At 71.7% G+C, this 51,169-nt stretch carries 44 protein-coding genes, 1 pseudogene and 2 riboswitches; of the genes and pseudogenes, 23 read left to right on the forward strand and 22 right to left on the reverse strand.

Annotated elements, in window-relative coordinates; all coding sequences use genetic code 11:
• Positions 1-179: 179 nt before the first annotated feature.
• Positions 180-1,073 (forward strand): DUF4062 domain-containing protein, encoded by an 894-nt coding sequence (locus ABTW95_RS29835; RefSeq protein ID WP_500228006.1) that lies wholly within the window; start codon positions 180-182, stop codon positions 1,071-1,073.
• A gap of 794 nt (positions 1,074-1,867) precedes the next feature.
• Complete coding sequence (locus ABTW95_RS29840; protein WP_500228007.1) at positions 1,868-3,733, forward strand: DUF262 domain-containing protein; 1,866 nt, start codon at positions 1,868-1,870, stop codon at positions 3,731-3,733.
• Positions 3,734-4,310: 577 nt separating this feature from the next.
• Here ABTW95_RS29840 and ABTW95_RS29845 read toward each other — a convergent pair.
• Entirely contained in the window at positions 4,311-5,729 is a 1,419-nt protein-coding gene (locus ABTW95_RS29845; RefSeq protein ID WP_500228008.1) for a tyrosine-type recombinase/integrase, read from the reverse strand.
• A gap of 600 nt (positions 5,730-6,329) precedes the next feature.
• Here ABTW95_RS29845 and ABTW95_RS29850 point away from each other — a divergent pair.
• Genes ABTW95_RS29850 through ABTW95_RS29875 form a run of 6 tightly spaced genes read left to right on the forward strand, consistent with a single transcriptional unit; the run spans position 6,330 to position 11,818 of the window.
• Positions 6,330-6,518 (forward strand): CbtB domain-containing protein, encoded by a 189-nt coding sequence (locus tag ABTW95_RS29850; RefSeq protein WP_141966195.1) that lies wholly within the window; start codon positions 6,330-6,332, stop codon positions 6,516-6,518.
• A 10-nt stretch (positions 6,519-6,528) separates the two neighbouring features.
• Complete coding sequence (locus ABTW95_RS29855) at positions 6,529-7,281, forward strand: CbtA family protein (protein WP_500228009.1); 753 nt, start codon at positions 6,529-6,531, stop codon at positions 7,279-7,281.
• Positions 7,230-7,832, forward strand: coding sequence for a histidine phosphatase family protein (locus ABTW95_RS29860; protein ID WP_500228010.1), 603 nt, complete (start codon positions 7,230-7,232; stop codon positions 7,830-7,832). Before ABTW95_RS29855 ends, ABTW95_RS29860 begins: the two co-directional genes overlap by 52 nt.
• Positions 7,833-7,864: 32 nt before the next feature.
• Positions 7,865-9,871 carry a VWA domain-containing protein gene (locus ABTW95_RS29865; RefSeq protein ID WP_500228044.1) on the forward strand — a complete coding sequence of 669 codons (2,007 nt, stop codon included), beginning with the start codon at positions 7,865-7,867 and terminating at the stop codon, positions 9,869-9,871.
• 1 nt (position 9,872) lies between these two features.
• Positions 9,873-10,475: a cob(I)yrinic acid a,c-diamide adenosyltransferase gene (gene cobO, locus ABTW95_RS29870; RefSeq protein WP_500228011.1), complete on the forward strand. Its 603-nt coding sequence runs from the start codon at positions 9,873-9,875 to the stop codon at positions 10,473-10,475.
• Positions 10,472-11,818, forward strand: coding sequence for a cobyrinic acid a,c-diamide synthase CobB (locus ABTW95_RS29875; RefSeq protein WP_500228012.1), 1,347 nt, complete (start codon positions 10,472-10,474; stop codon positions 11,816-11,818). The genes cobO and ABTW95_RS29875 overlap by 4 nt, the downstream gene beginning before the upstream one ends.
• On the opposite strand, the gene cobN is transcribed toward ABTW95_RS29875, so the two are convergent.
• Positions 11,773-15,393 carry a cobaltochelatase subunit CobN gene (gene cobN / locus ABTW95_RS29880; protein ID WP_500228013.1) on the reverse strand — a complete coding sequence of 1,207 codons (3,621 nt, stop codon included), beginning with the start codon at positions 15,391-15,393 and terminating at the stop codon, positions 11,773-11,775. The genes ABTW95_RS29875 and cobN overlap by 46 nt on opposite strands.
• A 54-nt stretch (positions 15,394-15,447) precedes the next feature.
• Positions 15,448-15,582: riboswitch (cobalamin riboswitch) on the reverse strand.
• A gap of 72 nt (positions 15,583-15,654) precedes the next feature.
• Between cobN and ABTW95_RS29885 the strand changes: the two genes are divergently transcribed.
• From ABTW95_RS29885 to ABTW95_RS29895, 3 genes are read left to right on the forward strand one after another with little or no spacing between them, the layout of a single operon-like run.
• Positions 15,655-16,782, forward strand: coding sequence for a ferredoxin-like domain-containing protein (locus ABTW95_RS29885; protein WP_500228014.1), 1,128 nt, complete (start codon positions 15,655-15,657; stop codon positions 16,780-16,782).
• Complete coding sequence (locus ABTW95_RS29890; RefSeq protein WP_500228015.1) at positions 16,779-17,399, forward strand: precorrin-8X methylmutase; 621 nt, start codon at positions 16,779-16,781, stop codon at positions 17,397-17,399. Before ABTW95_RS29885 ends, ABTW95_RS29890 begins: the two co-directional genes overlap by 4 nt.
• A complete protein-coding gene (locus tag ABTW95_RS29895) occupies positions 17,399-18,910 on the forward strand; it encodes a precorrin-2 C(20)-methyltransferase (protein WP_500228016.1) in 1,512 nt (503 codons plus the stop codon). Before ABTW95_RS29890 ends, ABTW95_RS29895 begins: the two co-directional genes overlap by 1 nt.
• Here ABTW95_RS29895 and ABTW95_RS29900 read toward each other — a convergent pair.
• From ABTW95_RS29900 to cbiE, 3 genes are read right to left on the reverse strand one after another with little or no spacing between them, the layout of a single operon-like run.
• Positions 18,901-19,632: a cobalt-precorrin-6A reductase gene (locus ABTW95_RS29900; protein WP_500228017.1), complete on the reverse strand. Its 732-nt coding sequence runs from the start codon at positions 19,630-19,632 to the stop codon at positions 18,901-18,903. The genes ABTW95_RS29895 and ABTW95_RS29900 overlap by 10 nt on opposite strands.
• Positions 19,617-20,372 (reverse strand): precorrin-4 C(11)-methyltransferase, encoded by a 756-nt coding sequence (gene cobM / locus ABTW95_RS29905; protein ID WP_500228018.1) that lies wholly within the window; start codon positions 20,370-20,372, stop codon positions 19,617-19,619. Before cobM ends, ABTW95_RS29900 begins: the two co-directional genes overlap by 16 nt.
• Positions 20,369-21,586 carry a precorrin-6y C5,15-methyltransferase (decarboxylating) subunit CbiE gene (gene cbiE, locus ABTW95_RS29910; RefSeq protein ID WP_500228019.1) on the reverse strand — a complete coding sequence of 406 codons (1,218 nt, stop codon included), beginning with the start codon at positions 21,584-21,586 and terminating at the stop codon, positions 20,369-20,371. The genes cobM and cbiE overlap by 4 nt, the downstream gene beginning before the upstream one ends.
• A gap of 61 nt (positions 21,587-21,647) precedes the next feature.
• Here cbiE and cobF point away from each other — a divergent pair, with 61 nt between their 5' ends.
• From cobF to ABTW95_RS29935, 5 genes are all read left to right on the forward strand, one after another.
• Complete coding sequence (gene cobF / locus ABTW95_RS29915) at positions 21,648-22,394, forward strand: precorrin-6A synthase (deacetylating) (protein WP_500228020.1); 747 nt, start codon at positions 21,648-21,650, stop codon at positions 22,392-22,394.
• A gap of 19 nt (positions 22,395-22,413) precedes the next feature.
• Positions 22,414-22,613, forward strand: a riboswitch (cobalamin riboswitch).
• 112 nt (positions 22,614-22,725) lie between these two features.
• Positions 22,726-23,037 carry a hypothetical protein gene (locus ABTW95_RS29920; protein WP_500228021.1) on the forward strand — a complete coding sequence of 104 codons (312 nt, stop codon included), beginning with the start codon at positions 22,726-22,728 and terminating at the stop codon, positions 23,035-23,037.
• Positions 23,034-24,026 (forward strand): ABC transporter substrate-binding protein, encoded by a 993-nt coding sequence (locus tag ABTW95_RS29925; protein ID WP_500228022.1) that lies wholly within the window; start codon positions 23,034-23,036, stop codon positions 24,024-24,026. Before ABTW95_RS29920 ends, ABTW95_RS29925 begins: the two co-directional genes overlap by 4 nt.
• An 89-nt stretch (positions 24,027-24,115) precedes the next feature.
• A complete protein-coding gene (locus ABTW95_RS29930) occupies positions 24,116-25,117 on the forward strand; it encodes a FecCD family ABC transporter permease (RefSeq protein WP_500228023.1) in 1,002 nt (333 codons plus the stop codon).
• Positions 25,114-25,923 (forward strand): ABC transporter ATP-binding protein, encoded by an 810-nt coding sequence (locus ABTW95_RS29935; protein WP_500228024.1) that lies wholly within the window; start codon positions 25,114-25,116, stop codon positions 25,921-25,923. Before ABTW95_RS29930 ends, ABTW95_RS29935 begins: the two co-directional genes overlap by 4 nt.
• A gap of 120 nt (positions 25,924-26,043) precedes the next feature.
• On the opposite strand, the gene ABTW95_RS29940 is transcribed toward ABTW95_RS29935, so the two are convergent.
• From ABTW95_RS29940 to ABTW95_RS29980, 9 genes are all read right to left on the reverse strand, one after another.
• Positions 26,044-27,516: a PepSY-associated TM helix domain-containing protein gene (locus ABTW95_RS29940; RefSeq protein ID WP_500228025.1), complete on the reverse strand. Its 1,473-nt coding sequence runs from the start codon at positions 27,514-27,516 to the stop codon at positions 26,044-26,046.
• Between the two features lie 150 nt (positions 27,517-27,666).
• The gene (locus tag ABTW95_RS29945) at positions 27,667-28,236 is read right to left on the reverse strand and encodes a hypothetical protein (protein ID WP_500228026.1); all 570 of its coding nucleotides are present in this window, start codon (positions 28,234-28,236) and stop codon (positions 27,667-27,669) included.
• 166 nt (positions 28,237-28,402) lie between these two features.
• A complete protein-coding gene (locus ABTW95_RS29950; RefSeq protein WP_500228027.1) occupies positions 28,403-29,110 on the reverse strand; it encodes a DUF5134 domain-containing protein in 708 nt (235 codons plus the stop codon).
• Positions 29,111-29,441: 331 nt separating this feature from the next.
• On the reverse strand, positions 29,442-30,011 hold the full coding sequence (locus tag ABTW95_RS29955) for an RNA polymerase sigma factor (RefSeq protein ID WP_500228028.1): 570 nt from the start codon (positions 30,009-30,011) through the stop codon (positions 29,442-29,444).
• A gap of 327 nt (positions 30,012-30,338) precedes the next feature.
• Positions 30,339-30,944, reverse strand: a complete 606-nt coding sequence (locus ABTW95_RS29960; protein WP_500228029.1) for a hypothetical protein — start codon at positions 30,942-30,944, stop codon at positions 30,339-30,341.
• A 325-nt stretch (positions 30,945-31,269) separates the two neighbouring features.
• Positions 31,270-32,511 carry an iron uptake transporter deferrochelatase/peroxidase subunit gene (gene efeB / locus ABTW95_RS29965; RefSeq protein WP_500228030.1) on the reverse strand — a complete coding sequence of 414 codons (1,242 nt, stop codon included), beginning with the start codon at positions 32,509-32,511 and terminating at the stop codon, positions 31,270-31,272.
• 67 nt (positions 32,512-32,578) lie between these two features.
• The gene (locus tag ABTW95_RS29970) at positions 32,579-33,070 is read right to left on the reverse strand and encodes a copper chaperone PCu(A)C (RefSeq protein WP_500228031.1); all 492 of its coding nucleotides are present in this window, start codon (positions 33,068-33,070) and stop codon (positions 32,579-32,581) included.
• Positions 33,067-33,714 carry an SCO family protein gene (locus tag ABTW95_RS29975; RefSeq protein WP_500228032.1) on the reverse strand — a complete coding sequence of 216 codons (648 nt, stop codon included), beginning with the start codon at positions 33,712-33,714 and terminating at the stop codon, positions 33,067-33,069. Before ABTW95_RS29975 ends, ABTW95_RS29970 begins: the two co-directional genes overlap by 4 nt.
• Positions 33,715-33,960: 246 nt before the next feature.
• Positions 33,961-34,452: a hypothetical protein gene (locus ABTW95_RS29980; protein ID WP_500228033.1), complete on the reverse strand. Its 492-nt coding sequence runs from the start codon at positions 34,450-34,452 to the stop codon at positions 33,961-33,963.
• Between the two features lie 455 nt (positions 34,453-34,907).
• Between ABTW95_RS29980 and ABTW95_RS29985 the strand changes: the two genes are divergently transcribed.
• From ABTW95_RS29985 to ABTW95_RS29995, 3 genes are all read left to right on the forward strand, one after another.
• A complete protein-coding gene (locus ABTW95_RS29985) occupies positions 34,908-35,507 on the forward strand; it encodes a superoxide dismutase (RefSeq protein ID WP_500228034.1) in 600 nt (199 codons plus the stop codon).
• Positions 35,508-35,733: 226 nt separating this feature from the next.
• Positions 35,734-36,807 carry an IS110 family RNA-guided transposase gene (locus ABTW95_RS29990; protein ID WP_089331240.1) on the forward strand — a complete coding sequence of 358 codons (1,074 nt, stop codon included), beginning with the start codon at positions 35,734-35,736 and terminating at the stop codon, positions 36,805-36,807.
• A gap of 13 nt (positions 36,808-36,820) precedes the next feature.
• Positions 36,821-37,255: a GNAT family N-acetyltransferase gene (locus tag ABTW95_RS29995; RefSeq protein WP_500228045.1), complete on the forward strand. Its 435-nt coding sequence runs from the start codon at positions 36,821-36,823 to the stop codon at positions 37,253-37,255.
• A 2-nt stretch (positions 37,256-37,257) separates the two neighbouring features.
• On the opposite strand, the gene ABTW95_RS30000 is transcribed toward ABTW95_RS29995, so the two are convergent.
• The 7 genes from ABTW95_RS30000 to ABTW95_RS30030 all read right to left on the reverse strand — a co-directional run bounded on the left by ABTW95_RS30000 (position 37,258) and on the right by ABTW95_RS30030 (position 43,726).
• Positions 37,258-37,785 carry a hypothetical protein gene (locus tag ABTW95_RS30000; protein ID WP_500228035.1) on the reverse strand — a complete coding sequence of 176 codons (528 nt, stop codon included), beginning with the start codon at positions 37,783-37,785 and terminating at the stop codon, positions 37,258-37,260.
• Between the two features lie 46 nt (positions 37,786-37,831).
• Positions 37,832-39,115 (reverse strand): hypothetical protein, encoded by a 1,284-nt coding sequence (locus ABTW95_RS30005; RefSeq protein ID WP_500228036.1) that lies wholly within the window; start codon positions 39,113-39,115, stop codon positions 37,832-37,834.
• Between the two features lie 144 nt (positions 39,116-39,259).
• A complete protein-coding gene (locus ABTW95_RS30010) occupies positions 39,260-40,039 on the reverse strand; it encodes a TSUP family transporter (protein ID WP_500228037.1) in 780 nt (259 codons plus the stop codon).
• Between the two features lie 109 nt (positions 40,040-40,148).
• Positions 40,149-40,871 carry a class I SAM-dependent methyltransferase gene (locus tag ABTW95_RS30015; RefSeq protein WP_500228038.1) on the reverse strand — a complete coding sequence of 241 codons (723 nt, stop codon included), beginning with the start codon at positions 40,869-40,871 and terminating at the stop codon, positions 40,149-40,151.
• 5 nt (positions 40,872-40,876) lie between these two features.
• A complete protein-coding gene (locus ABTW95_RS30020) occupies positions 40,877-41,863 on the reverse strand; it encodes an ABC transporter substrate-binding protein (protein ID WP_500228039.1) in 987 nt (328 codons plus the stop codon).
• Positions 41,860-42,699: an ABC transporter ATP-binding protein gene (locus ABTW95_RS30025; RefSeq protein ID WP_500228040.1), complete on the reverse strand. Its 840-nt coding sequence runs from the start codon at positions 42,697-42,699 to the stop codon at positions 41,860-41,862. Before ABTW95_RS30025 ends, ABTW95_RS30020 begins: the two co-directional genes overlap by 4 nt.
• 7 nt (positions 42,700-42,706) lie before the next feature.
• Positions 42,707-43,726 carry a FecCD family ABC transporter permease gene (locus tag ABTW95_RS30030; protein WP_500228041.1) on the reverse strand — a complete coding sequence of 340 codons (1,020 nt, stop codon included), beginning with the start codon at positions 43,724-43,726 and terminating at the stop codon, positions 42,707-42,709.
• 832 nt (positions 43,727-44,558) lie between these two features.
• Here ABTW95_RS30030 and ABTW95_RS30035 point away from each other — a divergent pair.
• The 4 genes and pseudogenes from ABTW95_RS30035 to ABTW95_RS30050 form a co-directional block, all read left to right on the forward strand.
• Positions 44,559-44,687: pseudogene (locus tag ABTW95_RS30035) on the forward strand (group II intron maturase-specific domain-containing protein); the annotation flags it as partial.
• 96 nt (positions 44,688-44,783) lie between these two features.
• Positions 44,784-45,110: a YciI family protein gene (locus ABTW95_RS30040; protein WP_500228046.1), complete on the forward strand. Its 327-nt coding sequence runs from the start codon at positions 44,784-44,786 to the stop codon at positions 45,108-45,110.
• 53 nt (positions 45,111-45,163) lie between these two features.
• Positions 45,164-46,345 (forward strand): RNA polymerase sigma factor, encoded by a 1,182-nt coding sequence (locus tag ABTW95_RS30045; protein ID WP_500228042.1) that lies wholly within the window; start codon positions 45,164-45,166, stop codon positions 46,343-46,345.
• A 46-nt stretch (positions 46,346-46,391) separates the two neighbouring features.
• Positions 46,392-47,615, forward strand: coding sequence for an MFS transporter (locus ABTW95_RS30050; RefSeq protein ID WP_500228043.1), 1,224 nt, complete (start codon positions 46,392-46,394; stop codon positions 47,613-47,615).
• Between the two features lie 866 nt (positions 47,616-48,481).
• On the opposite strand, the gene ABTW95_RS30055 is transcribed toward ABTW95_RS30050, so the two are convergent.
• A complete protein-coding gene (locus ABTW95_RS30055; protein ID WP_089327881.1) occupies positions 48,482-50,419 on the reverse strand; it encodes an AAA family ATPase in 1,938 nt (645 codons plus the stop codon).
• Positions 50,420-51,169 lie beyond the last annotated feature (750 nt).

Consider the following 51,169-nt stretch of genomic DNA (forward strand, 5'->3'; position numbering starts at 1 on the left):
CGCCGAGGCCCTGAAGATCAGCGCCGCGCAGGTGCGCGACCTGCTGGGCGAGGCCGACGAGCGCCCGGTGCTGCGTCTCGTCGACAGCGACTGACGACCTCGCTCCCTACAGCACAGCGACCAACCGGCACCGCCCTGGCCACGGCGCTCACCATCGACAACCAGAAGGATCCTGACTCATGGCCTATCCCACCCTGGCGCTCCACTTGCTCATCTCGGCACCCGGGGACGTACCCATCGAAGACATGGCGATCAGCCGAAAGACGATCAGCCAGTGGAACCTCAACCTTGGCCGCCATGTTGGCCTCACCGTGCTTCCCGTGTCCTGGACCGAGCACGCCGTCGCTGAGTTCGGCGAACGGCCGCAGGCCATCCTCAACCAGCAGATCGTCGAAGAGGCCGATCTTGCCGTGGCGCTCTTCTACGACCGCCTGGGAACGCCGACCGGCGAGGCCGAGTCGGGCACGGCCGAGGAGATCAAGGTCCTCGTCGATGCCGGGAAGTCGGTGGCCGTCCTCGTGAACTCGACCCCGCGTTCGCCCTTGAACGGCGCGGCGCTGGGCGAGCGGCAGCGGCTCAACTCCTACTTGGAGGAACTGCGCAAGTCCGCCCTCGTTTTCGATTACGCGAACGAGGGGGCCCTCGTCGGCCACATCAACAACTTCCTCAGCCGAGCAACAGCGCAGTTCCAGCAGTCCGTTGAGGCGTCGAAGGACGAGGAGCCAGAGGGACCGGACACCTCCGAGGGAGTGTGGCCGCGTGCGGAGGTGCGCGAGAGCGTGAAGACCGACAGCATGGGGCGCGTGAAGACCCAGCGGCACTGGTCTTTGGTGCTCCACAACACCTCTCACGGGCCGGCCTCCAACGTCGACTTTGCGTTCGAGAACCTCCCCGACGACGCACTTTTCCGTGTGCACCGGGAGGCCGGATCGCTCGGCACCATCCCACCCGGTCAGGAGGTACGGTTGCCCCTGCTACTCGCCTGGGGATCGCCGAACGCCGTTGACTGCGTGGTGACCTGGACCGACGCTACAGGCAATGCTCGGCAGACGAGGGCCACCGTCCGCACGTGACCCTATGGGGTGCGGATACTCGGTTCGCCTGCTGAGCTTCGCTGGTCCGTCAAGCGCTCCGGCTCGCACCCTTCGCGCCCCAGGCGCTCGTGCCCCTCCCGTTTGCGCTTATCTCGTTGAGGCTCCCAGCGTTCGTGCGACTTCCGAACGGTCGCTTGGCCGCCCGAATCATCCTGTTGCGGTGCGGAGGGGTTGTATGAGACAGGAGGCCAGAGGGCAACCCGATGTCGATGATCACGGCCAACTGGCATCTTCCTCGGCCTATCTCTTTCATCTTGCCCCTTCCGGTCATCCGTATCTCCGATCGTCGCCTTCTGGAGCCCAAATGTAATACCGCCGGCTCACACGGGTTGCAGGGATGGGTGATCCTTGAACTCGTTGGGTTGGCTCGGACAGGACGACAGGCAGCGCAAGAGCACCGCTGCACCACACCGTGATCGAGACTGGTTCCGGGGTGCTGGGGATGATCGACTTGGCCGTGCGACAGGGCAGGTCTGGGCGAGCCTCCGGCACTACATGATCGCCAGGCAGGCGAGAGCCCGCGCGAGAAGGATTTCGGCGTCTCGAAGGTGGCTCACACATGCTCACCTCGGAGGCATGTGAGCGATTTGTCGAGTGGCGTGTCGACGAGTTGGCGATGCGCGAGCTGCGCTTCATCCGGCATGACGACGGCAGCCGAATCAAGCGACCACGGCGCCTCGGAGATCGACACCGAGTGAACCGATTTTCTGCATTCGTCGCCTGCAAGTGTCTGTGTCTACCGGTACCGTCCCTCAGGAGAGGAGGAGACGCACATGGTCGATGCGACGAATAGGATCGACGGAAGGCCCCGCAGCGTTCGCGGACTACTCGAAGGCAACAAGTACAGGCTGGACTACTACCAACGCGAGTACGCGTGGGGACGTAAGCAGATCGCCGAGCTCATCGAGGACCTCGAAGCCAAGTTCCGAGGCAGCTACGATGAGTCCCACGAGCGCTCAGAGGTCGAAGACTACCCCCAGTACTTCCTCGGCTCGGTCATCATCAGCCACAGAGAGAAGAAGCGCTACATCGTCGACGGCCAGCAGCGACTCACGTCGCTGACCCTCCTCCTCGTCCATCTGTACCACCTGGCCAAGGACGTGGACGGGGTGACGCCGGTCACCAACCTGATCTTTTCCGAGAGGTTCGGCAAGCGCTCCTTCAATCTCGAGGTCGACGTCGTGGATCGCGAGCAGGCAATGGAAGCCCTGTTCAAGGGGGTCGCCTTCGAGACCCATAGCGACTCGCCGTCGGTCCGGACGCTGCTCGCCCGTTACGAGGACATCAAAGAACTCTTCCCCGATACCCTCACCGGCCATGCCTTGCCGTACTTCGTTGACTGGCTGCTCGACAACGTCTCGCTGATCGAGATCACCGCCTACAACGACGACGACGCCTACACGATCTTCGAGACCATGAACGACCGGGGCCTGTCCCTCACCCCGACCGACATGCTCAAGGGTTTCCTGCTAGCCCACATCAACGGCGACGACGCGAAGGCGAAGGCAGACGCGACCTGGAAGAAGACCGTCGAGCGGCTCGTCCAGCAGGGCGGCAAGGACACCGCCGCCGACTTCATCAAGGCTTGGCTGCGGGCCAAGTACGCCACCAGCATCCGTGAGCGCAAGAAGGACGCCGTCCCGCGCGACTGGGACCGGATCGGCACTGAGTTCCACAACTGGCTCCGCAACAACCGCGAGGCCGCGGGCTTGACGTCGTCGGCTCCCGCCGCCGAGTTCACCCAGCCATACGCCGAGTTCATCCACAGCCACTTCGCCGCCTACAGCAGACATTACCTGAGCATCCTAGACGCGACATTGAAGCCGGTCCCAGGCCGGGAGGCGATCTTTTACAACGCACACAACGACTTCACACTGCAGTTTCCGCTGATCCTGGCGCCGATCGAGATCATCGACAGCGCCACCGAAGTCGACATGAAGATGCGCCTGGTAGCGGACTTCCTCGACATCTACTGCGCTCGCCGCATAGTCAACTATCGCCAGATCGGCTATTCGGCGATGTCGTACACGATGTTCAACCTGCTCCGCGAGATCCGTGGACTGAGCGTCGAGCAGCTCGCCACGGTCCTCAAGAGGCGCCTGCAAGACCAGCCCGAGTCCTTCGCCGGGATCAGCGACTACCGGTTGCACCAGATGAACCGTCCGCAGGTTCGCTACATCCTCGCCCGGCTCACCGCACACATCGAGGCCGAATGCGGAGTCGAGTCCGACTTCGTCACCTACGTCTCCAGTAAAATCAAGAAGCCGTTCGAGATAGAACACATCTGGGCTGACGACTACCAAAGGTTCAAGGACGTGTTCGCCTCACCTCAGGACTTCTCGTTCACTCGCAACCGGCTCGGCGGCCTCATCCTGCTCCCCCGCGGATTCAATCAGTCCCTGGGAGCGAACGACTTCAAGGCCAAGGTCAACCACTACTACGGTCAGAACCTGCTCGCGAAGACGCTGTCGCCGCAGTGCTACCAGAACAATCCCAGCTTCATCGCGTACGCCACTAGCAGTGGTCTGCCGTTCAAACCGTACGAGAACGAGTTCACCAAGGACGCTCTAGACGAGCGACAGGATCTCTACCGCCGCATCGCCGAACAGGTCTGGAGTCCGAGTAGGCTCGACGTATAGAAGATCGACGTCATCGCCCAGGTAGCGGGCCAGGCGCAGCCGTCCGGTCTCCGTTAGCGAGGGTTCTGTGGGGCATGAAGGCCTCTTGGGCGCCTACGCTTACCGAAAGCTTCGTCCTTACAGGTCGGCGGCGAGGAGCCCCCAGCGACGAGAAGTCATCGGGTCCCCGTGCCCATGTCGGCTCGTTGTCGGCTCGGCGGTTCCGAAACGAATCGATACGCGGCGACATCGAGCAACATGGAAATGGGGCTGGATGCGGACAGGCCAGCATAGAATGACACTGAAAGGACCGCTTTTAATCCGTAGGTTGTGGGTTCGAGTCCCACGCGACCCACCACCCCTCACCAGGGCAAACACGGCTCTGACAGCCAGCCGGTGATCATGCCTGGGGCCAAGGTGAGGCCACCCTGGGGCCCGTCATACACGCAGGCCAAGCCCAACACCCCCGCGTCCACCCCCATCCTGACGTAGGCAAGGCCGAATTCCCGCGCCGAACTGCTCGCAGCCGCCGCGCCGCCGGTATGCGGTTAGTCCCTTCGCAGGTCGACGGGCAAGGACAGGGAGCGGATGCTCTCGATTACGCCGCAGAAGCCGTGTTATCGGCGCGAACCCGAACAGCAGGCCGAGCCCGGGTGCGGGACCCCGCCGGTTCGGGGTGCGGAGCAGCCGACCGGCGGCGCACCAGGCCCGCCCGGGTACGGCTCGCCGCTAGGCGCCGACGCCGGGCCAGGGCACGGCCGCGACGTCGGGTGGTGCCGGGCACCATGCCCGCGGCGCGCAGCAGGTGCGTTGCGGTCTGCTCGGCTGCACGGTGCGCGACTTCGGGTAGGACGGAGGTGTAGGTATCGGCGGTCAGCACGATGCTGGAATGCCCCAGCATCTCCTGCACCACCTTCAACTCCACCCCGGCCGCCAGCGCCAGCGTCGCGGCGCCGTGCCGCAGATCGTGCAACCGGATCGGCGGCACATCGTGCTCGGCGATCAGTTTCTGGAACACGTGGGTGAGCCGGCCCGGGGCAACCGGGTCACCGTTGAGGTTGGTGAAGACATACCCGCTGTCGCGGTACCCCTCGCCGTAGGCGGCCGCTTCGGCCTGCTGCTTTGACCGATGGGCGCGCAGCGCCGCGATCGTGGTGCGGTCCAGCGCGATCACCCGGGTACTGTGCGCGGTCTTGGGCGGGCATACCATCAGCCGCCCGTCCCGTCGCTGCAACTGCCGGCAGATCACCGCGGTGCCCTCGTCCAAGTCGACATCGCACCACCGCAGCCCGGCCGCCTCACCGCGCCGCAGCCCACGCAACGCGATCAGATGGTAGGCCGCATACAGACGGTGCGCGGCGATCGCGTCCAGGAACTGGGCCGTCTGAGCAGCGGTCCATACAGCCACGGCGGGCCGCTCCCCGGTCTTGCGCCAGTGCTGGACACGGGCGGCGGTCCACACCACCGCACGCGGCCGCCGCGTCGGAGGCAACGCCACCAGCGACGCCGGGTTCTCCTCCACCAGCCCCTGGCGGAGCGCCGCGTTCAACGCCGCCCGCAGCGTCGCGCGGATCCGATCCAGCGTCGCGGCCGACAGCCGCCGGCCCGCGCCCTGATGCTCGCGGGTGATGACCGCGAACATCTCCTCCACGTGCAGGACCGACATTTCCGCCAGCAGCAGGTGACCCAACAGCGGGTTCAGATACCGCCGCACGTGATCGGCGTACCCGGTCACCGTGGACGGCGCACCCGGATGGTTCTCCAGCCACCGCTCCAGCCACGAGGCGACCGTCAGCGGACTCCCAGCCGGGCCACGCAGCCGTACCAACGCCTCCAGCGCGGCCTTGCGGGTCGGGAACCCGCCCCGGCGGACCCGTCGACGGCGACCGTCCGTTCCGGTGTCCAGTTCGAGGCGCAGGTACCAACTGCCATGGCTGCGCTCGGCCGCCAGTCGCGGACACCTACTACCCAGGGTGCGGCCGGTGTCTGGCTCCTCGCAGCCACATCGCCGGTACACACCACCGGCACTCCTCGCTCTTCTCATAAGGGCAGGGTGGGTCTGCGGTGGATGCATCGACCATCACGGACGGCGACAGACTGGCCTACCGAGCACGACAGCACAGCCTCGGGCCAGGACGACACAAGCTCCTCCTGGCTTGCCTCCCATCCCTACGATCGCCCGGCCCCCACGTCGCAACAGTTCCCGGAATGTCTGGAGATGTCACGAACCAGAAGCAGCACACCGCGCGCTCCGCACGAAGATCCGTGACAGCGCCAAGGGTCCGCAGTTCCATCACGTTGGGGTTCCGTCGCCGGCCTGGGAGAGGTACTCGAGGACATGGACCCTGCCAGCATGGGCGCGAATCTCACGGCGGCGATCGCGCCGTGCAGATTCTGACCGTCGGCAAGGCCGATGCCGGACTGCCGCGCCCGGCGGGTTGACAAGCATCCTGCCAGGTCGTACGTTTCGCCTGATTCACGGTTGCCCGAGGGAAATCCGGTGAGATGCCGGTGCGGACGCGCCACTGTATCCGGGACGACGAGCCCGGGAGCCAGGTCGCTCGGGCGGCCGCGACCTCATAGTCCGGGACGCGCAAGATTTCCCTTCGGAGGTACCGTGAGCACGCTGTCGGCTCCAGGCAACATCCCCCTTCCACGCCTCGTTCCATGGCTGCTCGCGGTTCCCGTGCTGCTGCTGATCGGCTACCTCGTCCTGATGGACAACGGTGCCGTGTCGCAGACGGGCGGCTACCTCCACGAGCTGATGCACGACGGGCGGCACCTGCTCGGCGTGCCGTGCCACTGAGGCCGCCCCCATGATCCGAACCCTGCTGGTCAGGGGCCTTCTTCTCGGCCTGCTGGCCGGGCTCGTCGCGGGCGCATTCGCGTTCGCCGTGGGCGAGCCCCGCATCGATGACGCGATCGCGCTGGAGGAGGCCGCCGCGGCGGCCGAGCCCGCACACGACCACGGAGACGCCGCCGGCGGCGGCGGGCACGACCACGGCGCGGAGGTGAGCCGTGGGACGCAGAAGTTCGGGCTCTTCCTCGCCACCGGTCTGTACGGGCTCGCCGTCGGCGGGGTGTTCGCGCTCGTCTTCGCGGCGCTGCGCGGGCGGGTCGGCCCGCGGTCGGACGGAGGCCTCGCCCTCGCCGCCGCCGGGACGGCCTTCGCCGCGGTCATCGTCGTCCCGTTCCTGAAGTACCCCGCCAATCCCCCGGCGGTTGGCGACCCCGAGACGATCACCAGCCGGACCCTGCTGTATCTGGCGATGGTCGTCATCGGGCTGCTCGCCGTGGCCATCGCGGTGACCACTGCGAGGCACGTCACCGGCGGGCCGTGGGCGCGCTGGGCGGCGATGGTGCTCGCCTTCCTCGTGCCGGTGATTGTGGCGTGGCTGGCGCTGCCCGGGGTGAACGAGGTGCCGGACGGGTTCCCCGCAGCCCTGCTGTGGGAGTTCCGGGTCGCGTCGCTCGGTACCCAGCTGGTGTTCTGGGCGGCGTTCGGAGCCCTGTTCGGATGGGCGTGCGACCGGGCGCGGCGTCCTGCGCGCGCCGCGGCGCCGGCCTGATCGGAGTGCTGTTCGTCCGGCACGCGACGTCGGCCGGGATGCGGGAGGCCCGCTTCCCGGCCGGCGGCGCGGCCGACGCGGGCGGCCTGGCCAGGGCGCGGCGCCTGGCGGGGACGCTGCCCGGCGCCGAGGCGTGGTCGTCGCCGGCGCGGGCGGCGCTGGAGACTTGTGAGGCGCTCGGACTCGCCGCCCGGCCCGTCGCGGCGCTGGCCGAGGCGGACCACGGCCGCTGGGCCGGTCTCCCGTATGCGCGGGTGGCGGTGCGGGAGCCGGACGCGCTGGCCCGCTGGTTGTCGGACCCGCACGCCGTGCCGCACGGCGGCGAGAGCCGGGCCGCACTCGCGAAGCGCGTCACGGAGTGGCTCAGAACCGGTGTGTCCGGCATCGCGGTCTGCGACGTCGGCGCCATCCGGGCTGTGTTGGCCCACGTCCTCGGCCTGGACGTGCCGGCCGCGGACCGCATCGACATCGCGCCGCTGTCCACCACCGAACTGACCGCCGCCGAGAGCGGCTGGCGGGTCGCCCACGTCAACCGGAAGGCCACTGATTGAACGCCCCCTATCCCTTCAGCGCCGTCGTCGGCATGGACGATCTGAAGCTCGCGCTGCTGCTGAACGCGGTCTCCCCCCGGGTCGGGGGTGTGCTGGTGCGCGGTGAGAAGGGCACCGCGAAGTCGACGATCGTCCGCGCGCTGGCCGCGCAGCTTCCCGGCGTGGCGGTCGTGCCCGCGTGCCGGTTCGCGTGCGACCCGGCGGCGCCGGACGCATCGTGCCCGGACGGGCCGCACGATCCGGGCGGGCCGTCCGCGCGGCGCCCGGCGGCGCTGGTGGAGTTGCCGGTCGGCGCGTCCGAGGACCGGCTGGCGGGGTCGCTGGACGTCGAGCGGGCGCTCACCGAGGGCGTGAAGGCGTTCGAGCCGGGGCTGCTTGCGGCGGCGCACCGCGGTGTCCTGTACGTGGACGAGGTGAACCTGCTGCACGACCACCTGGTGGACCTGCTGCTGGACGCCGCCGCGCTCGGCACCTGCTACGTCGAGCGGGAGTCGGTGTCGGTCCGGCACGCGGCGCGGTTCCTGCTGGTCGGGACGATGAACCCGGAGGAGGGCGAACTGCGCCCGCAGCTCCTGGACCGGTTCGGGCTAACGGTCGAGGTGCGGGCGTCGCGTGACCCGAAGGAGCGGGCGGAGGTCGTGCGGCGGCGGCTGGCGTTCGAGGCGGAACCCGTTGCGTTCGCAGCGCGCTGGGCGGACGCGGAGGCCGCCCTGGCGGGCCGCATCGCCGCCGCCCGCGCGCGGTTGCCGGGAGTGCGGCTGCCCGACGAGCGGCTGGAGCAGATCGCGGCGGTGTGCGCCGGGTTCGAGGTGGACGGCCTGCGCGCCGACCTCGTCACGGCGAACGCCGCCGTGGCGCACGCGGCCTGGCGGGGGCGGGACGAGGTGACGGCCGACGACGTCCGCGCGGCCGCGCGCCTGGCACTGCCGCATCGCCGCCGCCGCGACCCGTTCGACGCGCCCGGGCTGGACGAGTCGCTGCTCGACGAACTCCTGGACAGCACCTCCCCCGACGACGGTCCCGATGACACACCACCCGGCGGTGCACCACCGGGCGGCGGGGACGGTCCTCCGCAACGTCCCGACGGCCCCGGCGACCAGGCGGACCACTCCGGCACGCCGGCCACTGACCAGCCCGCCACGCCTCAGGACGGCATGCGGAACGAGGCCGGAGAAGCGGCGGAAGCGCAACCGGAGTCCGAACCGCCGGGCGAGCCGGGCAGCGCGGACACCGGAACGGTCGCGGTGGCCGCCGCGCCGCACGCGGTGCCGCTGCTGGAGGTCCCGGGCGTCGGCGAGGGCACGGCGGGCCGCCGGTCGCGGTCGCGGACGGCGCTGGGCAAGGTGACCGGCACGCGCCGCCCGGCCGGGCGGCTCCACGACCCGCACGTGATGGCGACGCTGCTGGCCGCGGCGCCGCATCAGCGGGCGCGCGGGCGGTCCGGTCCCGGCCTGGTGCTGCGGCCGGACGACCTGCGTGAGTCGGTCCGCGAGGGACGCGAGGGCAACCTCGTCCTGTTCGTCGTGGACGCCAGCGGGTCGATGGCCGCGCGCCGCCGCATGACCACGGTCAAGACGGCCGTGCTGAGCCTGCTGCTCGACGCCTACCAGCGCCGCGACAAGATCGGCATGATCACCTTCCGGGGCCACGACGCCGACCTCGTGCTGCCGCCGACCTCGTCGGTCGAGGCGGGGGCGGCGCGGCTGCGCGCCCTGCCGACCGGGGGCCGCACGCCGCTGGCCGCCGGGCTGGTGAAGGCCGCGGAGGTGCTGCGCGTGGAGCGGCTGCGCGATCCGGCGCGCCGCCCACTGCTGGTGGTCGTCACCGACGGCCGCGCCACCGCGGCAGGCGACGTGGACCGGGCGGCGGGCCTGCTCGCGGGCACGGCGGGGATCGTCGTGGACTGCGAGGACGGCCCGGTGCGGCTCGGGCTGGCGGGGAAGCTGGCGGTGCGGCTCGGTGCGCGGCTCGTCCCGCTGGGCGACCTCGACGGGATCGTCCGGAGTCATCGCAAGCAAGAGCACAGGAAGGCGGCCTGACATGCCCCAGGGGAAGCCGGTGTCCGTCCCCGACGACGGTCTCACCACCCGGCAGCGCCGCAACCGGCCGCTGCTGATCGTCCACACCGGCCCCGGCAAGGGCAAGTCCACCGCCGCGTTCGGGATGGCGCTGCGAGCGTGGAACCAGGGCTGGCCGATCGGGGTGTTCCAGTTCGTGAAGTCGGCGAAGTGGCGGATCGGCGAGGAGCGCGCCCTGCTGGTGCTGGGCGAGAGCGGCGAGGGCGGGCCCGTCACCTGGCACAAGATGGGCGAAGGCTGGTCGTGGATCCGGCGGCCGGGCGCCGAGGACGACCACGCGGAGAACGCGCGGGAGGGCTGGGCGCAGATCAAGCGCGACCTGGCCGCCGAGACGCACCGCTTCTACGTCCTGGACGAGTTCACCTACCCGCTCAAGTGGGGCTGGCTGGACCTGGACGACGTCGTCGAGACCCTCACCGGCCGTCCCGGAGACCAGCACGTCGTCATCACCGGACGGGACGCGCCGGACGGGCTCGTCGAGGTCGCGGACCTGGTGACGGAGATGGGCAAGGTCAAGCATCCGATGGACGCGGGGCAGAAGGGCCAGCGGGGCATCGAGTGGTGACCTCCCATGCAGTGCCGCGGCTCGTCGTCGCGGCGCCGTCGTCGGGGAGCGGGAAGACGACCGTCGCGACCGGCCTGATCGCGGCGCTGCGGGCGCGCGGCCTGCGGGTGTCGCCGCACAAGGTCGGTCCCGACTACATCGATCCGGGGTACCACTCGCTCGCGGCGGGCCGGCCGGGCCGCAACCTAGACCCGTGGCTCGTGGGCGAGGACCGGATCGCGCCGCTGTTCCTGCACGGCGCCGCCGGCGCGGACGTGGCGGTGGTCGAAGGCGTAATGGGCCTGTTCGACGGGCGCGGCGCGAGCGGTTTCGCGTCCACGGCGCATGTGGCGCGGCTGCTCGGGGCCCCGGTGGTCCTGGTGGTGGACGTGGCGCGGCAGAGCCGGTCGGTCGCGGCGCTCGTGCAGGGCTTCGCGGTGTTCGAGCCGGGGGTCCGGATCGGTGGGGTCATCCTGAACCGGGTGGGGTCGGACCGGCACGAGGAGCTGTGCCGGGAGGCGCTGGAGGCGTCGGGGGTGCCGGTCCTCGGGGCGATCCGGCGGGACGGCGGGGTCGTCACGCCGTCCCGGCATCTCGGGCTGATCCCGGCGGCCGAGCGCGGAGGCGACGCCGTGCGCGCGGTGGAGCGGCTCGGCGCGCTCGTCGCCGAATCCTGCGACCTGGACGCGCTGCTGCGGCTTGCCGCCGCCGCTCCCTCGGCGTCGGGGCGGCCGTGGGACCCGGCGGAGCACGTGACCGCGGTGCCGGGCCGGCCGGTCGTCGCGGTGGCGGGCGGGCCGGCGTTCACCTTCTCCTATGCCGAGCACGTGGAGCTGCTGCGCGCGGCGGGTGCGGACGTGGCGGTGTTCGACCCGCTGCGCGACGAGGCCCTCCCGGACGGGACGGCCGCGCTCGTCATCGGCGGCGGGTTCCCCGAGGTGCACGCGCACGAGCTCGCGGCCAACGCGCCGATGCTCGCGGCGGTGGCGGCGTTCGGCGGCCCGGTCGCCGCGGAGTGCGCCGGGCTGCTGTACCTGTGCGAGGAGCTCGACGGGCGGGCGATGTGCGGGCGTATCCCCGGCCGGGCCGCGATGACGTCCCGGCTGACGCTCGGCTACCGGGAGGCGGTCGCGATGGTGGAGTCGCCGCTGACGCGGCCGGGCGAGCGGTTCCGCGGCCACGAGTTCCACCGCACCGCCTTGACCGGCGGGACCCCGGAACCGCTGTTCCGGTGGAGCGGTGCAAGCGACGGGTTCGGAGACGAGCGGATCACCGCGTCGTACCTGCATCTGCACTGGGCCGGGTATCCGGAGGCGGCTCAGCGGCTGGTGTCGTCCTCCAGGTCGCCCTCAGCCTTGAGGTAGACCTCCTGGAGCCCTTGGAGGATCTCCGGGTCGGGGTGTTCCCACATGCCGCGCTCGGCCGCCTCCAGGAGCCGTTCGGCGATGCCGTGCAGCGCCCACGGGTTCGACTCCTCCATGAACGCGCGGTTCTCCTCGTCCAGGACGTAGGCGGCGGTGAGCCTGTCGTACATCCAGTCGGCCATGACGCCGGTGGTGGCGTCGTAGCCGAACAGGTAGTCGACGGTCGCGGCCAGTTCGAACGCGCCCTTGTAGCCGTGCCGCCGCATCGCCGCGAGCCACTGCGGGTTGACGACGCGGGCGCGGAAGACGCGCGCGGTCTCCTCCGAGAGGGTGCGGGTGCGGACGGCGTCTGGGCGGGTGCTGTCGCCGACGTAGGCTTCGGGCGCCTTGCCGGTCAGCGCCCGCACGGTCGCGATCATGCCGCCGTGGTATTGGAAGTAGTCGTCGGAGTCGGCGATGTCGTGCTCGCGGGTGTCGACGTTCTTGGCGGCGACCGCGATCCGCCGGTAGGCGCTCTCCATGTCGGCGCGGGCGGGGACGCCGTCGAGGTCGCGGCCGTAGGCGTGGCCGCCCCACACCGCGTACACCTCGGCGAGGTCGGCGTCGTCGCGCCAGTTGCGGCTGTCGATGAGCGGCAGCAGCCCCGCCCCGTACGCGCCCGGCGCCGACCCGAACACGCGCAGGGTGGCGCGGCGCTCGTCGCCGTGCTCGCGTGCGTCGGCCTGGACGTGGGCGCGGACGTAGTTGGCGTCGCCGGGTTCGTCCAGGCCCGCGACGAGGCGGACGGCGTCGTCCAGCATGGCGACGACGTGCGGGAACGCGTCGCGGAAGAAGCCGCTGATGCGGACGGTCACGTCGATGCGCGGCCGTCCCAGCTCGCCGAGGGGGACGGGCTCCAGGTCGGTGATGCGGCGGGATGCCTCGTCCCAGCGGGGTCGGACGCCGAGCAGCGCGAGCACTTCTGCGATGTCGTCGCCCGCGGTGCGCATCGCGCTGGTCCCCCACACCGACAGGCCGACCGAGCGCGGCCATTCGCCGTGGTCGGTGCGGTAGCGCTCCAGCAGCGAGTCGGCCATCGCCTGCCCGGTCTCCCAGGCGAGGCGGCTGGGCACGGCGCGCGGGTCCACGGAGTAGAAGTTGCGGCCGGTCGGCAGGACGTTGATGAGCCCGCGCAGCGGCGACCCGCTCGGGCCCGCGGGGATGTAGCCGCCGTCCAGGGCGTGCAGGACGTGGTCGAGCTCGTCCGGTGTGCGCGCCAGGCGCGGGACGACCTCGGTGGCGGCGAACTCCAGGACGGGGGCCACCAAGGCGCGGCGCTCGGCCGGGACGCGCTGCGCGACTTCGGGGACGGCGTCCACGGCCCAGTCCGCGTCCTCCATGGCCTGGACGAGGGCGCGGGCGGTGGCCTCGGCGGCGTCCACGTCGGTGAGTCCGGCGGTGCCGTCCTCGGTGAGGCCGAGCGCCTCGCGCAGGCCGGGCAGCGTCTCCCGGCCCGACCACATCTGCCGGGCGCGGAGCATGGCCAGCACCAGGTCCACTCGTGTGGAGCCGGTCGGCGCCTGCCCGAGGACGTGCAGGCCGTCGCGGATCTGCGCGTCCTTCACCTCGCACAGCCAGCCGTCCACGTGCAGCAGGAAGTCGTCGAACTCGGTGTCGTGGGGGCGGTCGTCGAGGCCGAGGTCGTGGTCGAGTTTGGCGGCCTGGATCAGCGTCCAGATCTGCGCGCGGATGGCGGGGAGCTTCGCCGGGTCCATCGCGGCGATCGTGGCGTGCTCGTCGAGGAGCTGTTCGAGGCGGGCGATGTCGCCGTAGGTCTCCGCGCGGGCCATCGGCGGGACCATGTGGTCCACCAGGACTGCGTGGGCGCGGCGCTTGGCCTGCGTCCCCTCGCCGGGGTCGTTGACGAGGAACGGGTAGATCAGCGGCACGTCGCCGAGGGCGGCGTCGGTGCCGCACGACGCCGACATCCCCGCCGCCTTGCCGGGCAGCCACTCCAGGTTGCCGTGCTTGCCGACGTGCACGATCGCGTGCGCGCCGAATTCGTCGGACAGCCACCGGTAGGCGGCGAGGTAGTGGTGGCTGGGCGGCAGGTCGGGGTCGTGGTAGATGGCGATCGGGTTCTGCCCGAAGCCGCGCGGCGGCTGCACCATGACGACGACGTTGCCGGCGCGCAGGGCGGCGAGGACGAGGTCGCCGTCCTGGACGAACAGCTCGCCGGGCGCCGGGCCCCAGTGGCGCTCCATCTCCGCGCGCAGGTCGTCGGGGAGGGTGCGGTACCAGCGCTCGTAGGACGCGGCGGAGATGCGGACGGGGTTGCCCGCGAGTTGCTCTTCGGTGAGCCAGTCTTCGTCCTGGCCGCCCGCCGCGATGAGCGCGTGGATGAGCGCGTCGCCGTCCTGCTCGGCGACGCCGGGGAAGCCTTCGCCCAGGTCGTAGCCCGCTTCGGCGAGCCGGGCCAGCAGCCGGACGGTGCTCGCCGGGGTGTCCAGGCCGACGGCGTTGCCGACCCGGGAGTGCTTGGTCGGGTACGCCGACAGCATCACCACGAGGCGGCGGGCGGGCGGCGGGGTGTGCCGCAGGCGGCCGTGCCGTACGGCGATCCCGGCGACCCGCGCGGCGCGCTCGGGGTCGGCGGCGTAGAAGGTGAGGCCGTCCTCGTCGGTCTCCTTGAACGAGAACGGGACGGTGATGATGCGGCCGTCGAACTCGGGGATCGCGACCTGCGACGCGGCGTCCAGCGGGGACAGCCCGTCGTCGCTGTCCGCCCAGGCGTCCCGGCCGGTGGTGAGGCAGAGGCCCTGGAGGATCGGGACGTCCAGGTCGGCGAGGGCGCCGACGTCCCACGCTTCATCGTCGCCGCCCGCGCCGGCCGTCGCGGGCCGCGCCCCGCCCGCCGCGAGGACCGTCACCACCAGCGCGTCGGCCTGGCGGAGCGTGCCGAGCAGTTCGGGCTCCGCTGTGCGCAGCGACGAGCAGAAGACCGGGAGCGGGCGTCCGCCCGCGTCCTCGATCGCGGCGCACAGCGCGTCGACGAACGCGGTGTTCCCGGCCATGTGGTGGGCGCGGTAGTACAGGACGCCGACGACCGGCCCTTCCGTGGCGCGGGATTCGCGCTCCAGCAGGCCCCAGGTCGGGGTGGGGCGCGGCGGCTCGAAGCCGCGGCCGGTCAGCAGCACCGTGTCCGACAGGAAGGCGTGCAGTTCGGCCAGGTTGGCGGGGCCGCCGTGCGCGAGGTAGGCGTGCGCGTCGGCGCACACGCCGCCGCTCACCCCGCCGCGGAGGCTCGACAGCTCCATCAGCTCGGCGTCGGGGGCCTGCTCGCCGCCGAGGACGACCACTGGGCGGGGGCCGGCGAGCAGCGCGTCGAGGCCGTCCTCCCAGGCGCGGCGCCCGCCGAGCAGCCGGACGACGACGAGGTGGGTGCCGTCCACCAGCGCCGGGAGGTCGTCGACGGCCAGCCGCGCGGGGTTGCCGAGGCGGTAATTGGCGCCGGAGGCGCGCGCGCTCAGCAGGTCTGTATCGGACGTGGACAGCAGCAGGACCGTGCGGCCCTGCCCGGACGTGTCGGTGGACACGGCGGATCCTCCCCCTGGGGTCCTCGCCCCGGTCGCGGGTGTCGCGACGGCAGGAGTGTCCTGGCTCCCGGATCAGTGCTCGCCCCGGCCTTCCCATCCGCCCCTCGGAGAGGGGCGGACAGTGGCCTTGAGCGGGGTTCGCTCCCCGGTCACAGTGGCGGGACCGCGCCGGATTCGCACCGGCTTCCTCCCATTGCCATCGTCTACGCACGAGACTACGGCAGCGCGGGGCCGCCTGGAAACTGTGGTTTCATCCTCCTCGTGTCGAATGTCAAGCGGGCGGGACGGCCACGTGCCGACGCCTGCCCCGGAGCGCTGCAGACCCATGACGCGGCCGACGGCCCGCTGGCGCGGGTCCGTACGCCGGGCGGCGCGGTGTCATCCGCGCAGCTCGCCGTGCTCGGCGCAGCCGCCCGCGAGCTGGGCGGCGACGTGATCGAGCTGACCTCCCGCGGCAACCTCCAGCTGCGCGGGGTGCGCGACCCGGCGCGGCTCGCGGACCGGCTGGCGGGCGCCGGGCTGCTGCCCTCGCCGTCGCACGAGCGGGTGCGCAACATCGTCGCGTCCCCGCTCGGCGGGCGCGGGCCCCGCGGCGTCCTGGCGACGGACACGCTGGTCACGGCGCTCGACCGGGCGCTCTGCGGCGTCCCGCGGCTGGCGGGGCTGCCGGGCCGGTTCCTGTTCGGGTTCGACGACGGCAGCGGCGACATCGCGGCCCTGGACGCCGACGTCGCGTTCGGGCCCGCCGCTCTCCGGCTGGCCGGGACGCCGCTCGACCTGGACCTCGGCGGGGATCCGGTCGCGGCGATGCTCGCGGCCGCGGGGGCGTTCCTCGACGTCCGGAAGGACGCCTGGCGACTGGCGGAGGTGCCGGACGGGGTGCGGCTGGTCGCCGCGAAACTGGGTGGGACACCCCTGGACGACCCGAAAGTTTCGGTGCCGGGACCCGCGTACGCGGGTTTCATCGAGCAGCGGGACGGGAGGGTCGCGCTGGAGATCGTCCCGCCGCTGGGGCGGCTGTCCGGGGCCCAGGTCGGAGCGCTCGGCGAGACGGCGGGCGACCCCGGCGAGGTGCGGATCACGCCGCGGCGGAGCGTCGTCCTGCGCGATCTGGACCCGGGCGAGGCGAGGGTGAGCGCCGCGAAACTCGCGGAGGCCGGCTTCGCGGTCGACGCCGCCTCGCCCTGGGTCGGCGTCACGGCCTGCACCGGGAGCCCCGGCTGCGCGAAGTCGCGCGGCGACGTCCAGGGCGACGCACGGCGCTGGGTCGTCGGCCTGGAGCGCGCCCCAGAGACTCCCGTCCACTGGGCGGGATGCGAGCGACGCTGCGGGATGCCCCGCGGCCCAGTCGTCCTGAAGATGGCGGGACCGAGGGAGGAACAGCGGTGATCGACTACGTCCGGGACGGCGCCGAGATCTACCGGCGGTCCTTCGCGACCATCCGCGCGGAGGCCGACTTGTCGGGTCTGCCGGACGACGTGGCGCGGGCCGCGGTCCGGATGATCCACGCCTGCGGCATGACCGACCTCGTGGACGACCTGGCGTGGTCGCCGAAGGTCGCGGAACGGGCACGGGCGGCGCTGCTGGACGGCGCACCGATCCTGTGCGACGCGCGGATGGTCGCGTCCGGGATCACGATGGCGCGGCTGCCGGCCGGCAACGAGGTCGTGTGCACGCTGGGCAACCCCGGCGTCCCGGACCTGGCGGAGCGGCTCGGCACTACGCGCAGCGCGGCGGCGCTGGAGCTGTGGCGCGACCGGCTGGACGGCGCGGTGGTGGCGATCGGCAACGCGCCGACCGCACTGTTCCGCCTGCTCGAACTGGTGGCGGAGGGCGCGGGACGCCCCGCGGCCGTCATCGGGATCCCGGTCGGCTTCATCGGCGCGGCCGAGTCCAAGGACGCGCTCGCCGCCAGTGGCCTGGAACACCTGACCGTGCGCGGGCGGCGCGGCGGCAGCGCGATGACGGCGGCGGCGGTCAACGCCGTCGCCAGTGAGGCGGAGTGATGACCAGACCCGGCACCGGACCCGCAACCGGACGGCTGTACGGCGTGGGCGTCGGGCCCGGCGACCCCGAACTGGTCACGGTGAAGGCGGCGCGGCTGATCGGCGCGGCGGACGTGGTCGCCTACCACTCCGCCCGCCACGGCCGCAGCATCGCCCGCTCGATCGCGGCGCCCCATCTGCGCGAAGGGCAGATCGAGGAGCCGCTGCTGTACCCGGTGACCACCGAGGCGACCGACCACCCCGGCGGCTACCGGGGCGCGCTCGACGAGTTCTACGCCGACTGCGCCGGCCGGCTCGCCGAGCATCTCGACGCGGGACGCACCGTCGTCGTGCTCAGCGAGGGCGACCCGTTCTTCTACGGCTCCTACATGCACCTGCACAAGCGGCTCGCGCCGCACTACCCGGCCGAGGTGGTGCCCGGCGTCACGTCGCTGAGCGCGGCCTCGGCGGCGGCGGGACGCCCGCTCGTGGAAGGGGAGGAGACGCTCACCGTGCTGCCCGGCACGCTGCCCGGCGACGAACTGGCCGAGCGGCTGCGCGACGCGGACGCGGCAGCGGTCCTCAAGCTGGGGCGGACGTTCACCAAGGTCAGGCGGGCGTTCGAGGACGCGGGCCGGCTCGCGGACGCCAGCTACGTGGAGCGCGCCTCCACCGACCGGCAGCGGGTCGCGCCGCTCGCCGGCGTCGACCCGGCGGACGTCCCGTACATGTCCCTCGCCCTGCTGACCAGCCCGGCGGACCGGTCCTTCACGGCGCCCGCCCCGGCCCGCCCCCGGGACGCGGGCGGCGTCAGCGTCGTCGGGCTCGGCCCGGCCGGCCGCCCATGGCTTACCCCCGAGGCGCAGGACGTCCTCGCGTCGGCCACCGACCTCGTCGGCTACGGCCCCTACCTCGACCGCGTCCCGGCGAACGCGCGGCAGCGGCGGCACGCGTCGGGCAACCGGGTGGAGGCGGACCGGGCCCGGCACGCGCTGCTGCTCGCGCGGGACGGCGCCCGCGTCGCCGTCGTCTCCTCCGGGGACCCGGGCGTGTTCGCCATGGCCGCGGCGGTGCTGGAGGTCGCGGCCGAGGACGAGTTCGCGGACGTACCTGTGCGGATCGTCCCCGGGCTGACCGCCGCGCAGGCCGTGGCGAGCCGGGTCGGTGCGCCGCTCGGCCACGACTTCTGCGTCCTGTCGCTGTCTGACCTGCTCAAGCCGTGGGACGTGATCGCGCGGCGGCTCACCGCCGCGGCCGAGGCCGATCTGGTGGTGGCCCTCTACAACCCGTCGTCGAGCCGCCGCAGGCACCAGCTTCCGGCGGCGCGCGACCTGCTGCTGGAACACCGCTCACCGGAGACACCGGTGGTGATCGGGCGCGATGTCGGCGGCGAGGCCGAGAGCGTCACCGTGACCACGCTCGGCAAGCTGGACCCCGAGCAGGTCGACATGCGGTGCCTGGTGATCGTCGGGTCGTCCACGACCCGCGTGACCGGCCGGGGCGCGGTCTACACGCCGCGCCGCTACCCCTGAACCCAGGCCGCGGCCTCCGCGGCGTCGTGCACCGCCGGGACGCCGTCCGGCGGGCGGGGACGGTCGACCATGATCACCGGAATCCGGGCGTCGCGGGCGGCGGTGAGCTTCGCCCGGGTCATCGCGCCGCCGCTGTCCTTGGTGACGAGCACGCCGAGCCGGTGGTCGCGGATCAGCGTCCGCTCCCCGTCCACCGTGTAGGGGCCGCGCGCCAGCAGCACCCGCACGTTCGGCGGGACGGGCGGGTCCGGCGGGTCGACCGACCGCGCGAGGAACCACGCGTCCGCCCTGCCGGCGAAAACCGGGATGCTGCGCCGCCCGGTGGTCAGGAACACCCGGGCGCCCGCCGGTATCCGGGCGGCGGCGTCGGCCAGGGACGGGACGCGAAGCCAGTCGTCGCCGTCCCCCTCCTCCCAGCCGGGGCGCAGCAGCGCGATCAGCGGGACGCCAGCCGCCCGCGACGCCCGCGAGGCCGAGGCGCTCATCCGCTCCGCGAACGGGTGCGTTGCGTCCACCAGGCGGTCGATCCGGTGCTCGCGCAGCCACGCGGCCAGCCCCTCCGGGCCGCCGAACCCGCCGACGTGCACCTCCCCCGCGGGCAGCCGCGGATCGCTGACCCGCCCGGCCAGCGACGACACGACGTACAAGCCGGGTTCGCCGGCGAGCCGCGCCGCGAGCGCCCGCGCCTCCGCGGTCCCGCCGAGGATCAGGACGCGGCGCATCCCCGGTCCCGCTCGGCGGAGTACAGGTGGCTGCCGGGGAACGCCGACGCCGTCAGCACCCGCCCGACGACGATCACCGCCGTGCGCTTGACCCCGGCCTCGGCCACCAGGCCGGCGATGTCGGCGAGCGTGCCGCGCAGGATCACCTCGTCGGGACGGCTCGCACGGGCGACGACCGCGACCGGGCAGTCCGCGCCGTAGTTCGGCAGCAGCTCCGCCACCACCTGCTCGATGCGCTGGACGGCCAGGTGCAGCACCATCGTGGCGCCGCTTGCGCCGAGCGTGGCGAGGTCCTCGCCGTCCGGCATCGCCGTGGCGCGCGCCGCCGTGCGGGTGAGGATCACCGTCTGCCCGACCCCGGGGACCGTCAGTTCCCGCTTCAGCGACGCCGCCGCCGCGGCGAACGCCGGCACTCCCGGGACAACCTCGTAGGGGACGCCCTCCGCGTCCAGCCGGCGCATCTGCTCGGCGACCGCGCTGAGCAGCGACGGGTCGCCCGAGTGCAGGCGCGCCACGTCGTGGCCCTCGCGGTGGGCGGCGGTCAGCTCGGCGATGATCTCGTCCAGGGTCAAGTTCGCGGTGTCGACGAGCCGCGCGCCGGGCGGGCACGCCTCCAGCAGCTCGCGCGGCACCAGCGACCCCGCGTACAGGCACACCGGGACCGACTCCAGCGTCCGCAGCCCGCGCACGGTGATCAGGTCTGCGGCACCCGGGCCGGCTCCGATGAAGTAGACGGTCATGTGTCGTCCTTCCATGTCGTCCAGAGGGTGACGGGCATCGCCGGCCGCCAGCCGGTGAACCCGCCGAGCGGCGCGGCGCGCTCGACGCCGACGCGGACCAGCTCGCCGCCATGAGCGCGGCGGGCCTCCGCGACCCGGACCTCTGATTCCAGCGTGACGGCGTTGGCGACGAGCCGCCCGCCCGGCTTCAGCGCGTCCAGGCAGCGTTCCAGCAGACCGGGGACGGTGAGCCCGCCACCGACGAAGACGGCGTCGGGGGCCGGGAGGCCGTCCAGCGCGCCCGGCGCCCGGCCCTCCACGACTTGCACGCCGGGCACGCCGAGCGACCGCGCGTTGCGGCCGATCCGCGCCGCCCGCTCCGGGTCCCGCTCGATCGCGACGGCCTCGCACGACGGGTGCGCCCGCGCCCACTCGATCGCGACGCTGCCCGCCCCGGCGCCGACGTCCCACAGCAGCTCGCCGGGCAGCGGCCCGAGCCGCGACATGGTGATCGCGCGGATCTCGCTCTTGGTGAGCTGCCCGTCGTGCTCGAAGGCGTCGTCGGGCAGCCCCGCCGTGCGGGGCAGCGGGGCCGCGTCCGGGCCAGGCTCGCACTCCACGGCGACGATGTTCAGGGCGGAACCGGCCGGCTCGTCCCACTCCCCCGCCGTACCGGGCCGCGCGGTCTCGGTCTCCGCTCCCAGGTCGCACAGGACGGTCATCCGGCTGGGGGCGAAGCCCCGCCCGGCGAGCAGCCCCGCGACGACGAGCGGGGCGTCGCGTCCCGCCCCGAGGACCAGCAGGCGGCGGCCGGGCGCGAACAGCGCGTTCAGCGTCTCCGCCGGGCGGCCGACGAGGCTGCAGACGTCCACCCGCTCCAGCGGCCACCCGAGCCGCGCGCACGCCAGCGACACCGACGACGGATGCGGCAGCACCCGCAGCCGGTGCGCGCCCAGCATCCCCGCGAGCGTGGAGCCGATTCCGAAGAACATCGGATCACCGCTGGCCAGGACGGCGACCGCGCGGCCCTCGTACCGTTCGATCAGCCCGGGAAGCTCCGCGAGAAGGGGGGACGGCCAGGCGACCCGCTCGGCTTCGCCCACCGGCACGAGGTCGAGTTGCCGGCGCCCGCCGAGCAGCACGTCCGCCGCCCGCAGCGCCGCACGGGAGTCCTCCGGAAGCCCGTCCCACCCATCGGCGCCGATCCCCACGACGGTGATGACACGCGCGTCCACTGGCCTCCTCGGATGAATGCGGCGCCAAGCCTATATCAGGCGTTCTGGCACACTTGTCCCGGTGAAGCGGCTTTTGATCATCGGGATCGGGGCGGGCGATCCCGACCATCTGACCTTCCAGGCGGCCAAGGCCATCGCGGCCGCCGACGTCTTCCTCATCGTCGACAAGGGCGAGGCCAAGCACGACCTGGCCCGGCTGCGCCACGACCTCATCGAAGCGCACGGACGTCCCCCCTACCGGGTCGTCGAGGTCCGCGACCCGGAACGCGACCGCACCGCCCCGGCGTACACGGCCGCCGTCGAGGACTGGCGCTCCCACCGCGCACGGATCTACGAATCCTTCATCACCGACGAACTCGCCGACGGGCAGACCGGGGCGCTTCTGGTTTGGGGCGACCCAGGGGTCTACGACAGCACCCTCGCCGCCTTGGAAGAGGTCGAGGCGGAGTTCGCTCACGAGGTGGTCCCCGGTATCAGCAGCATCTCCGCGCTCACCGCCCGCCACCGCGTCGCCCTCACCCGGGTGGGGCGTCCCGTCCACATCACCACGGGCCGCCGCCTGGCCGCCGAAGGCACCACCGCCGACGACGTCCTGGTCATGCTGGACGCGGCCTGCTCCTTCACCGAGACCGCCGCCGGCTTCCACATCTACTGGGGCGCCTACCTCGGCACCCCCGACGAGATCCTAATCTCCGGCCCGGTCGACGAGGTCGCCGACCGGATCCGCGGCGCCCGCGCCGAGGCCCGCGCCCGCAAAGGCTGGATCATGGACACCTACCTCCTCCGCCGCGAATCCCCCGGCTCCTGACCCGCGCCCTCAGGCGGACTTTTGTGCAAGTGCCGCATGTGCCACGATGTGCGGTGTAGGCGACGGCGGAACGAGGAAGCCGGTGCGAATCCGGCGCGGTACCGCCACTGTGATCGGCGAGCGGATCCCGAACCATGCCACTGCCCGCGAACGCGGGTGGGAAGGCCGGGACGAGCGTTGACCCGAGAGCCAGGAGACTCACGCGGTCGCCTCCTCGATGGCACTGGGGCGGATCTCCCCAGAGAGGAGGGCTGGTATGCCCATGGGCTCGTCGGGCCCGGCACCGTGCCGGGTGACCGTGTGCCGGGACTGCTGCTGCGGCAGTCCCAAGGTGACCGGTATCGATCACGCCGGCCAACTCGAACGCCTCCGGGAAGCCGCGCCGGTCCGGGTGTCGCGGTGCCTGGACGCGTGCGAGCAGGCCAACATCGTCGTCGTGCAGCCTTCGGCCGCTGGGCGGGCGCAGGGCGCCCACCCGGTGTGGCTGGGCCTGGTGAACGACGCCGCGGCCACTGATGACATCGCCGCCTGGGTCCGCGCCGGCGGCCCGGGCCTGGCCGATCCTCCCGCCGTTCTGGACCTGTACTCCATCCGGCCGCCGCGGCGACCGGCGGCCGGCCCGTCCCAGAAGGTGGTGTCATGATCGGCGTGCGCGGTGGGGCGGCGCTGGCCTGGCTGGCGGCGGCGGTCCTGCTGGTGTCCGGATGCGGTGGCGGTTCCGAGCGTGCCGCCGCAGGCGGACCGGGTGCGGCGCCTGCCGGGTTCCCGGTGACGGTGTCCAACTGCGGGGTGACGACGACCTACCAGCGCCCGCCGCAGCGCACGGTGTCGCTGAACCAGCACGCGACCGAGGTGATGCTGGCTCTCGGCCTGGAGAAGTCGATGGTCGGTACCGGCTACCTCGACGACGAGGTGCTGCCGGAGTTCCAGGCCGCCTACGACCGGGTGAAGGTGATCTCCAAGGAGTACCCGTCCTTCGAGACGCTGCTGGCGGCCGAGCCGGACCTGGTCTACGGCGGCTGGAAGAGCGCCTTCGAGGAGAAGGACGGCCGCAGCCGGGCGGCGCTGAAGAAGGCCGGGATCGACAGCCACCTCAACATCGAGGAGTGCCCGGAGGGGCCGGTGACGATGGCCACGGTCGAGGAGGAGATCCGCACCGTCGCCAAGATCTTCGGGGTGCCCGACCGGGCGGAGAAGCGGATCGGCTCGATGCGCGCCGTCCTGGACGGCGTCAAGGGCGAACTGGCCGGCATCACGCCGCTCAAGGTCGCCGTCTACGACAGCGGCGACAAGACCGTCTTCACCGCAGGCGGCGCGGGAATCGGAAACGAGATGATCCGGCTGGCCGGTGGCGACAACCTGTTCGCCGACGTCGACAAGCCCTACGGGGACGTCTCGTTCGAGCAGTTCGCCGAACGCGCCCCCGAGGTCATCGTGATCTACGACTACGGTGCGCAGTCCGCCGACGACAAGAAGAAGTTTCTGCTGGGGCATCCGGCGCTCAAGGACGTCCCGGCGATCAGGAACCAGCGGTTCGCGGTGCTGCCGCTGTCGTCGACGGTGACCGGTGTGCGGGTCGCGGGCGCGGTGGAGTCGCTGGCCCGGCAACTGCATCCCGACCGCTTCGCGTGACCGGCCTGGCCGAACCTCGCGTCTCCGGTGACCGGGCGCCGGTCACCGGAGGCGCGCGTTCCCGCGGACTCGGGATTCCGTATCCGCTCGTGCTGGCGCTGCTGGCGGGGCTGGTGCTGGTGGCGGCGACGGCCGGGATCGCGGCCGGGTCGGTGAGCCTGCCGCCCGGTCAGGTCTGGGGCATCCTGCTGCACTCCGCCCATCCGGCGCTGGCCGCCCCGGACTGGCCCCCGGTTCGCGAGACGATCGTGCTGGACGTCCGCCTCCCCCGGGTGCTGCTGTGCGCAGTGGTGGGAGCGGGCCTGTCGGTGTGCGGGATGGCGCTGCAGGCGCTGGTGCGCAACCCGCTGGCCGACCCGATGCTGCTGGGGGTGTCGTCCGGCGCGACCGTCGGCGCGGTGCTGGTGGTGGTCTTCCACGTGGCCTGGTTCGGCAGGTTCTCGCTGCCGCTGGCCGCCTTCGGCGGCGCACTGCTCGCACTGGTCCTGGTCTACTTCCTTGCGCGCTCCGGCGGGCGGATGACCACGGTCCGGCTGGTCCTGGCCGGCGTCGCCACCGCCGAGGTGCTCTCGGCGATCGCCGGCTACCTGGTGATCACCTCCAAGGACCCGCACAGCGCCGAGTCCGCCATGCGCTGGATGCTGGGCGGCCTGGCCGGCACCACCTGGACGGTGCTGTGGATCCCGGCGGCCGCCGTGCTGGCCGGGACCGCGGTCCTGCTCGGGCTGTCGCGCCCGCTCAACCTGCTGCTGGCCGGGGAGGAGGCCGCCGCGTCACTCGGGCTGGACGTGCACCGGTTCCGCGCCGCACTGTTCGTGCTGGTCGCCCTGATGATCGGCACGGTCGTGGCGGTCAGCGGCTCGATCGGGTTCGTCGGCCTGATCATGCCGCACGTCGTCCGGTTGCTGGTCGGCGCCGACCACCGCCGCGCGCTGCCCGCGGTCGCACTGCTCGGCGCGGCGTTCCTCATCGCCGCCGACCTGGCCGCCCGCATTCTGATCAGTCCCGAGGAGATCCCCGTCGGGATCCTCACCGCACTGGTCGGCGGTCCCTTCTTCCTGTACCTCATGAAGCGTAAGGCGCCACGATGACCCGCGGCACCGGCACCTTGCGAGCCGAGAAAGTGACCGTCGTCGCCGACGGCCGCGCTCTGGTGGCGGACGTCTCACTGGAAGCGGCCCCCGGGCAGGTCGTGGGGCTCGTCGGGCCCAACGGCGCCGGGAAGTCCACGCTGCTGCGCACCTTCTACCGCGCGCTGCGCCCCACCTCCGGACGCGTCCTGCTGGACGGCGACGACATCTGGCGCATGCCCGGCAGACACCTCGCGCGACGGCTGGCCGCCGTCCTCCAGGACACCACCGGAGACTTCGAGCTCACCGCCTACGACGTCGTGGCGATGGGCCGTACCCCGCACAAGCGCGCCTTCCAGGGCGACGCCGCCACCGACCGCGCCATCATCACCGAAGCACTGGCCGAACTGGAGGCCGCGCACCTCGCCGACGCCCCCTTCGACCGGCTCTCGGGCGGCGAGAAGCAACGCGTCCTGATCGCCCGCGCCCTCGCCCAGCAGGCCGGAACCCTCGTCCTGGACGAACCCACCAACCATCTCGACCTGCGCCACCAGCTCGACGCGCTCCAACTGGTGCGCCGCATCGGCGCGACCGCGGTCATCGCGCTGCACGACCTCAACCTCGCCGCCGCCTACTGCGACCGCCTCTGCGTCCTGGACGGCGGACGCCTGGTCGCCACCGGAACACCCGCCCAGGTGCTGACACCGGCCCTGCTGGCCGAGGTCTACCGCGTCCAAGCCGAAGTGGGCGCACACCCCCGCACCGGCATCCACCAGATCACCGTCCTTCCCGAAAGAGACGGTCCCCGCCGGAAAGGCCGCCGGTGATCTGCCAGGCCGTTCGAAGCGGGGGGAGGCACCATCGCTCCCTGATCTAGGGCCCGATGATCCCGGGTGCCCGGCCCGGAACCTCCGGGCTGGGCACCGGTCACTCGCCGCGTTGCAGGTTCACGATGTGCCGCCCGTGACGGTTCGGCGGCGGCGCAGGACCGCCGCGGCGGCGTCGATCAGCAGGAAGGCGAGCAGGGTGATTCCGAGCAGGGGCAGCGCCCATCCCACCAGCAGGACGGCCGGGATGCCGAGGAAGAGCACGGGGCGCGGCAGCTCACGCCAGGTGCCGCGCGGAGGCGGGTGCCCGAAGGGCGCGCGGCGGTCGGCGCGGGTGGGGCGACGCTGCCACCACATCCGGTAGCCCCAGAAGATCATCGTCAGCAGGCCGATCGCGGTGGTGGCGAGCAAGAGCTGGTTGGGCAGGCCGAACAGCTTGCCCATGTGGAACTGGATGCCGAGCGTGGTCAGTTTCGCCAGCCACGGGGTGTCGGCCCAGTTCACCCGCGCGGTGACCTGCTCGGTGGAGGCGTCGACGGCCACCTTGTCCTGCCGCACCGGCCACCGGTTGTCGACCTGGGCCACGCTCCACACGCTTTCAGCGTCGGCGGGCGGACTGATCTCGACCGGGCCCGACAGTCCCGCCTTGCGTGCGGTCGCCAGCACCCCGTCGACCGCGGCGGCCGGGTCGGCCGTCCCGGCCGCGGGACCGCCGCCGCCGTGGTGCTCATGGCCGCCGCCCGCGGCCTTCGCCGCGCCCGGACGCGCGGTGTCCAGCTCCGGCGCGGTCGCGTCCAGACCCGCCTGGACCCTGTCAAAGCGGGCACCCGCATGGTCCGACCAGGTAAGGCCCGTCACGCTCAGGAACAGCAGGACGACACCGAGCCACACTCCCAGAACTGCGTGCCTGCCTCGCGTACGGCGGACGCCCTTGGCCGAGCGGTCCGGCCAGAACGCGCGGCGGGCCGGGCCGCGGCCACGGTACCGCCGGCGGTGGCCCAGCCACATCAGCAGCCCGCCTGCCACGATGACCCAGAGCCAGCTGGCGGCCGTCTCGGAGTAGAGCCGGCCGGCCGGGCCCAGGTGCAGGCTGCGGTGCAGTTCGTCCAGCCAGGTACTCAGGGGTGTCGAGCCGAACCAGGTGGTCAGTGCTCCCTGCACCTGACCGGTGTAGGGATCGACGTACACGGTGCGCTGTTTCTCGCCGAGTTCGGGCACGGAGAAGACCACCTTCGTGGTGGCGTCCGCGCCGGCCGGTGGGACGACGGCGGCGACCGTGCCTCCGGGGTGCGCGGCCATGGCGGCGCGCACCTGTTCCGACAGCGGCAGAGGCGCACCGGTCGCGCGTTCGACCCGCAGTTCGTCGCCGTAGACGAGGGCGTCGAACTGCGGGGTGAACGCGTAGGCCAGGCCGGTCATCGCGGCGAGGATCAGGAAGGGTGCGACGAACACGCCGGCGTAGAAGTGCAGCCGCCGCAGCAGCGGCCACACTCCGCCCCCGCCGGGACGGCGGGCATCGGCGGGCGGGGCCTCGGCGGGGGCGGCACGGTCCCGTTCGGGATCGCCGACGACAGGTTCGGAAGTCGTGGACATGCAGGCTCCAAGGGCAAGACATCGGCAGCGCGGCGTCATGCCCTGCGGCGGGAGGCCGCGCCGCCCCGGAAAGTTTCGGGGGCTCGCAGCTGTGCGAGTGCGGTGTGTTTCGGCTCGCGCCCATCCCGCCGATGGCCGGGAGGGCGGGCGTCAGGCGAGCGCGAACGGGGCCTGCGGCGGTCCGCGCCTGACCAGGACGTGCCTCATGATGACCGCACCGACCGCCGCACGGGGACGGCGCGTCGCCCGCATCGGACGGGCCGGCCCGTCAACCGGAACGGGCCGCACCCGGGTCAGCGGCCGCAGCGTCCAGCGCGCCACCCGGCGGGCCAGCGCACACAGCCCGGCTTCCCCGCGCTCCAGCCACCACGAGGTGACCAGCACCGCGACGGTGTGCATGAGAAGCATGGCGAGCCCGGACGAGCCGCCGTGGGCCGCGGGCGTCTCCATACCCGCGTGCCCGGCCGGATCAGCGGCGGGCATCACCATCGCATGGCCCGGAACCGTCTGCGCGAACAGCACGTGCAGCGCCACCTGTCCGACCGCGACCGCGGGCAGGATCGTGGCGAACGTCCTCTCCCGGCGCGTCAACGCCAGCGCCGGCACCAAGATCAGGAGGAAGGCGGCGACCAGGGCGAGCCGGTCGACCCGTCCGCCACCGGAAAGGTGGCCCAGGGACGCGAGGACGGAGCAGGCGGCGGAGAAGCTTCCCGCACGCACCCACCGCACCACCGACCCCAACCCCATGAGGTTCAAGAGCCTCCGTTACCCATGACCGGTGTTCCGGGAAAGCCCACGGCACGCGGGCAGCACACCGGGATACGGGCGCGGGGCCCGGTGGGTTCAACCGCCTCCGCCGCGGCCGCCGCAGCTTCCGCGAACGCCCTCATGCGGCGCCATCCCAGACGAGCAAGGCGAACATCACCGCCATACCGAGGGCCATGGCGCCGTGGCAGCCGAGATCCAGGACCGCACAGTCCCTGCGCCGCACTACCGGATCGGCCGTCCCGCCGCACGGCATCCCCGCGTCCGCGCGGGCAGGGCCGAAGGCACGGGCCAGCCACCACAGGGTGAGTGCCAGCATGATGGCGGCCAGCACCCCGGCGGCCGCTCGTGAACCGCCCTGCAATGTCATCGACGCGATCGCAGAGGTGTCCGTCACGTGGTGCGTGTGCGCGCCGGATCCGTGTCCCATGGCGTCGCCCATGCCGTGGTGGCCGGACATCGCGGCGGCCATGGCGTGCACCATCCACGCCATCGCCCCCATCACCAGAGCATGGGGAAACGCGATGAGCAGTGCGCGGGAGCGTGGAGCCCCTCCGGGGAACGCCAGCGCGATCCCGACGAACCACAGCGCCGCGAGAGTGAAGAAGACGACCTGCGGCCAGGCGGGGAGATCCATTCCCCATGACCACACCATCGCCGCCATCGCGGCCGCCATCACGGCGTGCAGCACGTGCGCGACCCGGGCTGCCGCCCCGCCGCGACCGACGGTCCGGCCGTCGCTTCCGGAAACCGCCCGCCACACCGAGTAGGCCGCGAGCAGTACGAACAACACCGTCAGAATCCAGCGCAGGCCCGTCGCCTGGATCATCGGGCCACCGCCTTACGCCTGCGTTCCCCGCCCACAGCAGCCCCCCGGCTTCCGCCGTCAAGTGGCGCACTGCGCCTGGAGACGGCAGCCTCCGGTGATCCCCGGCCGCCCGCCGGTCTCGTTCTGTGCTCCGGGTCCGCAGAAGGTGATCGGTCTGTCGCCATGCGGATGCCCCTCCTCGCGCTGCGCGCGACCGGCCGCATCGGTTCGCCGGTCCCTAAGAAGTCAGTCGAAACGGCGCTCCGGTTCCCGGCATTTTCGTGACATATGGCGTACGGCGTAGAGATGACCGGATGGCGTCCAGGACACATCCGGTGCCGGCGCGACCGGATCAACCTGTGACATCGTGCGGTCCGGGGACGTCCCCGGCGCCGAGCAGGTCGATCAGCTGGGCACGGGCCCGGGCGACACGGCTGCGGATCGTCCCGACCGGGCAGCCGCAGACCGTGGCGGCGTCGGCGTAGGACAGGCCGGCGACCGCCGTCAGCAGCAGTGCGGCGCGGCGCTCGGCGGGCAGCCGGTCCACGGCATCGGCCAGCTCGCTGACCAGCATTGAGTCCTGCCCAGGAGGACGGCTCTCGGCCTCCAGCCGGCGCGTCGCCGTCCTGATGCGGGCCCGGCGCCCGATCTCCTCGGCGCACACGCGACGGGCGATGGTGACGAGCCAGGGCAAGGGCCCCGCCTCGTTGCGATAGGTGTGCAGCGACCGCAAGGCCCGCAGGTAGGTCTCCTGCATCAGGTCCTCGGCCGACCCCTGGTCCACCAGCGCCGCGCACACCCGCCATATGGCCGGGCTGGTCCGCCTGACCAGGTGCGTCAGCGCCTCACCGTCCCCGGCACCGGCGCGCAACGCCACGGTCCCGAGGTCGAGCGTATCCGGTTCCTCGTTCCAGCCGCTCATGAGCGACCGCCCAGCCCGGTGAGAACGGGCGACAGAGCACTCTCCACTCGCGCCCGGCAACATCGCATCTCGGAGAATGCCTTTCGACGTGGGGTCGGGCTCCGCGAGGGAGACCACCGGGGCGGCCGCAGCCGGCCCGGCTGCCAGGAGAGACGCGCCATCGGGCCCGAAGACTCACACGACGGCAGATGATCGGTCATGGCCGGGCGCGGCGGCAGCACGCGTCATGGCCACAGGGGATCCGCGCCGGGCCGTCCACGAACGCGACGCCGCGAAAGGACCAGGGTGCGGTGAAACGGGGCCACGCCGCCCGCAAAGATCAGCGGTTCACACGATCATCGGCGGGCCGCGGCGGACCAGCGCATGGTGCAGAAGAACGGTCCCGCCGGACCCGAACTCCGCCTCGGGCCGGGTTCCGGCAACCGGCATGACGTGCAGCGGCAAATCCGGCGGGTACGCCAGGAACACCCTCAGCAGCACGGCCAGCGCCCCGGTGAGCGCGCCCGCCGCACGCCGTGACACCCGGATCAGTCTCCACAGCGCACGATCGCCGTGGTACACCACCGATCCGAGTAGGGCGGCAGCGGCCAAGTGCAGCGCGAACATCACCGGCCCCGGCATCAGTGACGCCCCCACCCCCGGCATCGAATGGTGCACCGCCGGCACCGCGGTCCCGGCGGCACCCGCAGCCGCACTGTGGAACTGCCCCAAGGCGAACACCACGTGCATGGCCACCTGGCCGCACAGCAGCATCGCGACGATGCCCGGCCTCGACCGCTCCCGCCCCGCCAACGGCGCCGCCAGGCACAGCATCACCAGCCACCCGACCAGCAGGGACTCCCACGCAAGCGCCGCCTGCGAGGCCAGCGCGTGTGCGCACCCCGACGCCGACACGCAAACGGCCGAGAACAGCGTTGCACGCAGCATGCGCATGCCCCGGTCGGCGCGAGGCGCCTCCGCCGTCCCTCCGGCCGGGTGCTCTGTCATCGGACCGCGATCGTCCTCCGCCCTTGGGTCACCGAGTGCACGCCACGCAAATGTACTACGCAGCGTAGTACACACGTTCCATCCCGGCCCCGCCTCAACCACGGCCGCCGGCCGCAAGAACGGGCGCGGTTACCCTGGCCGTGCCTCCCCGGTCGAACACCAACGTGAACCGCACCCGCTCACCGATCCGCAGGGCCGCTTCGGCAGCATCAGGAAGTCGAGGCGGACCGCCGCGACGACCGTGCCGCAAAGCATGCCGTCTTGGGCCGGTTCATGACTCCAGGAGGGCACGGGCCACGTAGTCGCCGGGGGCGGTGGCGCCTCCGGGGACCGCGAAGATGCCGCTGGACTCGTGCCGGAGGTACCGGCTGAGCCCGTCGGCACCGGCGAGTTTGCGCTGCACCTGGATGAAGCCGGTGGTGGGGTCGGCCTGCCAGGCGACGAACAGCAGACCGGCGTCGTCCGCGCCGTCGGGAAGGTGGCCGTCATGGTAGGAGAAGCCGCGGCGCAGCATGGTCGCCCCGCCGTTGGCCGCCGGCGCGGCGACCCGGATGTGCGCGTCACCCGGAATGCTCAGCGTTCCGTCCGGGCCGATCGCCGCCAGATCGGCCGGGGTGGTCCCCGTGCCGCCCGAGAGCGGGGCACCGTTGTCCTTACGGCGGCCGATCACGCGTTCCTGGCGGGCGGTCGGAAGTTGCTCCCAGGCGTGCAGCAGCATCCGGATGCGGCGGACGACCGCGTACGACCCTCCTTCCATCCAGGCTTCCGCGCCGCTGGTGCGTCCGACGAAGATCTTCTCGTCGAAGCCGGGGGCGGACGGGTCGGGGTTGCCGGTGCCGTCGAGCTGGCCCATCAGGTTGCGCACGGTTCGCGGCCGTCCGGTGGCTCCGCGCGCGTGGTTGAAGCCGTTCATCTGCCAGCGGACGCGCGCGGTGCCCGAGGCGGTCCTTCGCAGGGCCCGCAGCGCGTGCACGGCGACCAGCGGATCGTCGGCTCCGACCTGCACCCACAGGTCACCGTCACTGCGGGAGCGGTCGAGCGCGTCGCCCGGGAAGGGCGGCATCTCCACCAGCGCGGCGGGCAGCCGGTCCTCCAGCCCGGTCCTGGCGAAGAACGTGCGGCCGAACCCGAAGGTCACGGTGAGCGAGGACGGTCCGGCGTCCAGGGCGACCTGGTCGTCGCCGGCCGGCGCCCGGCCGGCCGTCATCGCCTCGGCGGCCCGCGACCAGCGGCGCATCAGCGCCGCGGCGGCGGCACGGCCCGCTGCGGGCTCCAGGTCGAAGGCGGCCAGGTATCCCCACGCCTGCGGCGCAGTGGTGATCCCGGCCTGGTGGCGGCCGTGGAACGGGACCGCGGTGGCACCGGTCGCGGTGAGCGGGGTGTCGGCACGCCCGGCCCCCCGCCGGCCCAGCGCTCCGGCCGCGCCGCCGGCCAGCCCCGCGGCACCGGCGCCGCCCGCCACGCTCAGCAACCGGCGCCGGGTGACGCCGGTCGGCGGATCGGGTCGTTTCATGGTTGTCCTCCCGTGGCCGTCCCGGGCGCCGCCCCTCTGAAGTCGCCGGGGGCGGCGCCCGGACCGATCAATGGTGGGGGCGGTATGTCGCCGGCTTGACCGGCGCCTTCACGGTGATGGGCGCAGATGCGGCGAAGCGCAGCACGAAGGTGACGGTGTCCCCGGTGCGCGGCTTGCGCCGGAGGTCCATCAGCATCAGATGCGGTCCGCCGCTGCGCAGCGTCAGGCTGCCGCCGGCCGGAACGGGCAGCGCCGTCTCCCGCTTCATGCCTCCGCCCGCCGTGGAGCGGTGCATGGTCACATCGGCCGCGATGTCGCTGGTCACCGACGTCAACCGGTCGCTCGTCGCCCCGGCGTTGGCAATGGTGAGGTATCCGGCGGCCATGTCGGCCAGCGGGGGCTCGGGCACGTAGGCGCCGGACACCGACAGCCGGGGACCGCCCTGTGCCGCGGCGCCCGGTGAGGAGTCGCCGGGCGGCTGGGACGCGCCGGACCCCGAGCAGGCGGCCACCACGGTGACGGACGCCAGCACCGCCGCGGCGGCGGCCGGGCGCCTCACCCCTCCCCCTTGACGAGCTTGGGCAGGTCGTCCTCGTACCGCTGAGCGGGCGTCCCGGAGTTGTAGATCGAATGGACCTCGTCGTCGACGGGGGAAAAGGTGAGGACCTGCGCGCCGTGCGACACGGTCCAGCTTCCGTCGGCGTTCTTGACCGGCTTGTCCACCGATACGCCCACGCTGCGCGCCGCCTTCTCGACGGCGGAGAAGTCCCCGCTCAGTCCGATGAAGCGGTCGTCGAACGCGCGGAGCCACTGGTGCAGCCGCCCGGGCGTGTCACGGCCGGGATCGGTCGTCACGAACACCACCCGGAGCTTGTCCTGGTCGGCCGCGGGCAGCTTCTTGACCGCATTTGCCACATCGGCCATGGTCGTCGGGCACACGTCCGGGCAGTGCGTGTAACCGAAGAACAGCACGGTCGGCCGGCCCGCCGTCTGCTCGACCAGGTCGAAAGGCTTCCCCTTGTCGTCGGTCAGTTCGAGTTCCGGTTTGGGCATCGGCCGGTTCGGCCGCAGCACGTTCCCGTCCGCGGATTGCGGGGCGGGCTGGGAGGCGGACTGGGGGGCGCTCGCCCGGCCGTCCGCCGGGCCGCCGCAGGCCGCGGCGCTCATGCAGATCACCGCGAGCACGGCGGTCCCGCCGATCACGCCGGCACGCCGGCGGGACGAGCGGGATGAAGCATGCGTGAAAGTACGCACGAAGCCTCCATCGAAGAATTCGCCATCGGCCCGAAGGTCCGCGCGATGGCGTACGAAAGGTGACGGCCGGGCCGCGCGCAGCGGCGCGGCTCGGTCGCGAGGACATCCGCATCCGGCCGTGCACGAGCGCGGCGACCGCGAGTGATCAGGCGGTGCGGTGAGGGCGGGCGGTCACACCGCCCGCGATTCAGAGGTTCACCAGGCCATCGGCGGACCGCGGCGGATCACCGTGTGGTGCAGCAGGACGACCCCACCGGGCGGGTCCTCGGCGCCGGGGGTGGCGGTGACGGCCGCCACGATGTGCACCGGCGATGCCGGCAGACCGGCCAGGATCGCGCCGAACAGTGCCTCCAGCGGACCGGTGAGCGTGCCCGTCGCGCGCCGCGACATCCGGACCAGCCCCCAGAGCGCGCGGTCACCGTCATGCACCAGCCACCCGAGCACCGCGGCGGCGGCCAGGTGCAGGACGAACATCGCCGGTCCCGGTATCAGCGCAGCGCCCGCGACCGACCCGGCGTCGTGACCCGGCATCGTATGAGCCGCCGGCAGCGGTGCGGCGTCAGGCGCACCCGCGGCCGCATCGTGGCATTGCCCCAGAGCGAACACCACGTGCAAGACCATCTGACCGCACAGCAGCGTCGCGACAATGCCCGGCCTCGACCGCTCCCGTCCGGCCAGCGGCGCCACGAGGCACAGCATCGCCAGCCATCCGACCAGCAGGGACCGCCACGGGAGCCCCGCCTGCGAGGCCAACGCGTGCGCGCACCCCGAGGCGGACACGCAAACCGCGGAGAACACCACCGCGCGGAGCAGCCGCGTTCCCCGGTCGGCGCGAGTCGCCTGCGCCGTCCCTCTGGCCGGGTGCTCAGTCATGGGACCGCGTCCGTCCTCCGCTCTTCGGCCGCCGGGTGCGCTCCACCGCATGTACTACGAACCGTAGTACATGCCTCCCGCGTCTCCGCCCCGACCCCGGACCGCGGCGGCCTCGCCGGCACGGTGTCAGGCGTGGACGGCAGACGGTGCGGGAGTGGGGACCGCCGACCTAGCCGTAGGCGACACGTCCGCCGATCGCCGGGGAGAAAATCGGAGACGACATAGCTGCATTGTTGATGCAGTTGCAAGATCCTTGCAATAGTGGCCCCATGACCTACGAACTTCCGGAGCTTCCTTACGACTACGCCGCCCTGGAGCCCGCCATCACCGGCGAGATCCTGGAGTTGCACCACGCCAAGCACCACGCCGCCTACGTCAAGGGCGCCAACGACACCCTGGAGAAGCTGGACGAGGCCCGCGACAAGGACCAGCTCGGCGGGCTGGTCGGCCTGGAGAAGACCCTGGCGTTCAACCTGTCGGGGCACGTCCTGCACACGATCTTCTGGGACAACCTGTCCCCCGACGGCGGCGACCGCCCCGACGGCGAGCTCGGCTCGGCAATCGACGAGCACTTCGGCTCGTTCGAGGCGTTCAAGAAGCAGCTCACGCAGGCGACCGCGACCGTCCAGGGCTCGGGCTGGGGCGTGCTCGGCTGGGAGCCCCTCGGACAGCGGCTGATCATCCAGCAGGTCTACGACCACCACGGCAACGTCGGCATGGGCGCCACCCCGCTGCTGGTGTTCGACGCCTGGGAGCACGCCTACTACCTGCAGTACAAGAACGTGCGCCCCGACTACGTCCAGAAACTGTGGGACCTGGTGAACTGGAACGACGTCGCCGTCCGCCTCACCGCCGCAAAGAACGCCTGACAGTGATGATGTAGGTGAGCGCCTCCCGCTGGGGTCTGGCCCAACGCCTGACTGGCCTGGTGCCTTCAACGGGATCTGCCGACCCTGCGCGGGAGGCGCTCATGTGCACTCACCGGTTGTGGCGGGGTGACCTAATAAGAGCCTGGCCAGAGGCCCCATCACTGTCTTGTCCCACCGTCCGGCCGGTGCGTGCCGCCCCGCCCCCGGCCAGGAGAACAGGACGACGATGACCCCCATTACACCCGATGACGCGGCGATCGGCGAGGTCGCCGGCGGCGTCGACACCCACGCCGACACCCACACCGCCGCCGTGCTCGACCCGGTCGGCCGGATCCTGGGCACCGCGCAGTTCCCCGCCGACCAGGCCGGGTACACCGCCCTGCTGGACTGGATGGGCACCTTCGGGCGCCTGGGCCGGGTCGGGGTCGAGGGCACCGGCGTCTACGGCGCCGGACTGGCCCGCCTGCTGCACGACACCGGCGTCCAGGTGATCGAGGTCGACCGGCCCGACCGCAGGACCCGCCGGTTCCAGGGCAAGTCCGACCCGATCGACGCCGTCGCCGCCGCCAGGACGGCCCTGGCCGGGGAACGCACCGGTGTCCCCAAACGGCGCGACGGCCGCGTCGAGGCGCTGCGCAACCTGCGGGTGGCCCGACGCTCGGCCATCGACCAGCGCGCCGACGCCCAGCGGCAGATCAGGGCACTGATCGTCACCGCCCCCGACGAGCTGCGCACACGCCTGCGCGGCCTGCCCGCCCGCGAGCTGATCACCGCCTGCGCCGCCCTGCGGCCCGACCCCGCCGACGCCGCCTCACCCGAGACCGCAGCCGAGATCGCCCTGCGCTTCCTCGCCCGCCGCCACCAGCACCTGACCGCCGAGATCACCGAACTGGACGAGCTGCTCCAGCCCCTGGTCGCCGCGATCAACCCCGAACTGGTCGCCGCCAACGGAGTCGGCACCGACGTCGCCGGGCAACTCCTGGTCACCGCCGGGCAGAACCACGACCGGCTCCGCTCCGAAGCCGCGTTCGCCATGCTCTGCGGCGCCGCCCCGATCCCCGCCTCCTCGGGCCGCACCCACCGGCACCGCCTCAACCGCGGCGGCGACCGGAACGCCAACGCCGCCCTCTACCGCGTGGTGATCTGCCGCCTGCGCTGGGACCCCCGCACCCGCGCCTACGCCGAACGGCGCACCAAGGAAGGCATGTCCAAGAAGGAAATCATCCGATGCCTCAAACGCTACGTCGCCCGCGAGCTCTACCAGATCATCACCACAAACGATCTTAGACTCGCCGCTTGACATCCATAAGAGCATCACCCGCTCAGGCCCCGCGGACCGCGGCGCCCACCGGACCCCGGATCATGCTCAGAACACGTTCCCCGGGTCCGGCGGGCGCCGCTTCGCATTCTCCACCCACCACCCGGCCCGGGCGGCCGGTGCCGAGCGCGCGGCCGCGCTCACGCGGAACAGCTTCGAGCTCGCCGAGTTGTTCGTCCACCCCGCCCATCGGAGCCGCGGCCTGGGAGGGACGCTGCTCACCGGGGCCGTCGCGAACTGGGTATCCGCCTGGTTGATCACCCATCCCGGCGCGCCCGCCGCGCGCCTCTACCGGCGGCTGGGCTGGCGCCAGGACGTCGCGCTGCCCGCCGACTTCTACCCGCAGCTGCCGATATCGGTCTATATCCTCGATCGCTCGGAGCCACCGGCCACGGCGGAGAAATGGCAGGCGCAGCTCGATCCGCGCTGACTTCAGCGGGACGCGTAGACCGCCTGGCCGTCCCTGGCGGGCTCGGGCAGTTGCCCGGCGGGGGCCGGGGGCCAGGAGGCGAGGACGGTGGCCAGCCCCGGGACGGAATCGATCATCCGGCGGGCGGTGGTGTCGGTGTTCCGGAGGAATGCCAGGTGCCGGACGGCGTGCGCGGCGACCTGCTCGATGCGCGGCCTGTGCGGAGACGGGCTCGCCGGCCCCTCACCCCGGGCCAGCGGCTCACCGTGCAGCGGCATGGCCGCCGTTTCCGGCCGCGGGTCGGGGCAGCAGGCGTAGGTCAGCAGTACGCGTCCGGCGGGCTCGTGCCGCCAGCTCGTCGAATGCAGCAGGTACTCCTCGGAGTCGCGGGACAGGCCCAGCAGCTCCCGTGCGACCGCGTCCGGATGCCGTCCACCGCCCAGTTCGCCCGCCAGCGCGCGGAAGGCCAGGCCGCCCTCGCCGGTCACCCGCAGAGCCAGCACCTCCACCACGACCGCGGCACCCCCCGCGACGCCCCGATGCGAATCCATCGCAACAGCATCCCATGCGCGATATCGCCGCCGCGCCACGGCCTCCTCATGACCGGTTCCGCCGCCAGCGGGTGCCGTCCGGCATGTCGCGCAACTCCACCCCCGCCGCCCGCAGCGCGTCCCGGACGGCATCGGCGAGTTCGAACCGTCCCGTGCGACGCAGTTCCGCACGCACCTCGACCAGCGGCTCCACCGCGGGACCCAGGGCGTCGCGGGGATCGGCCAGGCCACGGCCCGCCACCTGGCCGAGCCGGACGACCAGGCTGCGCAGCACGCCCCTGGCCCACTCGGTCCCGCCCTCGTCCTCCTCGGTGTCCCCGGCCCATTGCGCCACCGCGGCGTCGATGTCCAGCACGGCCCGCACCAGCGCCTCGGCGTCGCCCTCGCGAACCCCCGCTTCGAAGCGCTCCTCGCAGCCGACGACGGTGTCCCGCAACGTCACCGGCGGCGCCTCCGTGGCACCGTCCTCCCGTACCGGGCGGGGGGCACGCCCGGCCGCCTCGCCCCGCACCAGCGCACGCAGATCGGTCAGCCGCATCGTCTCGCCGGACGCGACGACCACGCTCTCCCCGCGCCGCCGGACGGTCATGGCTCCCCGGCCGCGCACCTGAACCAGGTCACCGCCCTCATCGACCACCGCGGCCGTGTGCTCGTCCAAGCCCAGGACCGCCGCGTCGTCGGGCAACTCGCGCTCCAGGACCCGCAGCCTCCGCTCCCCCAGATAGCAGTAACGGGTGTCGTGCGTGCCGCCCTCGGCGTTGTCGTAATGCGGGATCACCGCGACCTTCAACCCCAGATGCCCCAGCACATCGAGGCCCTCCACCCACCGCGGCCACGCACCCGACTTGTAGATCTCATAGACCGGCAGCGCGAAAGCGCCCAGCGTGCACGCCGCCGCCGACGCGAACACCAGCGCCGCCCGCCCCGTCCGGACGTGGTCGGCCAGCGCCTCCCCGACGGGCCCGCCCCGCCACTGGGCCAGCGCGTAGGTCGGGCTCCCCGGTCCGGCGAACACCCAGTCCGCGCCGCGCACCGCGGCCAACCCCGCATCGCCCCCGGTCCCGGCCGCCTGCGCGTCCGCATCGATCTCCCCCGCCCCGCGCAGCCCGCACGGCACCTCCACCCGCAGCCCCACACTGCGCTCGAAGTACGCCTGCGCACGGGCCGAGATCTCCGCGACGTTGTCCTGGAACCCGTACGGCGTGTCCAGCAGCACCGGCGACGCCGGCCGCAGCCGGGCGACCAGGTCCCGGTGCACGCCCACCATCGTCGGGCTCGTCTCGCCCGACCCCATCAGCACCAGCACCGGCGCCCGCACCCCACCGCTCAAACCGGCCCCCGACCCCGCAGCCCCGCCCGCCCGGCGAACACGCCCATGCCAACGAGCATCGCACCGCCCCACCTGCGCGTCCACGGCCGGATCCGGCATGGGACCCTGAACCCGCACAGCGTCCCCGCCATCGCGCAACGGCAGTCAGCCGATCGCCTGCAGGAGGTAGAGGACGGCCAGCGCGCTCGCCAGCAGCCCGAGGCCGAACCGCAACGCGTCCTCGGGGAGCCGGGGCTGCAGCCGGGCGCCCAGGTAGCCGCCGACCAGCCCGCCCAAGCCGCAGGCCAGGCCCAAGGACCAGTCGGGCGCGATATCACCGTCGACGGTGAACGAGAGCACCGCGTAGGCCGCCGCCCCCACCAGTGAGGTGAGGAAAGTGGAGGCCAGCGCGGCTGGCGCGACCTGGGCGACCGGCATGCCCCGTCCGACCAGGACGGGACCGACGATGGAGCCCCCACCGATCCCGTAGACCCCTCCGACGGTGCCGACGGCCAAGGCCAGCGCAGTGATGAACCGCGGCGAAGGCCGCCCGGAGCGGCGCCGACGCGGACGCAGGGCGCGGACGCACAGCCACAGCCCGAGCGGGAGCAGGAGCAGGCCGACCAGGACACGGAAGCCGGTGGCGCCCGGGACGGCGAACACCCGGATGACCGCCCCGATCACGACGCCGGGGAGCGTCCCGGCGACCAGCAGCCGGGTCAGCTGCCCGGTGAGGTTCCCCTGGCGGTGATGGCGGACCAGGGCGCCCGGGCCGGCGACAACGTTGAACAGCAGGTTGGTCGGGGTGACGGCGGGGCTGGGGACGCCCAGCACGCTGAGCTGCACCGGAAGCAGGAAAACCGCCCCCGACACCCCGACCGGAGCGGTCACCACCGCAATCAGCGCACCGGCGGCGAAGCCCACCAGCTCCGCCTGCGCCGTCATGTCCTCAGCTCCGGCATCGGGTCAAGCCTGCCTCATCACCTCCGGGGCGAGGCGGCCGGGGCGTGTGACGGATCGGCTCCGCCCGGCTGGCCCGTGCCCCGGCGGCCGGTCATCGAGTGCCGGGGTTCCGGGCGGTGATCAGGTGCTGCAGGGTGCGGTGGTGGTCGGTCGCGACGCCATGAACGCCGTCGAGTTCGAACAGTTCGGTCAGGGGCGTGACCTCGACGTCCGCGAAGCCTGTGGCGATGATCCTCTCCTTCCAGGCGGTGATGTCGTCTGCTTCGGCGAGCGCCAGCGCGCGGCGGGCCTCGGCGTCGTAGGCGCGGGCTCGGGGGTCGGTGTCGGAGTGCCGCATTCCGCCGACGTGCCAGGGGGCGTCCACGACGGCGAGGCGGCCGCCCGGCCGGAGCAGGCGGCGCCAGTTGCGCAGTGCGACGTCGACGTCGGGCAGTGTCCAGAGGAGGTAGCGGCTGACGAGCGCGTCGTACGGGGCGCCCGGCGCTTCGGGCTCGACCGCGTCGCCCTGGACGAAGGTGATGTCGTGTCCGCGGCGCCGCGCGTTGTCGCGGGCGAAGGCGATCATGGCGGGCGCGATGTCGATGCCCGTCACCCGGCGGCCGAGGGCGGCGATGGTCAGCGCGGCGTGGCCGGTGCCGGTGCCCACGTCGAGAACGGTTTCGGTGTCGCCGGGCAGGGCGTCCCGCCAGACGCGGGTCCATGCGGCGTCGTAGTCGGGGTGTGCGAGCCGCTGTTCCTGGAATTGCTGGTAGGCGGGTGCGTGCTGGTCCCAGTACCAGGTGATGCGGTCCTGGACCGGTGAGTCCGGAGACATGGCGGTCACTCTCCCTTGAAGTAGGTCGCCAGGCGCTCCAGGCCGTCCAGGACCAGGGGCGTGGGCGGTTCGGTGAAGTTGAACAGCTGCACGTGAATCGCGTCGTCCTTGACCGCGCGCAGATCCTTGGCGCCGGGGATGTCCAGCAGCGCCTGCCTGATCTCCTGCTGGGTGCCGTCGGTGTGCAGCAGGAGGATGGCGTCGGGGTCGCGCCCCAGCAGTTCCTCCATCGAGACTTCGAAGACGCGCTTGTCGGTGTCGGCGAACACGTTCTGGGCACCGAGCGTCTTGAGCTGCGGCGTGGCCATGCTCTGGCCGCCGTAGGCACCGACGGTCCCCTCGCCCCGGTAGGGCCACAGGACCGCGACCTTGCGGCCCTTCTGGTCGGGCAGTCCGGCCTGGACGGTCTGGATGCGCTTCTGGAGATCCCGGACGGCCTGCTCGGCCTTGTCCCGCCGGTCGAAGACCTTCCCGTACAGCCGCATCTGCTCGTAGATCGTCTCGTAGCCGGGGTTCTCGATCCCCTCGGGGCAGAAGCTGGGCTCGTTCAGCACCGGGATGTCGACGGCGGACAGGGCCTCCCGCGAGACGCCGTCGGGCAGGCCGAGCACCACGTCGGGTTCCTCGGCGATGATCGACTCGGTGGAGATCTTCAAGTGTCCGTCGGAGCCGAGCCGGTCGGTGAGGGAGGGGACCTTGTTGACCGCGGCGAGCGTCTCCTCGGAGTAGTACTCCGGCGGGAACTTCCCGGCCCGCGAGGACAGCCGGTCCAGCACACCGAGCGTGGACAGGTACTGCAGCGGAGCACTGTTGACGATCATGACGCGGGAGGGCGCCTTGTCCAGCGTGACGTCCACCCCGCAGTTCTTGACGGTGAAGGGATAGTTCGCCGACGTGTTCCCCCGGCCGCCGTCCCCGGAGCCGGCCGAGCCGCAGGCGGTGAGCGTGGCGGCCAGCAGGCCGACCGTGATCCAGGCGAGGCATCTCTTCATCTGGCGGTCTTCTCCTTGCGGTGATCGGCGTGGCGTCGCGGGTCGGCCGCGGTGGTGGACGCCGGTGCGCATTCGTTGTCGTCGAGCGGATGGAAGAGGAACTGGATGCCGCGGGAGGTGTCGAGGCGTTCTACGCCGACGCCGTAGACGCCTTGGAGGAGCTCAGAGGTCAGCACGTCGGCGCACGGCCCGTGTGCGACGACCTCGCCTTCCTGGAGGACCAGCACGTCGTCGCAGTAGCGGGCGGCCAGATTCAGGTCGTGGAGCACGATGACCGTGGTGATGCCGAGCCCGCGGATCATGGTGAGCAGCTCGTGCTGGAACCGGATGTCGAGGTGGTTGGTCGGCTCGTCCAGCACCAGATGCGTGGGCTGCTGCGCCAGCGCACGGGCGATCATCACGCGCTGCTTCTCGCCACCGGACAACCCGACGAACACCCGGTCCGCGAGATGCCGGGCGCCGACCCGGCGCAGCACGGCCGCCGCGATCCGGTGATCTTCCGCGCTGTTGCGCGAGAACGTTGTCTGGTGCGGTGCCCGGCCGAGCAGGACCATGTCGGCCACCGTCATCGGCAGGTCGCCGGACGACTCCTGGAGGACGACGGCGACCTGCCGGGCGAGCGCGCGGTGCGTGAGGGAGTCCAGCGGGCGTCCGTCGAGCAGGACCCTGCCGCTGCGCGGAGTCACGATCCCGGTGAGCATCCGCACCACCGTGGTCTTGCCGCTGCCGTTGGGCCCGAGCAGCCCGAGGATCCGGCCGGACTCCGCCCGCACGTCGACGTCGCGCACCACGGTCGTCGCGCCGTAGGCATAGGTGAGCCCGCGTCCTTCGATCATGAATGCCTCACTCGCTTCCGGCGTGCAGGCGGCGGACCAGGATCAGCAGGAACGGCGCGCCCACCATCGCGGTGATGATGCCGATCGGCAGCTCCTGCGGGCTCAGGATCATGCGGGCGGCCAGGTCGGCCCACAGCAGGAAGATCGCGCCGATCAGCGCGGCGACCGGAACGGCCCGGCGGTGCGTGGCCCCCACGATGCGCCGGGCCAGGTGCGGGATCACCAGCCCGACGAAGCCGATGCTGCCCGACGCCGCCACCAGCACCCCCACCGCCAGGGACACCAGGACCAGCAGCACCAGGCGGAACCGCGTCGGCGAAATGCCCAGGGTGTGCGCGGTCTCGTCACCGATCGCCAGCACGTCCAACCGCCGCCCCCACAGCGTGAGCAGCGCGATGACCAGGGCGACGGCGGCCAGCACCACGACCAGCGGCGCCGACCAGTGCGCCAGCGCCAAGGTGCCCAGCAGCCAGAACAGCACCGACCGGGACCCCTCTGCCGAGTCGGAGGCGAAGATCAGAAAGCTGGTCAGGGCGTAGAGCGCGTACCCGACGGCCACCCCGGTCATCAGCAACCGCGTAGAGGTGATCCGCCCGGCCGTCCGCGCGATCACGAAGACCAGCAGCGACGCGACCAGCGCCCCCAGGAAGGCGGCGATCTGCAGCGCGTGCTCGCCCCACCCGACACCGAACCCGAACAGGATCGCGGCCGCGGCCCCGGTCGAGCCACCGGAGTTGACCCCCAGCAGGTACGGATCGGCGAGCATGTTGCGCACCATCGCCTGCAACGCCATCCCGGTCACGGCGAGGCCGGCGCCCACCGCCGCCCCCAGCAGCACACGCGGCAACCGCACCCGCCACACGATCGCGTCATGCGACGACTTCCAGGTCACCTCGGCCGGGCTGCCGATCAGGTGATGACCGACGATGTCGAGCACGGTCAGCGGCGACACCGACACCGCGCCCATCCCGACCGCCGCCACCACCGTGCCGCAGAAGACCGCCATCAGCCCGAGTAGAAGCAGCACGTACCGTCGCCGGCGGGAGGACACCCCAAGATCATCATCGTCGGGCTCCGGAACCACGGCCGACCGGACCACCGATGACGAACCCATGCATCCCCTCAGTTACTGCAATCAATGTGCAACAACCAAGACCATGCACTTGCACTCTGTCAAGGGACGGCGGCATATGACAAACAGCTCACCCGAGCACCAAACACCACATCGCACCCACCAGCATGCGCAAACCTCGTCCGAGCAGGTGAAAGTGGAGGCCACCGACACGGAAGCAGCTAGACGCCAAACAGCCGTGGCGGCTCGCTGTCTGGATCGCGCACCGACCGGTCGTCAGGTGCGAAACGGTATGCGGTTGTCCTTTCCCGGTCGAGATCTCATGTCGGGAGCCGAAGCTCTGAGTCGCGTGCGAGCCACTACAACGCGGGAGGCTGTGCGGCCGGTCGCGCCCGGGGGCGCGCACGCGTAGGCCTGTTCGTTTTCCTGGTGGGGGTTCGGGGCAGCCGCGCCTGTCCTGCTCGGTGATCAACCGCTGGAACTGATGGGTCAACCATCCTGGCGACACCGGCTCACCGTTGAGATTGGTGAACACATAACCGCTGTCGAGGTACCCCTGGCCGAACGCCCCCTGCTCGGCCCGCTGCTCCGGTGAGCCCGCAACGCTGTCACGGTGGTGCGGTCCAGCGCGATCACCCGGTTGCTGTGCGGCGTCTTGGGCGCGCACGCGGTCAGCAGGCCGTTCCTGCGCTGCACCTGCCGGAGGATCACCGCGGTTCCTGCGTGTATGTCGACCTCGCACCATCGCAATCCGGCCGCCTCGCCGCGCCGCAGCCCGCGCAGCGCGATGAGGTGGCTGAACCCGATCGTGGCGGGGTGGGTGAACTACTGCGGCCGGTTCTACAGGTCGGAGCTCTATCCGCTGCTCAGGCGCATCAATGTCTACCTGGTGCGTTGGATGAGGAAGAAGTACAAACGGCTGAGGACTGAACGTGTAGATTGCGCCGCGCCGTGTCCATCTACAGCCGTCCCGTTCGTCGTGGGGGTACGTCGACAGGAATGGAGAGGTGACATGCGGTACATGATGCTGGTCTGCGTGGAGGAGTCCGTGGAGCCGGAAGGGGACGACGCGCTGCCCATCGCGTGGACGGATGAGATGGACGCTCGCGGGGTGCGGACGTTCGGTGCCCGGCTGCGGCCGGTCGTGGACGCGACGACCGTGCGGGTCCGCGACGACGAGGTGCTCCTGTCGGACGGGCCGTTCGCCGAGACCAAGGAGCAGATCGCCGGGTTCGATCTGATCGAGTGCCGGGACCTGGACGAGGCGATCGAGGTCGCGTCCAAGCACCCGGCAGCCCGCTTCGGGACGATCGAGGTGAGGCCGCTCTGGGAGGGCTGAACCAGGACGTCGAGGCCGCGGTCGCCTCCGCCTTCCGTGAGGAGTGGGGACGCGTGGTAGCGACCCTGATCCGGTCCTTCGGTGACTGGGACCTGGCCGAGGAGTCCGCACAGGACGCCTTCGCGCAGGCATTGCGGCGCTGGCCCCGGGACGGCGTGCCCGCCCGTCCCGGGGCCTGGCTGACCACGACGGCACGCAACCGCGCCCTGGACCGGCTGCGCCGCCGCACCACGGAGGCCGACAAGCTTCGCAAGGTCGCGACACAGGCGCGACTCGGCACGTCCGTCCCGGCCGTGAAGGCCACCGTGCCGGACGACCGGCTGCGGCTGATCTTCACCTGCTGCCATCCCGCGCTGCCGCTGGAGGCGCGGGTCGCCCTCACCCTGCGCACCCTCACCGGCCTGACCACCGCCGAGATCGCCCGCGCCTTCCTGGTGCCGGAGCCCACGATGGCCAAGCGGCTGGTGCGGGCCAAGAACAAGATCCGGCATGCCGCGATCCCGTACCGGGTGCCGCCGTCCCACCTGCTCCCGGAGCGAACCGGCGGCGTGCTGGCCGTCCTGTACCTGCTGTTCAACGAGGGATACTCGGCGACGGCCGGCGACGGCCCTCTGCGTTCGAACCTGTGCGCGGAAGCGATCCGCCTGGCCCGCCTGCTGATGCGGCTGCTGCCGGACGAGCCGGAGCCGCAGGGACTCGCCGCGCTCATGCTGCTGCACCACGCCCGCCGCACCGCCCGCGTCGACGCCGCCGGTGACCTGGTGACCCTGGAGGACCAGGACCGCACCCGCTGGGACCTCGACGAGATCACCGAGGGCACCGCCCTGCTCGACGCGGCCGTGCGGCGCGGGCGTCCCGGGCCCTACCAGGTGCAGGCCGCGATCGCCGCCTGCCACGCCACGGCCCGGGACGCCGACGACACCGACTGGTCCGAGATCGCCGCGCTCTACGGACGGCTCGTGGAGATGATCCCGTCCGATGTGGTGAAGCTGAACCGAGCGGTGGCGGTGGCCATGGCCGAGGGCCCCGCGGCCGGGCTGGCACTGGTGGACGATCTGGCCGCGTCGGGCGGGCTGTCCCGGTATCACCTGCTCGCGGCCACTCGTGCCGACCTGCTGCGCCGTCTCGGCCGCCGCGCCGAAGCGACCGTCGCGTACCGGGAGGCACTCGAACTGCCGTCCACCGAGGCCGAGCGCCGCTATCTCTCCCGCCGCCTCGCCGAGGTGTCCATCTGACCCTTCTCCCTTCGTCGTCTGGACGAGCGATGAGGAGGAGAGGCAGATGTCAGATCAGAACCCTGCCACCGCGGTCCGGCCGATGACCCCGGTGAACGACAGGCGCGCCGCACCGCGAGCGGTGCTCGCCCGCTGGGCCGTCACCGCCTTGTTCGCCGCCAACGGTCTCACGATCGCCGCCCTGGCCGTGCGCACGCCCTCGTTGAAGATCGAGCACGAGCTGACGGCGGGGCAACTGGGCGTGGTGTCCGCCTTGTTCGGGGTGGCGGCGGTGCTGTCGATGCAGCTCACCGGCGGGCCGGCCGCGCGACTCGGCAGCGCGTGGATCCTGCGGCCGGCGACGCTCGTGCTCCCGTTCGCCCTGCTCGGCGTCGGCCTGGCGGACGGACTGGCTGCGCTGGCCGCCGCGATGCTGTTCTTCGGCGCCGTGCACGGGCTGGTCGACGTGACCATGAACGCGCACGCGGTCGCGGTCGAACGTGAACTGGGCCGTCCGATCATGAACGGGTGTCATGCGGCCTGGAGCATCGGTGCCGTAACCGGGTCGGTGGCCGGTGGCGCCGCCGCGCAGGCGGGCCTGTCCCTGGCCTCCCACTACCTGGTGGTGGGGGTGGGGCTGGTCGCCCTCGCGCTCCTTGCCGCACCTCGCCTGCTGCCCGCGCGCTCGGACCGGCGACCGCGTCCCACGGCCGGTGCGGACCGTCCCGGGTGGCGTACCGGCTGGACGCCTCGCCTGCTGGCGCTCGGGGCCATGGGCGCCACCGTGCTGACCGTCGAGGCCGCCGTCGCCAACTGGAGCGGCGTCTACCTGCACGACGACCTGGGCGCGTCGCTGGGCGTGGCCTCTCTCGGCTACATCGCCTTCATCGCCTGTGAGACCGCGGGACGGCTGGTGGGCGACCGACTTTTCACGCGCCTCCCCGCCCGTGTCCTGATCGGTGCGGGCACCCTCGTCGCGGCAGGAGGCCTGACCGTCGTCGTCCTCAGCCCCTGGGCGTCCCTGACCATCGCAGGTTTCACCGTCATGGGCCTTGGGCTGGCCACGCCGCTTCCAGTGCTCTTCAGCGTGGTCGGGCACCTCGGCGCGGACGGTCCCGGAGCCGCCGGCCTCCTCGCCCGTTTCACGACCATGACCTACTCCGGCATCCTGCTCGGCCCCGCGCTCATCGGCTGGCTGGCCCAAGGAATCGGACTCACCTGGACACTCGCCGCCCTGATTCCCCTCCTAGCCGTCCAGTCCCGCCTGGCCGCCTCCAACCTTCGGAACTAGTGGAGCTGTTCATCGATACCGGCGAGGTGGGCACCAGCCCTGCACTGCCGAAAACTTCATCCGTGCAGGTAAGCCGAGGTCGCCGCCGAGCAAGCCACGAGATCACCGACGGTCCATGGCGGCTCGTTGTCGGCTCGGCAGTTCTGAAACGAATCGGCATGCAGCGACATTAGACAGCAAGGAAACCGGGCGAGATGTGGACGGTTTGGCATACAATGCCACTGTGAAACCCGTTCCGACACGACAATTTCGGACTTTTAATCCGTAGGTTGTGGGTTCGAGTCCCACGCGACCCACCACCCCTGACCAGGGCAAACGGGAGATTGTCCCGGTTTGCCCGCCGCCCGATTCGCCCCGTTCCGTCCCCCTGTCTGCTCGATGTTTGCTCGCGGGCACGGATCGGGCCTGGTCACCCCCCGATTCACATCGATGTTGCCCGGCCGGCAGACACAGTGGTGAGTGCGAGCCCCACCGCCTGCGGGATTGCTGGCACCTATGGGAGGTGGTGCCCTGTAAGTCTCCGCTTGTGGCCGACGCACCAGGAATGGGAGGGCCGCTGCGCCCACTGATCATCTCGCCCGTGGACGACGCCGCCCTCACACGGGTCCTTGGCAAATCGGAGCCGCGGCGAGGTTGGCCATCTTGATCCTCCGCTGGTGATGCGGGCATCATCCGGGCGAACATGGTGTCCTCTCGCCGCGAGCCCACACCAACGAGCCACCCCTAGACGAGCGGACCAGCGTGCGCAGAGGGGGGCCATGACCCGTCGAGATGACGAAGATCATTCCCCTCATCGGGTTCTTGCGCTGGTTGAGCCAGGGTGATCCCCGGGGCGGCCACGGGCCGCCCCCGGGACCAGCGTCCTTCTAGGAGGGAAGCAGGGCGTTCAATCTGGCGAACAGCTGTGCAGCGCGGTTGATGGTGGCGTCGTCGATCGGCTGCTCGGCCAGGACCTCGTGCTGCTTCCGGAGAAGAACGGCGGCAGGCTTGAAATGATCCAGCTTGCCGCCTGCGATGTTGTGCTTGCGGAAGTGATCTTCGACCTGCCGGACGATCCGGGGGTCGTTGGCGTTGAGGTCACCGGTGGTGATCGGGCTCGTCAGGTGCTGTTCGTAGGCGCGGTTCACCAGTTCGACGTAGAGATCGCGCTCGAAGAGGTCCTCGATGTCGGCGTCCGCGGTGCCGGTGAACTCGCTGATCTGGACGAGCCCGTTGGCGGCGAGCCGGTCGTTGTCGCGCAGGTGCTTGACAGCCCCGACGTCCTTGGTGCTGGAGTCGACCAAGACCGCGACGTGGAGTTTGTTAGCACCCAGGAGGGTGACGAAGGTGGACAGCTTGCCCGACCCGCCGATCGGCGTCTTGACCCAGCGGGGGTCGAGTCCCTCAAGCCCCTTGGCCTGGGCCAGGTCGGACAGGACGTCGAGGTAGATGAGGTCGCTGGGGCCCTCGAGGAGCAGTGTGTGCTCGCCGACGAACAGCGTCTGGCTCATCTCGATGCCCATGGACGTCAGCAGCGGGAAGACGGTATCGCTGTCAGCCTTGAAGATCTCCGAGGAGATCTTCGTGCCGACCTTCTCGCGGTCGATGACAGTGCGGACGCGGTGCAGACGGTCCGGCGAAACCATGAAGGGCGAGTGCGTGGTGTAGAGGACCTGGTGCTTGGGCGCCAGCCGCTTGTCGATCAGACGCAGCAGGTCGTGCTGGGCGCGGCCGTGCAGGGACAGGCCCGGCTCGTCCAGCAGCAGGATGAGGTTGCTGGTGGCCGCCTCCTCCAGGTCGGTGAAGTAGGCCAGGAAGGAGAAGAACCAGACGAAGCCGCGGGAGCGTTCGTCGAACGGGACCGAGGCGCGGTGGCGCCGGTTGAAGACCCGGATCTGCAGGATCGGCCCCTCGTTGTAGGGCGGGGCGGCCCCGGTCTCGGCCGGCAGGACCTGGAGTTCGACCTCGAGCTCGTCGTTCTGCGACCAGTACTCGAAGACTTCGTCGGAGATCACGTTCCCGGAGTTCTCCAGCTCCCTGATCAGTCGTTCGTGCTGGTCAGTCTCGTGGAAGTCCTCCAGCGTGACGTCGGCCATGGCCAGAAGGCTGAGCAAAGCGCGCTCGCCCCGGTCGATGTCCTCGGCGTCGCGCCGGCGGATCAGATCCGGGATGGAGATCTTGCCGGGCATCGAGTCGTAGTCGTCGAAGTACACGAACTTCGGCATGTTGGGGACCGCGTACTGATCGATCAGGTAGAGGTTGACGTCCTCGCCCCGCCAGTCGCGGATCCGTTCCACCAGCTCCTGTGCGGTGGACGGCGGCTCCGCCAGGTTGTCGAGCGCTTGCAGGAGTTCCGCGATCGTGGTCGCGGCGTTGACGTCCTGGGCCGCCGTGCGCGGAAGGTCCACTCCGGCGCGCAGGTGCTTGACGATCACCTCCTCGTCATAGTCGTGGACGATGCTCCGGCGGCTGTTGCGGTACCCGATCGTCACCGTGAACTCCGGGCTGCGCAGGGCACCGGCACCGAGATCCTCCTCGATCTCGAGGATCTCCTCGGGCTCGTAGCGGAAGGTGGCCACCACCACGGGGATCCGGCGTCCGTCGGGGTACTCCTTGCGCTTGCGGGTGAGCCGGGCCGGAAAGTCGATCACTTCGTCGAACGTCGCGGCGGCTTCGACGGGGTTGAGCCGGTAGAGCCCCTGAAGGGCGGTCGTCTTCCCGGACTCGTTCTTGCCGACCAAGCAGGTGACGTCGGGTTCGACGTCCAGCCGGCCCGAGTCCTCGATTGACCGGTAGTGGGTGATGTGCGCTGCGACGAGCTGCATCCGAACCTCCATGAAGGGTGGTCCGGCGCACGAGGGTGAGGACACATAGGTGTAACAGGTCGGTAGCCGGGTGTGGCTCACCTGCTGACCTCGGGATATGGTCTAGGTGCGAATCAAGACGGAACCCCGGTGCTCGCGGAACCCGCGTGCGCCGGGGTTTTCGCGTTCGAACTAGCGTACTACTCCGCGGCGGCACTTTCGATTCACATAGCTGGACCCGGAAATTCGCCACAATCCCGCTATGGATAGCTCACAAACCCGACGTCAACCGAACGCCATTCTCGAATCATATTCGGGAATCCATCATGGCGAAGATGATCAAAGGGGTCCTACTGAGAGCCTGCGGAGCAGGGAGTGAGTCAGGTTGGCGGCACGACCGGCAACCACCAAACGTTCCTTAGGTCGACCCCATGCTGCAGCCTCATCCAGTTCGGATGCGCCCGGCCGGATTGGCCTCACAACGGCATCCGGCAGCCATTGTGCGCCCGTACCAAATGGCTCGGCAGCCAGGATCCGAGGCCAGGACGTCATGGCTGGGGCGGCAGCCATCGTTGAGGAGCGGCCAGACGGCGGCACCGAGCCCGCGCGGCAGACAACGCCGAGTGAGGACTCGGGCCTGTGGGACGTCGGCGCGTCTCGCTTATGGGCATGCGGCGCTAAGCCTCGATCCACCGATGGTGAATCGAGGTCGATCTCTCGGTCTTTTCGGGAGGACGGTCGAGTTATCGGCCGCCTGTGGGCAGGGGTGAT

Origin of the sequence: Spirillospora sp. NPDC127506, from assembly GCF_040302145.1 — a bacterium.
In the GTDB taxonomy this organism is placed as follows: domain Bacteria; phylum Actinomycetota; class Actinomycetes; order Streptosporangiales; family Streptosporangiaceae; genus Spirillospora.

Coding starts and splice junctions, on each gene's coding strand:
- ABTW95_RS29955 (WP_500228028.1), bottom strand. CDS start 30,011: ATGAGCGGCTGGAACGAGGAACCGGATACGCTCGACCTCGGGACCGTG.
- ABTW95_RS29835 (WP_500228006.1), top strand. CDS start 180: ATGGCCTATCCCACCCTGGCGCTCCACTTGCTCATCTCGGCACCCGGG.
- ABTW95_RS30040 (WP_500228046.1), top strand. CDS start 44,784: ATGCGGTACATGATGCTGGTCTGCGTGGAGGAGTCCGTGGAGCCGGAA.
- ABTW95_RS29895 (WP_500228016.1), top strand. CDS start 17,399: ATGACCAGACCCGGCACCGGACCCGCAACCGGACGGCTGTACGGCGTG.
- ABTW95_RS29985 (WP_500228034.1), top strand. CDS start 34,908: ATGACCTACGAACTTCCGGAGCTTCCTTACGACTACGCCGCCCTGGAG.
- ABTW95_RS29960 (WP_500228029.1), bottom strand. CDS start 30,944: ATGCGCATGCTGCGTGCAACGCTGTTCTCGGCCGTTTGCGTGTCGGCG.
- ABTW95_RS29950 (WP_500228027.1), bottom strand. CDS start 29,110: ATGATCCAGGCGACGGGCCTGCGCTGGATTCTGACGGTGTTGTTCGTA.
- ABTW95_RS30025 (WP_500228040.1), bottom strand. CDS start 42,699: ATGATCGAAGGACGCGGGCTCACCTATGCCTACGGCGCGACGACCGTG.
- ABTW95_RS29990 (WP_089331240.1), top strand. CDS start 35,734: ATGACCCCCATTACACCCGATGACGCGGCGATCGGCGAGGTCGCCGGC.
- ABTW95_RS29840 (WP_500228007.1), top strand. CDS start 1,868: ATGGTCGATGCGACGAATAGGATCGACGGAAGGCCCCGCAGCGTTCGC.
- ABTW95_RS30055 (WP_089327881.1), bottom strand. CDS start 50,419: ATGCAGCTCGTCGCAGCGCACATCACCCACTACCGGTCAATCGAGGAC.
- ABTW95_RS29900 (WP_500228017.1), bottom strand. CDS start 19,632: ATGCGCCGCGTCCTGATCCTCGGCGGGACCGCGGAGGCGCGGGCGCTC.
- ABTW95_RS29940 (WP_500228025.1), bottom strand. CDS start 27,516: ATGTCCACGACTTCCGAACCTGTCGTCGGCGATCCCGAACGGGACCGT.
- cobM (WP_500228018.1), bottom strand. CDS start 20,372: ATGACCGTCTACTTCATCGGAGCCGGCCCGGGTGCCGCAGACCTGATC.
- ABTW95_RS30020 (WP_500228039.1), bottom strand. CDS start 41,863: ATGAAGAGATGCCTCGCCTGGATCACGGTCGGCCTGCTGGCCGCCACG.
- ABTW95_RS29925 (WP_500228022.1), top strand. CDS start 23,034: ATGATCGGCGTGCGCGGTGGGGCGGCGCTGGCCTGGCTGGCGGCGGCG.
- ABTW95_RS30010 (WP_500228037.1), bottom strand. CDS start 40,039: ATGACGGCGCAGGCGGAGCTGGTGGGCTTCGCCGCCGGTGCGCTGATT.
- ABTW95_RS29855 (WP_500228009.1), top strand. CDS start 6,529: ATGATCCGAACCCTGCTGGTCAGGGGCCTTCTTCTCGGCCTGCTGGCC.
- efeB (WP_500228030.1), bottom strand. CDS start 32,511: ATGAAACGACCCGATCCGCCGACCGGCGTCACCCGGCGCCGGTTGCTG.
- ABTW95_RS30050 (WP_500228043.1), top strand. CDS start 46,392: ATGTCAGATCAGAACCCTGCCACCGCGGTCCGGCCGATGACCCCGGTG.
- ABTW95_RS29935 (WP_500228024.1), top strand. CDS start 25,114: ATGACCCGCGGCACCGGCACCTTGCGAGCCGAGAAAGTGACCGTCGTC.
- ABTW95_RS29865 (WP_500228044.1), top strand. CDS start 7,865: ATGGACGATCTGAAGCTCGCGCTGCTGCTGAACGCGGTCTCCCCCCGG.
- ABTW95_RS30000 (WP_500228035.1), bottom strand. CDS start 37,785: ATGGATTCGCATCGGGGCGTCGCGGGGGGTGCCGCGGTCGTGGTGGAG.
- ABTW95_RS30015 (WP_500228038.1), bottom strand. CDS start 40,871: ATGTCTCCGGACTCACCGGTCCAGGACCGCATCACCTGGTACTGGGAC.
- cobO (WP_500228011.1), top strand. CDS start 9,873: ATGCCCCAGGGGAAGCCGGTGTCCGTCCCCGACGACGGTCTCACCACC.
- ABTW95_RS29860 (WP_500228010.1), top strand. CDS start 7,230: ATGGGCGTGCGACCGGGCGCGGCGTCCTGCGCGCGCCGCGGCGCCGGC.